We start from the raw sequence: 57,671 nt of genomic DNA, 5'->3' as shown, positions 1-57,671 counted from the left end.
TTGCTAGCATATTATCATTTTTTGGCATAATGCTCTCCACTTCCCTAGATTGTTAATAGTATCATTCATTAATAAATGAGTAATTTACTACATTTGATAGGAACGGCAACGTGTTTTGATTGGTAATAGCTGTCTTATGGTTGGTTTTTACACGAATCATTGCCGTACCCTATAGGAGTTATTATTGAAAGTACTTTTATCTTGGAAGGATAATGGGCTTACGCCCAAACCTCGCGTATGTGTATGCGACGAAGTGTTGTTACTTTAAGTAGTCTAGTGCAACTTGTACATAGCTTGCAACTCCAATTGGGAGAGCGTCTTCATCAAGTTTATAATGATTTGAGTGCTGAGAATAACAGCAGTCTTTAGCTTCGTTTCTGCAGCCTAGAAGCATTAATGCACCTGGTATTTTTTCAAGGTATTCAGAAAAATCTTCTGATCCCATTATCATTGAAACCTGTTTTATGTTGTCTTCACCTATTATTTTTGAAACAGCGGATTTTAACATTCCAGTTGCTTTTTCTTCATTTATTGTAGCTGCGCATGTAAAATCATATTTAAAGTCATAATCACATCTATAGCCTTTACATACATTTTCAATCATTTCTTCGAGCCACTTTGGCATATTTTCACGTGAGTATTTGCTGAAAGATCTGTTCATTCCAGACATCTTTACGCTTCCAGGAGTTACATTGAATCTTTCTCCGCCTTCAATAGTTCCTATATTCATTACAATAGGATTCCTTACATCATTTACTCTACTTACAAGTGTTTGAACTCCTTGAATTACAGCAGCGGAGCAAGTAATGGCATCTACTCCTTGCCAAGGAGATGAACCATGAGAAGATTTACCTTTTATAGTTAAATCCCATATATCTGCACTTGCCATAAATGGACCTGGTTGAATAACAACTTGTCCAACGGGAACATCAGACCAAATGTGCATTCCAAATATGTAATCAACATCAGGATTTTTTAAAGCGCCACCTTCAATCATAGCTTTAGCACCAGAAGCTACTTCTTCTCCTGGCTGGAACAAGAATTTTACAGTTCCATTAAGCTTGTCCTTCATTTCTGATAAGAGCTTAGCAGCACCAAGGAGCATTGTGATATGAGCATCATGACCGCATCCATGCATATATCCTTTATTTTGAGAAGCAAATGAATAACCAGTATCTTCAGTAACAGATAGAGCGTCTATATCTGCACGTAAACCTATAGTTTTTCCTTCTGATTTACCTCTTAAAATTCCAACAAGTCCAGTTTTACCAATGTGTTGTACTTCTAATCCAAGCCTTTCAAGTTCGTCACTAATAGTTTTTGAAGTCCAAACTTCCTCAAAGGATGGTTCTGGGTGTTTATGAAATTCCCTCCTATGCTTTATAAGCCAATCTTGAATATCTTTTGCAAGTTTTAAAGTGCTGTTTTCCATTTTGATTCCTCCTAGGTAATTTTTTTAACATATTATTAATTATATCACTGTTTTATTAAAATTATAGCATTTTTAGAAATACACCTGCTATTATTACAGAAGCAACGGATACTGTTGCAAAACCACCAACAAGCATTCTAGGAAGAAGTATATCTGTGACGTAAGCTTCTTCTTCTTCATTTTTACTTACTGATTTACATACTTCAGTTGTTATAATGTAGTCAGCAGGGAATCCAAATAAAGCTGTAAGAGCACATGCAAAGCTCATTTCCTTTGAGAAGCCCACAAGTTTTCCTGTTATTAGTGATGTAAGGAACATGCCAAGTATTCCAAGTAATATTAAAACTATTATTGGAATTAAAATTTTAATAAGCTGAGCTGGGGTTATAGTTGATAGACCAGAGAAAACATAAACGAGTAAGCCAGCTATTAGCCAATTAAAAACACCAGCTTTAATAAGGGCAGATTCCTCTAAGAAGCCAAGTTCGCAGAAAATTACACCAAATATTAAACAAACTATATATTGATTTATAGCACCATGAGTTAAGTTAGAAACCCATCCAGCTAGAAGCGATACTATTGTTAATTTTGCAAGAATCATTGGAGCTGTCTCATATTTTTCTGGTAAAGGTGGAAGCAATTTTTTTCTTACAGTTGTGGTTGCGGCAATTTGTGATGATACTTCTTCTCTATTGCTTTTAGAAGTAACTTTATTTTTCCTAAAGTCTTCAACCAATCTTTTTCCTTCTCTTTTTAAACAGAAAGAGGTTAGAGGATAACCAAAGAAACTATGCATAACAAACATTGCTATAGGTAAAGCAACTAGAGCTGTAATACCTTGATGCTTTAAACCTTCAGACATAAGTAAAGCTGCTACGAGTCCGCCGCTTAATGGAGGAGTTGCTGCAACTACAGTATGCCAGTCAAATAGAAGTCTTCCAACAGTCATTGTTAAAAGGATTGTACCACATACACCACATAAGGCTATTACTACAGATCTCCACTGAGCTATTAATTTTCTTAGATCCATGAGGGTACCTAGGTGAGTTAATAGCAGTCCCATGCATATTGGTACAAACTCTTTACCAAAAGATGCTCTAGTAACAACGTCCTTTGGGACGAATGTCCAATAACCTACAACAAATAAAGCTGCTGTTACAAAAACAGAAGGTATGTAGGCTTTAGTTTTGTTTGAAATTATTTCACCGATAAGTAAGAATGCTATTACAATTAAAAAGCATTCTGGGGAAGAAAAGTTCATAAAAGTCACTCCTTAAAATTATTTTATAAATTAGTTCATATAGTGAAACTAGTTCAACTACAAACTATTTATGCACCATAATCCCTTGAAAATTGGTATTTTGGAACATAAATAGTTTAAGTTTTTCAGTAGTTTCACTATAGATAAACCGTTTCAACTATTGAAATTAATGTGAATCATAATGCCAAGAAAATAGCATTTTGGTACAAATAAATTTCAAGTTTCAAGGTGGTTTATCTTTATTTAAATGAAAATTTTAAACAAAAAATAAAAAACCTATCCAGCAGGGACAAGTTTTAATTGCGGTACCACCCTAATTCTGTGAATAAAGTGAATTAAATTAAACATAATATTCACAGCGCCTTAGATACGTTTCAATAAATGATTCGATTTCTTTTTAACGGTAGAATACCGGTGCAGCTTACTCAAATTTTTAATGATTTTGAAAATTCTAAACAATTTTTTTAGTTACACTTTTCAAGGATGAGTTTCAGATATAGTCTAAACATTGGATTTCAGCCCAAACCAACTCTCTTTAGATTAGATTGTATACCGTAGTATTCCTGTCATCAAATTTCTCTATGAAGTTATTTATAGCATATGAAAATTTAAGTGTCAATGGTAAATAAATCAATAATATTAGGCAATAAGAGGAGATGCGCTGCAAAAATAGAAATCAATATGAATTTTTTTATTCAAAAAATATTATTTAATATATGATAGTAAAAAATAGCAAATTATAAAAAATAAATTGGTATTATTGATAAGTTGTCATAAAAATTCTGCTATAAGGATAAAAAATGTAAAAATGAAAAAATAATGACGAAAATATTAGAAAATAATCATTTAGAAGTATGAATAATAATTTTTAAATGAAGGAAAAGTTTGCTTAATGATAAATCAAAAAGTAATAAATTCATCAATTATGCATAATTTTAAGTCTAAATATAAATAAAAAAATTCAAAAAAATATTTAAAAATAATATCAATTTTTTATATAATGGTTAAATATATTTAGAATTTATTACATTATATCCTATTATTTAAAATAAATTATATTTCATAATCCGATACAATATGCAATAGCTTTTATATTTACTCAGAATTATCATCTGTAAGTTTTCTGCATTCTTTTGTTGTTGCTTGAACATAGTTAAGCCCTCCTTTAATTTAAAGAAAGCTATTATAAAAGTTATGCGGAAATGGATACATCTTACAATGAGATAAGTATGTTAAATAATATGATGGATTAAAGAATTTAGATTTGCCAAGGGTAAAGTCTGCCCTCACTGCGGTGCTGAAACTGTATCAAGAAACGGAAAATACAATGATAAACAACGATATATATGCAAGTCATGCAGAAAGACTTTTACCGACTTTACTAACTCAGCTACTTACAAAAGCAAGAAAACATTAGATAAGTGGCTTAAATACGCAAAGTGCATGATAAATGGTTATTCCATTAGAAGAAGTGGATGAATAGGTTTAATGGTGTTGCAACCAAATATATCAGTAACTATATGTACTGGTTCAAATGGCTTGAATTATTTGAAAATGATAAAGAAGCCGTAAAAGTTAAGAATCTCATGGCGCAATGCAATGTAGCTCATGCCTATACTAAAACAGCAGATTTCAAAGAAAGAGAACCAATATTTGTATAAATATATACATTATCTTAAAGTTGATGTTATAATTATAACAAATTTGAGTGCAATTTATTGTACACTCGTAGGATAAGACGAAGTAAAGAATATTTATAATAATTTGCGTCAACTTGAACGAAAAAAGGAGTGTGATTTTTTTGAATACTATATTAGAAATCATTGAAAAAAGAAGAAGCATACGCAAATATCAGCCCACGCAAATCAAAGATGAAGAGCTTGCAGCTATTTTAGAGGCTGGGCGTTCGGCTCCCAGTGGCGGAAATAATCAGACAAGTCATTTCATTGTTATTCAAAATGCTTCTATTTTGCAGGAACTAAAACGATTGGTGAGCTTAGAATTTGAAAAAATGGAACTCAAAGAAGGGATGTACAAAAGCCTGCAAACTTCCATAAAAGCTGCAAAAAAGGGAGGATATGATTTCTTTTATAATGCACCAACGCTTGTAATAGCGGCAAATCGAAAAAATTATGGAAATGCTATTGCCGATTGTGCTTGTGCACTGGAAAACATGATGTTGGCGGCATCATCTCTTAATATTGGTTCTTGTTGGATTAACCAATTGCATTGGCTTGATGACAATGAAGTAATTCACAAGTATATGACGGAATTAGGACTTGGTGATGGTGAAACAATCTGTGGCGGACTTTCACTAGGTTATTCTGCGATAAATGAGCTTTTACCTCTGCATCGAACTGGAAACCATATTACTTATATCAAATGAGAAAATAGCAAAGATAATGAGCATTATCCTTGTTAAAATAAGAATAATGTTAAGACACATTATTTTTTAAAGGCGAATTTAGGGAAGTCAAAATGGCTTCCCTAAAAAAATTATATATTTTCAACACTCTTTTAAAACATTAACTGTCCTCTGTCAATTGTCAACTAATACATGTTCACATACCCAATATGTTCCAAAACAGAATTCGGCTAATTTTAATATTCCAAGTTGTTTATCTACAGCTTCCTTATAAAGATTCTGATTTTTTAAAATAAAAGTTATAGCTTTAGGATGGTTGCCGCTAAAAGTTTAGTTCTTTCAAATAAGGATTCTAAGTTTCCGTATTCCTTATCTGTGTGTTGATATTTACCTTGAACTCCTAGGCCGCATAAAGCCGGAACCCCAACCATTGTGGAGTAAGATGCATCAGAACCACCGCCTACTGTTTTTTCATAGGGTTCATCGAGTCCAAGCTCTAAGGAAGTCTTGCGGAGGGTTTCAAACAATTCTTTTGTGCCAGCAATGACTTCCATTGGGTGCATTATTGATTCACAGAAGATTTTAGTTTTTGTACCTTCGAGGTAAGTTTTATTAGCTATTTTTTCTAGTTCTTCGGTGATTTCTTGCAGCTTGTCTTTCTTTAAGAATCTTACATCTATTGTGGCTTTTGCGTATTCAGGAACTACATTTCCTGCGGTACCTCCATTTACAATACCTACATTTAAAGTTGTTCCTTCCTTTATATTTGTGAGATTTTGAATATCTATTATTTTGTGAGCTATTTCTAAAATTGCATTTCTTCCTTTTTCATAGTCATTTCCAGCGTGTGCAGCGGTTCCATAAACTTCAAGTATAAAAGAAGCACAGCCTTTTCTTTGAGTAACTATGGCATTGCCTATGCGACCTGTTTCAAGGTTAAAGGTTGCACAGCACTCTTTAAATTCTTCTGGAAGCACTTTGCTTAAATTTGAGTTAGCATGTCCAACTTCCTCATCACCTATAAGTATAATTTTTATAGGTCTTTTTTTATAATTTATAGAATTTAAAGCCTTGATTGCATAAACTAAAGCTACAATTCCACCTTTCATGTCAATAACTCCAGGACCATAAACCTTGCCCTCTTTAATTATAAAAGGATTTTTTTCTAAAGCACCATCCTTAAATACAGTGTCCATGTGTCCTGTTAGGCAGATAGGTTTTTCATTACCTTCGTATTTTGACTTTCCAATTAGCGCTGCACCGGCATTTTCAAAATCGAGAATATCAATTGTGAAGTTTTCAGCTTCAAGAATATTTTTTAGTTTATTTGCTATAGTATCAATTCCTTTTTTGTTATAAGAACCGCTTTCTATGCTGACTAAAGTTTTCCACAGCTCTAGCATTTCTTCGCGGTTTGCGTCTACAAAGTTTAAAATATTTTTCATTTGTTCATCCATATTTGTTTTAGCGAAATATTAATATATGCCGCTAAGTTCACTTCCCTTCTTTTAATTATAATTTAATAATAAATATAAAGGAATTTTGAAATTAATGCAAACATTTCTTTATATTATTATTATACAATTAAATTACCTTTATTTACATAGATATAATATGTAGATATTGATTATTAATAATTATTATTATATAATATTAGTAATTAATAAAATAGAAGGTGATTTTAATGGAAATAAAAGAAGGTAGCTTGGCACCAGAATTTTCTTTAACAGGATCTGATGGCAAGGAACATAAATTAAGTGATTATAGGGGTAAAAAGGTTATACTTTATTTTTATCCAAAGGATAATACAGCTGGATGCTCAAAGGAGGCTTGTTCCTTTAGGGATAATATAAAAATAGTAACGGATTTAAATGCTGTGGTACTTGGAGTAAGCAGAGATTCCTTAAAATCTCACGACAGGTTTATAGAAAAATTTAATCTTCCATTTGTACTTTTAGCTGATGAAGATGAGAAAGTATGCAGGCTGTATGATGTTATTAAAGAAAAGAACATGTATGGTAGAAAATATATGGGAATAGAAAGAAGTACATTTATTATAGATGAGGAAGGAATTTTGAAAAAAGCATTTAGAAAAGTAAAAATTAGTGGACATATTGAACAGGTCATTGAAAGTTTGAAATAAAAATGGTATCCTCGAATTATAAGGGGAAAGTTTGGTGATTTTTAGTGTTTATTCAATTTGAAAATGATTTGGTGGAAGTGTTTATTCAATATAGGAAAAGAAAAACCATAAAGTTATCCATTAAAAATGATTTGAATGTAGAAGTAGTTGCTCCGCTTAGAACACCTAAAAAATATATAAGACTGCTAATAGAAAATAAAAAGCAGTGGATAAGACTGCATAGGGAAAAGATGAAAAAGAACATAAGTATCCCAATTTTAAGGGAATACGAAGATGGAGAAAAGTTTTATATTATGGGAAGTCCATATAATTTAAGAGTTGTTCAAAGTGATCATGATAGGATAATGGTTTTTCAGGGTGATATCTTTATGTATACTAAGAAGAAGGAAGATATTAACTACAAGAAAAGGCACATGGAAAAATGGTATAAGGATATAGCCTGTGAGAGGCTTGAAAACATCTATGATAGGGTTTGCAGCAGGTTTAATGTAATATATAGTGAAAAGCCCGAATTACACTTTAGAAAAATGAAAGCTCGATGGGGGAGCTATAGTCCAAGAGACAATAAAATATTACTTAATTCCCAGCTTGTGAAGGTACCAGAACATTGCATAGAATACGTAATAGTTCATGAGCTTTGTCATGTTAAGCATAGAAATCACAAAAAGGAATTTTATGATTTCTTGGAAGGTTTTTTACCAGATTGGAAGCTTAGGAGGCAAGAGCTTAATAGATATACAAATGTTTAAATAAGCTTTTATTTTAAAGTAAGCTAACTTCACTAAAAAGATACATGGAGGAAGATTGTTTCCTATCCATGTATTTTTTTTTTATTTTTATTTTTAATTATAACTATAATGAGAAATTTAAATTAATTAAAAAAATGATTTTAATATATTGAAGTTAATGTGAAATAATAGTAATATTAATATCGTGAGAAAAAATTACATTATATATAATTAAGGTTAAATTAGGGTGCATAAGGAATATGCATGAGAATATATAAAGATAAACTACCACGAAACTTGAAATTTATTTGTACCAAAATGCCGTCTTCTGGTGATTATGGCACACATGAATTTTAATAGTTAAAACGGTTTATCTAAAGTGAAACTACTGCGTAAACTATTTATGTTCTAAAGTGCCAATATTCAATGGCTTATGGTGCATATATAGTTTGTAGTTGAGCTAGTTTCGCTATATAGTGAAACTAGCTTATATTTTAGGCTATGAGAGGTGAGATTATTGGGAGCAAGTGAACTAGAGTATTCAGCAAGTATTATAAGTCAATGTTCATCAAATATTACAAGTGAAAAAAATAATTTGAGCAGTAGGGTAAGTATCATAAATTTGGATAATAGAGATGAGGAAAATAATATTACCATGCAGGCTTTTAATGTTGTAAATGTAGAGCTTTCTGCACTTACAAATTTAATGGACAGAATAGCAGAGCAGCTTCGTGAAGAGGCAAGCAGGTTAAGACAGGCAGAGGAAGCAGCAGCAAGAGAAAAAGCAAAACAGCAAGCTGGGGCGGGTGCTTCAGCATGATTTCTGTGGATTTTGAAAAGTTAAAAGAACTTTATGAAATTGTAAATATATTTGAAAGCAACATTGATAACAACTTAAAGAGAGCGGAGGCAGAAGCCTCTGGTATAACAGCAGATGGAGACAAGCTCATCCGACGTTTAGATGAAATTAAGCGATTTTTAGATGATGAAATTTCAAGGTATCAAAATTTAGAAAGAAAATTAAATGAAAAGGCAAATGCAATTACCTTTAGAGGTTCAAAAGCATTAAATGCAGTATATATAAATAATATAAGCGAAAATATACAAGTGAGAGCAGCTAATGCAAATGCAGAAGCTTTTATACCTCTAGCATTAAGTGGTGATGCAGCACTTGAAAGTAAAAGCAGCAAATTAAAATTAAAGAGTGAAAATGCAGTTGATAAAACTTTAAAGGCAGCGGATGAGAAAGTGGATTCAACAATTGATATGGTGAAAAATACAGCAAATGAACTTAAGAATTTTGCAGAAGAAAAAATAAATGAGCTTGGCAAAATCGAAAAGTTTGTAGAAGGAAAAATAGATGGAATTTTAGGAGCACTAGTGAAAGAACTCGACGCTTTGGAAAGTGAAATAAGTGAAGCGCTGAATGACAAAAATCTTAAAGCATTAGGAGAAGATAGTTTAAATCTTCTTAAAACTAAAATAGCAGAAGTATTTGTTTATAATAAAGAGGATTTAAAAGCAGAAGCTAAATATGAAAATAATTTAGAAAAAGACTGGAATAATTTTAAAAGTAATGTTTGGAATGAGTTTAAGAAGGTTCATCCGGAGTTAGTAAAAAAGCTTGAAGAAATAAAAAATGAAATAGAGGCAGAACTAAAAACTGCGTTGATTAATTTTGAAAAGAAATATCCGTTAGTCGCACAAGTGCTTAAGGTAAGTTATAAAACAGTTACAGGAGTATTTGAAGGTGCCTCAGATTTAGTGGATCAAGTAGTGGAAATACCTTCAGATTTAAAGAAGATAGTATGTAAGTTTATTGACGATCCAATAGGAACCACGAAGAGAACATTAAAAATGGCAATGTATATAAATTCATTTTTAAATGGCTATCCACCAGCAACAGAGGATGAAATAAAGTTTAGAGTAGGAATAGTACAAATAATACGCAGCTCAATAGATAAAAATGTAATTCATGGAGATGCAGAAAGTAGAGCAAGATTTACAGTTAATGTTGCAGGCAATATAGCTATGTTTGTATTTTCAGATGGAGGAAGTTCTATTAAGGAAGTTGGAGAAGCTTCAAAGGTAGTAGAAGAAGTATCGGATGTGGAAAAGGCAGATGAAGCCATAAACACTGCAGAAAAAGCAGAGGGAGCAATGAATGCAGTAGAAAAGGCAGACAGCTGGTGGTCCAAGCTAGAAGATCCACTTAATACCTTATCAAGCTTTAGCGAAGAAGTTTTTAAAACAGTAGATACTTTAAAGGCATGCATAAATACAAGAATAGAAGAAGTATTTACAATAGTAAGTGAAACAAAAGATTTAGGAAAATTAATATTGTGCAAGCTAAGAAATCCTATTAATGAAGTAAAGGAAATAGTAATATCTAAAAGCGAGTTTACAGAAGATCAGATCAAAACTTGTTTAGAGGGATGCTTTACAGGAAAAACTCTTATAAATACCGAGTTTGGATTAAGAAGAATAGACAGCATAAAAGAGGGAGAAAGGGTATACGCAGAAGATGCAAAAACTGGACAAAAATCGCTAAAAAAGGTACTGTATGTATACAAAAAGCATTCAAAAGATATTATAATAATAGCAATAGGAAAAGAAAAAATAGAGACAACAGCACCTCATTTGTTTTATACAGAAGAAGGCTTTAAGCCAGCTGAAATGATAAAAGCAGGCGAGAAAATAAAAAATGATAGTGGAAATTACGAGGAAATATCAGATATAAGTATAAGGCATACAGAAGCAGGAGAAGCAATATACAATCTTAATGTAGAAGATTATCACACATATTTTGCAGGTGAAAGCAGTTTACTTGTACATAATGATTGTTCAGTAAGCAATGAAGAGGTAAAAACTGTAACAGATGCTATTAAGAATGGAAAAGGGAATAATACCAGCTATGTGAAGTCAATAGCAGATTTAAAAAATGTTGAAAAATTTAAAGAAGGTTCATTAGAACATATATTAGAAGGACAATTAAATGCGAGAGGAAAGGCTGTAGGATTTCACTATGAAGGAATGCCAACAGCAAAGGGAAAAATAATACCAGGTACTGAGTCAGCACCTAATGAGTTTGGTGTTTATACGGCCAAAGTTGAGGTTGATGGTGTGCCTAAAACAGCTAATGGGGGAATGTCATCATTTTTCCCAAAGAATTGGTCTGCTCAAGATATAGTAGATGGTATTAATGAAGCATATGGTTCGAAAGAATTTGTGCGAGGAAGTAGAAATACTTTTAGAGGAAAGACGTCTCAAGGAATAAGAATAGAAATGTATATAGATAGTGCAACGGGTAAGATAATATCAGCATTTCCAATATACTAGATGGAGGAAAATATGAAATATAATTTTAGATTTGAAGAGTTAAATTATAAGGATGGAGATAAAGATATAATTATAATTATGGAGGATAAGATCCAATTAGTATCATCATTTTTAATGTCTGATATCCAAGGCTCAGATCCACAGTATGTTTTTGAGGCAATAGATAAAGTTCTAAATGGTGAAAGTGATTATGAAGAGTTAAACGGCAATGTATGTGGTGTTGAAATTCATAAAGATAAAACACAAATATATGATAACTTAGCTGAAGATGGAATGGGAAATTGGTGTGAAATTGAAACAACTGAGTTAAGAGAATTAGTTGAAATATGGTGTGAAAAATTAAAGCAATTTAAAGAAGAAAATAAATAATTGCATAGTAAATGCACTATTAAAAAAGTGGTGTTATGTAAATAAAAGATACCAATTAAAATGAGCATTAAGATATATCAGCAAGACTAAAAGCTATAGAGCCAATTGCAATTTTAAGTAATAGGCTCTTTTTTACGCAGCTCAATAGATAAAGATGTAATTCATGGAGATGCAAAAAGTAGAGCAAGATTTACAGTTAATGTTGCATAAAAGGCAGCTGGTGCAGAAGAAAAAGTAAAAAGTGTAGAAAATGCAGCTGCAAGCATTGGAAAAGAGGACAAAGTTGCAGATAAAGCAGTAAGTGAATCAGGTAATTTTGATAAAACGGCAGGAGCTGAGAGAAAATACAGCAGTGAAATAGTTGGGAGAGAAGATGCTAAGGGGGTTACTAAAGCTAGTTTAACAGCTAAAGATATTCCAACAGCTAAAAGCGGAGAATTTAATGACTTCTTCAATTCTTTAACTCCTGATGAATTAGATGAATTATGGAAAGATAAGAGTATAAGAAAGAAGATTGAAAGAGAATTGAGAGCACCAGGAGGACTTCATGAATGGCATTTAGTATCAAGAGCACCTCAGTTTAAACATTGGGGAGTAAGTGCAGAACAGATAAAAGACTTAAGAAGTGTAATTTCAGATGTTAAATTTAAAAATCCTAGTGGTCAACATGGAGGTTTAGGCTCAACAATAGCACATAATGAGCTGTTAAATATAATAGATTCTTCACAAGATTATAGTACATTTATAAGAAGATTGAATAATTGGGCTAATTATAGGTTAGATGGAGGTATAAATTCATTGCCAGAAGGATTAAGGTTAAAGTGAGATTAGAAAGGATGTAAAAATTATGGAGAAAAATGGAGTTGTTTCGCTATGGTTAGGAAACATAGAAACAGAGGAGTTTCTAAAAAACTATGTTGATTTAAGGTATACTGATAATGGTGATTGGGAAGCATCACAATTTCTAAATGATTTTAATATTGATATGGATGATATTGAAGAAGATTTTATTGAAAAGGTATTATATACAGAAGCAAATGATGATGTGGATAAATTGTTGTCAGGATGTTCATATGAAGATATTGTGATACCTAATATTAAGAAAATCATAATCAATAAGTTGGAAGACAAGTTTAATGCTGTAATTCTAGTATATAATTTCGAGTATAATGGTGAAGAAAGTTTTATTAATAATGAGGTTTACAAAATGAAATATATTGGTTCAGTACAGTATACGTAAAAGTTACTGCAAAATTAATAAATAGGTTACTGCAAAAAAATAATTATTTAAAGAATACAGTAAAGTTAGTAGAATGATTGGAATAACTTACCGCATAATAATAATTATTCAGTGAGCCATAACTAAAAGAAAAATAAACTAATAAGATGCCCAGTAGATGCTAACATAGTGCCTATTGGGTATTTTTCTGTAGTGTCAAAACGAATTGCTTTAAATTGCTTCCGTTCGCCCAAACTCAGTAATACCAACAGTTTTCAGTAAGTAAATTAGACCCTAAATATGTTCTAAATACACCATATACATAAAAAGAGGATGTGGAAAAGGCAGATGAAGCCATAAACACTGGAGAAAAAGCAGATAAAGCAGTAAGTGAAGCAGGAGATATTGATAAAACAGCAGGAAGTGAAGGAAAATACAGCAAGTGAATAGTTGGGAAAGAAGATGCTAAGGGAGCAAGTAGTCCTAAGTTAAAGTTTAATAATACTGGAGAATACTATTCCTATGTAACTAATATTGGTAAGAGAGCAGATCTGAATAGTGAGCAAAAATTAGGACTTATACAAGAAGCTTATGAAGCATTAGGTAATGAGAAGGGAGATATTACTTGTATTTCTGACATAAAGTATTTAAAACCAGAGGGATTTGGATCAAATGGACGACCTATTGTTGATCGGCCAAAATGGATGGGATTTGATGTTAATAGTATTAAAGGAATAACAAGAGAAAATCCATTACCAGATAAATGGGATAGAATTGGTCCAATAAGTGGTGAAAATTTTACTACAGTATCTAGTAATGGCAAAATATTTTCTTTTGATGAGAGGTCTATACCGTATTTAGAAAATTTACAAGCGAGACATATAGGAGATTTTAATAATAATGTTTATTTTGATGTAATTGATGCTATAAAGGAGAATGACATTAATAAGTTAAATGGAATTATGAAGAAAAGTGGTATAGATAGTGTATCATCTATAGAATTTAAAGATATAAGAGGTAGATATATTAAGTTTATTGATAGAGCTAAAGTTGAAATAGGAAACATTGATGCAACATATGGTCTAAAAGGAAGTGCTGCAACTTGGAAAATTAATGGTGAAATACACATGAATGGAGGTGCTGAACAAATTGTTACACCATTAACAGGTGATTTTCTTAAACCATTAGGTATATTGAATATTGAATTTTAGTATGGAGGAAGTAATATGACAAAACTTGAGTTTTTAGATAAAATGAAAAATGAAAAGATAGATTTAGCAGAATATATTATTGTAGTTGATAGCTTAACAGATGAACAATTTGTTATAGGTTGCTATAAGGATAATAATATGTGGAAGATATATAAAACAACGGAAAGAAGTGGACATTACATTATTGATGAGGTTGTCGATGAAAATACTGCTTTCGATGAACTATACGAATTGGTTAAATTACAAGAAAAATATATAAAAAATAGATATCGATAAATAGCTGTATTCATAATAGATGAATATAGAAACTGCATAAGAAATAATAATAGCAAAATATAGTTAAATCAATAATAATGAATAAGATAAAATAGTGTATGATTGCAATAATGCAGTGAAAAGATGAAATGAATCAGCTGAATTTAAGTAAGCTGGTTTATTTTTTAGTAGTTCTTCAAGTGTAAAAAATATTATAATAACAACAATAGGCGCAGAAGCAGGAGAAGCAATATACAATCTCAATGTAGAAGAATATCACACATATTTTGTAGGTGAAAGCAGTTTACTTGTACATAATGATTGTTCAGTAAGCAATGAAGAGGTAAAGACTGTAACGGATGCTATTAAGAATGGAAAAGGAAAGGCTGAAGTTACAGGTAAAGAAGCTAAAGATGTGGAGCCATCTAGTGTGAAAGCGGCAGAAGAGGATAAGGAGGGAAGTAATTTTACTAAGAGAGATTTAGATTCTAAATATTTTAAAGATAGTTTTTCATCACAAGATGAATTTAAAAATTTTATGGATAATATATTCAAGGATGATTCATTAACTGGTAGTGAAAAGGCATTTATCAATCGAGAAAATTTTGCTAAATTAACAGATGCTCAAAAAACAGATTTAAATACTCTTGGAAATGATAAGTTTTTAAAGGTTGATAGTGATTATAAAAGTTGGGAAGTTGTTACTAAAACTGGTGATTCATATGTTAATGTTCCATATGATTGGCCTGATTATATGGGACTTGATTTAAGTAAAGATGTAGAAGTGTTATCCACGAAAAATATGCCTAAAGTTCAAGAAAGAATTGGAACATTAGGAGGTAATAATTTTTCGCCATTGAAAAACGAAACGACAGGTGAATGTTTCAATATGGGTGAAAAATCAATAGAATGTTATATTGATAATACTGCAAATGCACAACATTTATACAATATAGATACTGAAAACTATATTAAAGTTATTGATTGTATAGCAGATAGTAATACGGTAAGTGCAACTACTAAATTGAATAATCTAATTGATGAAATGAACATTTCACGAAGTAAGTGGGATTTAATTGAACATGCAACAATAGACGATATGAAATCATATCAAAATAGTTATATTAAATTTAAAAAGGATGCGAGTATACTATATGATAAAAAAGGAATAATGCATGATTCGGATACAGTTTTTTATGGCTTAAAAGGTCAAGCGGCACCTTGGTTAAGTAGTAGAGGTGGTGCAGGTAAGATAAATACACCTATAAAAGGATATATGATGGAAGATTTAGGTTTATTAAAAGAGAGTGGAGGGAAATAGTTTATGACATTATGCAAATTGCAAGAATATATAAAAAATGAAAATATTAATTTGAAGGATATTAGGATAATATTAGGTAAAAAATTAAATATAACCAATGCTGAAGGAATCTATGAAGATGATAATGGTACTTGGCATCTATATGAATGTGGAGAAAGAAGTGATGTAACAGATATTTTATCAGGAAGTGAAGAAGAAGTTGTTGAAGAAATCTATTCATGTATAAATTCAAGAAATAAAGCAGTAAAAAAGCATGGAAAATCAATATTTGGGTAGTACTTCATAAATTGTATTATTTCAAGAAAAAGTACAAGTTAAAGTGAGATGACTTGTAATAATAAGCTGTTTACTCAAGTTATGTATAATTAAAAAAGCAGGAGCTTTAAATACAATAGGAAAAAACAGAGGAGATTGAAATAATATGAAAATAGAAGAGCTGAGGAAAAAAATAATAGAAGATAATATTAATATTAAAGTAATTAGGGCAATAGTTGATGAGAAGATAATCTTGGCAAATGCAACAGGATGTTATTCAGATGATAATAATATTTGGCACATATATTCTGTAGGCGATAGAAACAATTTTAGAATTGTAGAATCAGGTGATGAGGAAGTAATTATCCAACATTTTTATGAGATGATAAAAAGTATGAATGAGACTTACAAAGAATATGGTGATGTTTGGTCATAGTTCAATATATTATATGAAGATGAAGGTGATTTTTATCCATGCATGAGTAGTTATACTTTAGATGGTCATGCTAATTTTATTTTCAAATCAACAGACGAGTTTGGCATTACAAGATTTGCAATTCAAAAAGGTATCAATATTTCAGTTGTTGGTTGGATAAAAGAAAAAGGTGTGTATACAGATTATTACTTTTCTGTAGATGCAGAAAATGGATCTATGGAGCGATATAGTAGGGCATATTAAGTAATCATAATAGATATTTAGAAGCATTACAATATAAAATAACTTACTGCATAATAATATTAATAATGCATTGAAAAGATGAAATGAATCAGCTGAAATTAAGAAGACTGGTTCATTATTTTTTAGAAGATAGCAACTATTGATGAATAAGTTCCCATAATCCCAATTCACCCATAAATCACTGAAGATAATCTTATGCGTGAATTGGTATTATGCAATACCAGTACATGTTATTTTTGTATTTGTTCTATCCAATTTGCTATAACCTCAAAAGCAAGTCCTAAGTTGCCTGACTGGCAATGATTTTGAGCAGTCTCTTTCCTAGTGAACATACGAGTTGTTAAAGAGCGTACATTGGTAAGAGATTTACTTTGCTCGAAAAATTGATTTAGTGGGATATAATGATCTTCTTGTGCGGCCATTAGAAGAACATCCTGCTCTAATTTTTCTGATATTTTAGATGTATTGTAAAGCAAAATTTTACTCAAAAATTCATATGGAGTCTTGCTTCCTGTGATATGCATACCCTGATTTATTGCCCATTCTATCATAAGACTTTTCTTCATTAAATCTTCAAATAAAGTGTTAACTGCTTTTTCATTTCCATCGGACATAAGCGAATTTACTTTTTCTCTTAATTGTGAAGGGAGTGTGTGTAGTACTACTTCATAAAAATTTGAAAGAATATCATCTGCAACAACACGATGTACACGTTTTTCAAATGCAGCAGCTCTTACTACTAAGTAACCGCCTAAAGATATTCCTAGTAATGTTACATCATCAAGCTTAAAGTAATCTAATATTGATTTTACAGGTTTTTCCCATTCGTGAGTCATTGGTATTTTATAATCCTCAAGAGCTGAACCTTGTCCAGGCCCATCAAAGAACACTACGTCATATCCAGCTTCTTTAAGAAACAAAGCCATTTTAAACATTTCTTCTACGTAGCTGTCAAAACCACCAAACATTACAATTGTTCCTCTTGGAGCTTCTGAAGTAAAGCGATAAGCAGGAAGGAAGCTATTCTCATAAGGAACTTTATATGGTTGTTCATCACTAATATTAAAATATTCCTGCATTAGTGAAATAAATTGTTTACGGTAATTTTGCTTTTGAGGATGATCAGCTGTCATATAAAATTCCGCTGTTCTTAGATAATAGGCAGCCCTTAATTTATGTCCTTCATTTAATGCTTTAGTATATAACTCTAGGAATTTCTCAATGAAATCTTCATAATTATGAATGTTTGGGCTTACTTCCCTCATTTCTTTAAGCATAACCTCATCATTTGTCATGGTGTAGCATCGGTTCATCTGAAAATTAACACTAAAATCTGGATGTATATCATCGTAAAATCCAACTGGGAATATGTCTCTTCTTATTTTTATATTTTTCATAAAATTCATCACCCTTCTTTGTTCTTTCAATTTGCTAGGAAGCACTCTCGTTTCTATGTTCTTATTTTAATTTTTTTTCGAGTGAGTAACAACCAATAAAGTATGAAGAATCATTTGATAATATACAAATTGCCTGATTTTTGTTGCTTAACAATATAAAATAGATTATTTTAATGATAGTTGTCTTTTATTTTGCTAAAATTAATATATATAATTAAAGATAAAATATACTGAAATTTATATGTTTAAAAGTAATTGATTAAAGATAAAACACCTTGAAATGGTTTATCTATAGAATGGAGAAGAAAATTATGCAAGCTAAAGTAGACTTAAGAATAGTTAAAACACGGGCTAATATTAAAAATACCTTTATCGAATTACTTTCTGAAAAAGAATTCAATGAAATTACCATACAAAACATATTAGATAAGGCTTTGATTAATCGTTCCACTTTTTATAAGCATTATTCAGATAAATACGAACTAGCAGAACAACTTGTCGATGAAGTTTTGAAAAATACTGCTTTATTTATTAATGAACGCTTTAGTAATAAGAAAGAGGAGGATCTTTTTTCTACTATTTACAAAGCATATGTACATTTATATGACCAAAGAAAGACCATTCTTGCTTTATGGAAAATTAGGACAAGCACTCTTCACCTATATGATGATATTGAAGATTTATTAAAGAAGAATTTTATGCAATATTTAATACTTCATAATAATTTTAAAGACAGCTCTTTACTTGACTACTATTCAACCATTTACTCCTCTTTAGTACTAACTACACTAAAATGGATTTTGACGTCCGGAAATGAATCAGACATTAAAAAAATTCTTAAGCAAGTTCAAAATAGATTTGGCAGCGAAATACTTTTAGAAGATTATAAATTGTGATACACACTACAGTCCAAACGTAATTAATTGTAGAAAAATCAATATCCTGTAGATTTTAAGTATATTACTGATATTTAAAATCTACAGGATATTTTATAATTTATTTCCATATCAAAACTCCAACCTCATTTCCTTATGAATTAAAATGTATTTTTGCTATAATTATACTATAATGTAATTGTAATTTAAATATGTCTAATAACTTTTGATGTATTAAGTGATGAAGGGAGTTTATAAAGGGTATGAAGAAAAAACAAAAAAAGTTTACGCGATTCACTGCCTTAACTTTTATTATTTCAATTGTGTTTTCTGTTATATGCATAAAGCTAGTTTTTCTTCAGGTTATTGATGCACAGGCTTATAAGGTTAAGGCTAATACTAAAGCTCATAAATTCATAAAAGAAAGTGCAGCAAGGGGTAATATAACGGATTCTACAGGAAAAGTTCTTGCCACGACAAATCAAAGTTACAATGTTACTTATTTGGAAACCTATTCAACTAAGAAGATATTTTATAATACCATGGCAAAGGTATTTTATATGCTTGATAAAGATGGTGAGACCCAAAGCGATGCTTTTCCTATAAAAGTAAATGGCAGTACCTATTCTTTTGATTTTGATACTACTGACCCAAAGGAAATAAAAATTGATATGATAAAATTTTTATCGGATAGAGGCTTTAAAGATAACATAATAAAAAATTTATATAGAAATAAAAAAGCAAGTGAGCTTACACAAGAGCAGAATGATAGAGTGAATAGCTATCTTCTAAAAATATCACCTAAATATGTTTTTGAAAAGCTTAGAGGGAAAAAGGAATATAATATACCGGATTCCTACACTATTAGTATAGACGGAAAAACTATAAAAAAGAAGTGTACTTTAGATGATATTAGGCGTTTTATGGTTGTAAGAGATGAAGTTAAAATGCAGAGCTATTCAGGATACAATTCTGTAGTTATTGCAAGCAATATAAAAAGAGAAACTGCAATTTCATTTTTACAAAAATTAAATGAGCTTCCAGGTATAGATATACAGGAGGAGCCTATAAGAAATTATCCTTTTGGAAAACTTGCATCAAATGTAATTGGCTATGTAGGAAAAATAACACCAGCAAATAAGAATGAATCAGAGTCTTATTCTGAAAGAGGATATGATGTGGACTCTGATCTTATAGGAATATCCGGACTTGAAGCAGCAGAAGAGGACAGGCTAAAGGGAACTCCGGGAGGAAGAGTTGTAGAAGTAAATAAGGATGGAAGAGTAATAAATGAATTTGCAAGCAAAGACCCTTATCCAGGTCAAAACATAAAAACAACTATAAATGCAGATGTTCAGTATGCAGCAGAGCAGGCACTTAAGAGTTCACTTCAATATTTACGTGATCATCCAGATGGGGCTCATGATTCTAATACACAGAATGCTACGAGGGGAGCGGCAGTAGCTATAGATGTAAATACAGGAGGAGTTATAGCTCTTGCATCTTATCCTAATTTTGATCCAAATGACTTTGCTAATCCTAATGGTCTTTCTGATGAGGCCATGAAAAAGTATTTTCCAAGTGTAGAAGATCAAATAAAAAATGTGCCTTTAACACAAGAACAGAAGGATTTTATGTTCCCTGTAGATAAAAGTACAGGAAAAAGAACAGATGCCTATGATTATTTAGCAAAACCGCTTTACAATTATGCAACTTTAGGTCTTACGCCTCCAGGCTCAACCTTTAAACCACTTACAGCAATAGCAGGACTTGAAACAGGAGCTATAACACCAGATACACAGGTAGATGATGAAGGATATTTTGAAGATAATGGTAAAGTTATAGCTAAGTTTGATGCTGATGGAAGACTGGGAACTCTTGATTTAATTGGCGCTATAGCACACTCAAGTAATGCATATTTTATGTCAGTAGGTAGATGGTTAAGACAAAAGTGCGGTGAAGATATATTAGCGCAGTATGCATGGAAGTTTGGACTTGGGGTAAAGCCAAACTCAGGTATAAATCCATCAACCGGAATTGAGATAAAAGAAAATTTTGGACAGGTATTTAATTCCTACAGCATAAAAAATAATTTTGGTCAGCAGGCAGAGTGGAAGGTTATGCAGGATCTTTTAAACAAAGTTTATATAAAAAACACGGCTATAGATTTATATACCAGTGATAGTGATACTAAAAATATTGCTAACTTAAAAGCCAGTATAAAAGATATAGTGAAAAATTCTGTTGTTCAAGGTAAATTTGATAAGGAAAAATTTTCTGAGACTCTTAATGAATTTATGGAGAGTAGCCCAGCATATAAAGGTGTTGCGCTGTCAAGTTCAGATATGAATTCTATTATTAGAGGAGTAAATAGTGTAGTTGTAAGCTACATTGGTCAGGCTGCAGCACCAGGTGCTATGTATAGTGCATCTATAGGTCAAGGTAATGATAACTTCACTATTCTTCAAATTGCAAATTATATTGCTACTATAGCAAATGGTGGTAAAAGGTATAAAGTACATCTTGTTGATCAAATAACTGATCCTACTGATGGAAGTGTGGTATACAAGAGTAACCCTGAAGTCGTTGAAGATACGAAGGTAAGTCAAGCAACACTAAATACTGTAAAGGAAGGAATGAAACAGGTTAATACTATTGGTACAGCAGCCGGTAAATTCACTGATTTTCCATTTGCAACAGCTGGTAAGACAGGTACAGCAGATCCATATAGTAGTAACGATTTTGAAAAACAAATAGGTAGGACTTCTTATGCACTTTATGTTGGCTTTGCACCAGCAGATAATCCTAAAATTGCAGTTGCTACTATACTATATGATGGTGGATTTGGAGCAGGAAGTACAGATGTAGCTAGGGCTATATATGAGGCTTATTTTAATAAAGTAGAGAAAATGGCTAACTTTCCGCAGGAGTTTCCGATAACAGCATCAAAAGAAGTCGATAATCCATAATTAAGGAGGAAAACTAAATGAAAATTTTGGTTATGGGTGGAACTGGTTTTGTTAGCAGTTCTTTAGTAAAGTACCTAATATCAAAAGGTCATAATGTAGATATTTTTACTAGGGGAAAGAGGAAGTTAGAATATTCAGGGATATCTACGCAGCATATTGGAGATAGAAGTTGCATAGAAGATTTGAATAACAGTATTAAAAATATTGAATATGATTATGTTTTTGATATTTCTGCTTACAATTTATTGGATGTAGAAAATCTTTTTAAAGCGTTAAACAGAAAAAAATTGAAAAGATATATATTCTGTAGTTCGGGTGCTGTATATGAGCCAAGTGAAATTATCATAAATGAAGAGTTTAAAACTGGTTATAATGCAAATTGGAAGGATTATGGTCTTAATAAATTGAAAGCTGAAAAGTATCTAATGGGCCTTAATAAGAATGAAAATGTACCAACTGTAATTTTTAGACCGACATATATATACGGACCATATAATGATTTGTATAGAGAAAGCTATGTTTTTGATAGATTACATAGCGGGAAAGATATGCCTATTCCAGCAGCAAATACTAAAGTTCAATTTATATATATAGATGATTTAATCAAAGTTTTTGAAAGTAGTATGTATGAAAAGAAGGCTGTGGGACAAGTATACAATGTAACTAATCCAGAAATAATAACGTGGAGTCAATATGTAAATTTAGCTATGGCTGTAACTAAGAAAGATGTAAATATAAGATATATATATGAAAGTGCAGCTGTTAATACACGAGAATATTTTCCTTTTAGAAACTGCACATATTTATTAGATATAAGCAAATTAAAGAAGGACAATCTATATATACCTAAGATAAATTTATTAGAAGGGCTGGGCATTTCTTATAAGTGGTATTTGGAGAAGCAACCAAAGCTTGAAGATAAGAGAATGAATAAAATAGAATATGTTTTAAATCTAGTTTAACTTTTTATGGCTGCATGCCTTAATAAGTTGACAATGGACAGAGGACAATTGACAGTTAAGGATGATTTGCCTTTAGCTTTGCTCAGGTAAATCTTAAAACTTAATAATGTCAGCTGCGCTGAACACTATATTTTAAGTGTTTTGCGCCCACTAAGTTTAAGATTTTTCGAAGCATAGCGGAGAAAAATGATCTTTCACTGTCCTCTGTCAACTGATATATGTTCATATAATCAACATGCCGTCTTCTAGGCATTTTGGTACAAATAAATTTCAAGTTTCAAGGTGGTTTATCTTTAGTAATCAACTAATAATAAAAAAATGTATTGACCGAATCGGTTTATAGTGATATATTTAACTAAACCGATTCGGTCGATTTAGTTATGAGGTGATTATCTTGGAAAAATTTTTTGCTTTACCTATAGAAAAGCAAAATACAATTATTGATGCAGCGCTTAAGTGTTTTGCCAATAATGGCTATAAAAAAACATCTGTTAGCGATATTGCTTCTTCTGCTGGAATATCAAAGGCAATGGTATTTCATTATTTTGGAACAAAAAAGGCTTTGTATTTATATTTGATTGATTCTTGCAGTAAGGCTATTATGGATGAAATTTATAAAAAATTTGATAATACCATTACTGACTTTTTTGATAGAATAATGATTTCTGCTAATATTAAGGTCTCTGTTATGAAGAAGCATCCTGCCATATTTTTGTTTTTAAACAGCGTATATTTTGAAACCGATGAAGAAGTTAAAGGAGATATGCAAAGCATTTTCGAAAAAGCCGAGGGATTTAGAAATAAAATTGCCCTCGATGGAATTGACACTTCAAAGTTTAAAGCTGGAATTGATCCAAAGCTTGTTATGAAAATGCTTGTATGGTTAGCCGAAGGGTACACTAGTGAACTGTCAAATAAAATTAACGTAGAAACTAATTTTGATGAATTTTTCAAGGAATATTATGAATGCATGGATTTAATTAAAAACAATTTCTATAAAGAGGAATATATAAAAAAGTAGGAGGTCAAAACTATGAGTGTTATTGAAATTAAAAATCTCACAAAAAGTTATGGCAAGGCAAGAGGAATAATCGATGTAAATTTAAAAATAGAAGAAGGGGAGATTTTTGGCTTTATAGGTCCTAATGGTGCAGGTAAATCAACAACAATTAGAACTTTGCTTGGATTAATTCATCCAACTAGCGGAAGTGCCACAATTTTTGGCAAAAGCTGCATTGAATATCCAGAAGTCAAAAGGGAACTCGGGTATTTACCTTCAGAAGTGTTTTATTATGACAATATGAGGGTTATAGATCTCCTAAAATATTCTGCTAGCTTCTATAAAAAGGATTGTACTAAAAGAATACACGACCTTGCGGAAATAATGAACTTGGATTTGAAAAAGAAAATAGAAGACCTTTCCTTCGGTAATAAGAAAAAAGTAGGAATTGTTCAAGGGCTGCTGCATGAACCAAAACTAATAATTTTAGATGAGCCTACAAGTGGACTTGACCCGCTAATGCAGCAAAAATTCTTTGAATTAATTAGTGAGGAAAATAAGAAGGGAGCTACTGTGTTTTTTTCTTCTCATATTTTAAGTGAGGTTCAGAAGATGTGCAGTAGGGTTGCTTTTATAAAGGATGGAAGGATTATAAAACTGGAAAAGATGAGTACACTTCAAGAAAATAGTTATAAGAAAATCAGCATTGAAGCCAAATCAGCTGTTAATAAAGAAATTTTCAATATTGATGGCGTAAGTGATTTAAAAGTGGAGGAAAATACTGCTAAGTTTATGTTCAAGGGAGATATAAATTCCATTACAAAAAAAATAGCAGAAATTGAGCTTCGAAATATATCTATTGATGAGCCAGATCTTGAGGAAATTTTCATGCACTATTATGTAAAGGAGGACTAAAGCATATGAATATATATTTACATGAACTTAAGGCTTTAAGAAAGTCAGTTATTATATGGACGTGTGCTTTAATTGCACTCTCTGCAATGTTTTTTTCAATCTATCCTAGCATGGCAAGAGATGCCGTAGATTTTAAAAAAATTTTAAGCAGTTATCCAGCTCCGGTTAGGGCAATGCTTGGAATAAATATTGATTACATTACCTCTATCCTTGGGTTTTATTCTATGATATTTTCCTTTATCGTGCTTTGTGGAGCTATTCAGGCTATGAATATGGGGGTATCCATACTCTCAAAGGAAGCAAGAGAACGTACAGCAGATTTTCTTCTTGTTAAACCAATTTCACGTTCGGTTATAGTAACTGCAAAACTTTTAGCCGCTTTAACCATGCTAATTATAACAAATTTGCTTTTTTATGTAGCTTCTTTAGTTATAGTTAATGCAGTTAAAACTGGAGATTACAGCGTAAAATTGTTTTCTATGATAAATCTTACTTTATTTTTTATACAGCTTATTTTTCTTGCAATTGGGCTTGCTATTTCAGTATTTTTTAACAAGCTTAAAGCAGTACTTCCAATATCTCTTGGAGTTGTCTTTGGTTCATATATAATTGGAGCCTTGATTAGTACTGGTAATAATGAGACAGCTCGTTTTATCTCTCCTTTTAAATACTTTGATATAACCTATATTATTAAAAATAGTAGGTATGAAACCTCCTATCTTGTGGCTGCTGCTGCCATTGTAGCTGCTGCTATAGTCATAAGTTATATCGTCTATACAAAAAAGGACATACATGCTGTAAGCTGAAAAATTTTTAGTTTAAAGAAAGAGAGGTCTCATTATGAATATTTTTTTTAGAGAATTAAAAGCTAATCGAAAAGCGCTAATTATATGGAGTGCATGTATGTTTTTACTTGTTTTAAGCGGCATGAGCAAGTATACAGCCTACTCTTCTGGTGGCAGCAGTGAGATTTTTAATAAAATGCCGTATACAATGAAAGCGCTATTTGGAATTGGGTCCTTTGATGTTACAAAGATGAGCGGTTTTTTCGCATTTTTATTTCCTTATCTTGAACTCACCACTGCTATTCATGCTGTTTTAATTGGAAGCAGCATTATTGCAAAGGAGGAAAGGGATAAAACTACAGAATTTTTAATGACTAAGCCAGTGTCAAGAAAGCTTATAATAACTTCTAAATTTCTTGCTGCTTTTGTGAATGTTTTAATTGTGAATTTAGTTACCTTAATTTCTTCAATAATAATGGTTAATGCCTATAACAAAGGTAAGGATATTTCTGGTGAAGTCGTCACTTTTCTTTTGAGTATGTTCATTGTTCAGCTGATTTTTTTATCACTTGGAGCATTAATTTCAGCTGTTATGAGAAGGCCAAAAGCTTCAGGTTCAATTGCTTCGGCAATATTATTTGCAGCCTTTGTAATATCAAAGATAACGGATTTGACAGATCGTATAAATTTCATTAATGTGTTTTCACCCTTTAAGTATTTTAGCTATCAAAGTATGGTAGAGGGAAAGGGTATAAATACTGGAATTGCTGCAGCTTCATTTATACTTGCTTGTGCATTTTTTATTTCAACATATTTCTTTTACATGAAACGTGATCTTAATATATAACTTAAATGATGAAAGACACTTAAGAAGCTGGCTAAAACCAATTTCCTAAGTGTCTTTTAATTTAATTAGATGGTGTTTGATTGCTTTGAGTATCTGGAGAAGTAGGTAAGTTTAATTCTCCTTTAGAAATAAGGTAATTGAAAATTTCACTATATAAAGTTTTAGCTACAGGAGCAGCAACAGTTGAAGCATAGTAGCTGTCATTTTCAGAATTAGGTTGATTAACTGAAATGAGCATTGTAATTTTAGGATTATCAACTGGAGCCATTCCTGCAAAGGAAGCCATATATTTAGAGTGATCATAGCCTCCGGTTTTAAGTGCTATTTGTGCAGTTCCGGTTTTACCTGCAATATTATAATTAGGAATGTCGGCATTATGACCAACACCATGTGGATCTGATACAACTTCTCTTAGCCCAACTTTTAGAGTTTTTACTAAATTAGGATCAAGTATATTCTTTTTTCCAAGATTATCATAATTTTTATCCGTAACGAGCTTGCCGTCTTTTGTGTGCTTAATTTCTTTCATAATATGAGGACGTATCCAGGTTCCACCATTAGCAACGGCGTTAAAGGCTGCCATATATTGAACGGAAGTTAATGAAACACCTTGTCCAAAAGCCTCTGTTGCTAAATCAACGTTAGTTTCTTTACTCACATTTCTAACCATGCCAGAAGCTTCTCCAGGTAAGTCTATACCCGTTTTTTGACCTAATCCAAATAGCTTTATATAGTTATACAAATTTTGTTTTCCGATTTGAGCACCCAGCTCCATAAATCCAACATTGCAGGAGTTTTTAAGAATGTCAAAGAAGTTTTCTCCACCATGTCCTTCTGGTCTCCAGCAATTAATTGGATGCTTATCTATATATTTAACTCCGTTACATTCGTAGGCATATGCTGTTGGATCCTTAACAACGCCTGTTGCAAGACCGGTATAGGCAGTTAATACCTTGAATATTGAACCAGGCTCAAAATTAGCTTGTACTGCACTGTTTTGCCAAAGCTCAGGTATTGTTTGAGTCACTCCACTTGGAGGTTTGGCATTAGGATTATTTGGATTAAAATCAGGCTTGTTTACCATAGCTAAAATTTCACCATTACTAGGGTCCATAATTGTTATTGTAACGGATTTTGCTCTGTTTTCAGAGAGAGCCTGTTCTGCTGCCTTTTCTGCAAAAAGTTGAATTTGTTTATCAATAGTAAGAACTATATCCTTACCATCAATTGGTGCTACATAAAGAGAATCATTATAGGGCAGCTGACTTTTGTTTTTATCCGTCTCCAGCTGCTTTCTTCCAGGAATACCAGAGAGTTCTTTATTATAGCTGAGTTCCACTCCAGTTACTCCGTTTCCTTCAAGATTTGTATATCCAAGTACATTTGAAGCAAAGTTGTTATTTGGATATTCTCTTTTTGTATCAGAAGAAATTATGAGCCCATTTAAACCCAAAGCCTTAATCTTATCCGACTGAGATTTATCTACTTGCCTTGCAAGTATAGCAAATTTTATCTTTGAACCATCAGATCTTTCTGGATACAATGTATTTTTTATTTTAGTTGAGGTCATATTTAAAATTGAAGCTAGTTTATTTATTAAACCATCCTTAGACATGTTTTTTTTCTTTAATGAATCCGTGAGAGCATTCATATCAACATCGATTCTAAAAGCACTTAAGCTAGTGGCAAGTATTTCACCATTTCTATCAAGGATATTGCCGCGCTTTGGTGAAATTGTTATGTCAATAGTTCTCTGTTTTAGTGCTGCTTGTTTGTATGTATCTGCTTTTGCAACCATTATGTATGCTAATCTTCCAACCATGCCAAATAAAACTAAAATTAAAATGAAAAATATAGCAAAAAGCCTTTTGCCTAATTTAACTTTTCTATTTTTATCCTTCAAAGAAACCCGCCCCCTTTAGATTTGCAGTGTAAAATATTTATAATTAATAATAACATAATTGTTTTTTTATTTAAAGGTAGATGTGTTACTATTATCTTTATTTCTTAATTCCTTTAATTCTTCAAGGTGCTGTGCTGCTTTTTTCTCCAGGCCTTCTGTAGTTGGAAAATAGTATTTATGATCTTTTAAATTATCCGGCATACACTGCATAGCTGTTACTTTATCTTCAAAATCATGAGCATATTTATAGCCTTTTGAATAACCAAGGTCAGACATTAACTTTGTTGGAGCATTTCTAAGGTGAAGGGGAACACCTTCGGAAATTGTATTTTTTGCATCTTCTTTTGCTTTTTCATAGGCCATGTATAATGCATTTGATTTTGGAGCTAAGGCTAGGTACACTACAGCTTCTGTTAGATTTACACTGCATTCAGGCATGCCAATGTAATGAGCCGCATTGTAGGCAGCAACACATACCTGAAGAGCATTAGGATCGGCAATACCAACGTCCTCAGAGGAAAAGCGAATAAGTCTTCTTGCTATATATAGAGGGTCTTCTCCACCTTCGAGCATTCTTGAAAGCCAGTAAATAGCTGCATCACAATCGCTGTTTCTCATAGATTTGTGAAGGGCAGATATTAAGTTGTAATGTTCTTCACCATTTTTATCATAAAGTAAAGCTTTACTCTGCATGCAGTCTTCAAGGGTCTCTTTGGTTATTGTTAGGGTGCTCTCAATTTCTTTAGTGCTTAAAATCGCCATTTCTAAAACATTGAGAGCGGTTCTAGCATCACCATTTGAATATATAGAAATGATATGCAAAAGTTCATCCGTAACTTTTATATTCTTATATCCAAAACCTCTTTTATCCTTTAGAGTATTTTTTAGCAGCACTACAATGTCTTCCTCTGTAAGGGGCTTTAAAACAAAAACCCTGCATCTTGAAAGTAAGGCAGAATTAACTTCAAAGGATGGATTTTCTGTAGTAGCACCTACAAGGATTATGCTGCCTTTTTCAACATATGGCAGAAAAGCATCCTGCTGTGCTTTATTAAATCTGTGGATTTCATCTACAAAAAGAAGGGTTTCTGTTCCCATAAGTCTGTTCTTTTCAGCTTCCGACATAACCTCTTTAATTTCCTTTATTCCAGAAGAGGTTGCACTAAATTCAATGAAATTACATTTGGTCATTGAAGCAATAATCATAGCAAGGGTAGTTTTGCCAACTCCAGGAGGCCCCCAAAAAATCATTGAAGTGAGGTTCCCAGATTCAAGCATATTTCTAAGGGCTTTTCCTTTTCCAAGTAGATGCTGCTGTCCAATATATTCGTCAAGTTTTTTAGGTCTCACCCTGTTTGCAAGGGGATTATTGACTCTTTTTTCAAATAAAGAACCCTGTATATAATTCATATTTCATACTCCTTTACATAGAATCCGCGAACGTATGTTTAAGAAAAGTATACTGCTACAGGTAAATCATTTCAACTACTTCATCTATAAGAAGTTATTCATTAAGCTTATGATATTTTTGTTGTTGTATTAAAATTAATGAAAAGTTAATAAATTAGAAACATGAAAATGGCTATTTTACTTGGGTTTAGCGATGGTCTAAAGTAGACAATAAAATCAAATAAATTTATAATTAAAATTAGGATATAAATTTGTGCAAAAGCAGAAAGAGGAAGTGGGAGTTTATTTATGAAGATAGATCAATTGTATTATACATTTTGCAAAAAAGGATTGTCTTCAGGAAAGGGGTTTCAAACTTATTCTATGTCTGATGGATTAAGTGAGGAGGAAAGAAGTGAAATAGAAAAGCATTGCTTTTATATTCAACCTCAAAAGCCTGCCAGTGATCCATCTAAAATGGCAACAGAAGAGAATTTCCCTATAGGATTTTCGTTTTTTAAGCTAAAAAGTGGAAGGCCTTGTGTTTGTAGAACAAAGTATAAGGGTATAGATAGTTTAGGGAAATTTGCAAACTACTTTTGCCATGTACTTGTGTGGGAAGGTACAGAACTTCCATTTTACCCAATTCAACTTTATAACTCCAAGGTATTTAGAGATGGTTTAACTGAAGAAGAAAATAGTGCAGAAGAAATAAAGCCGCTTCCAATATTGAATGGTGTAGAAGAAGAAGAATTTATAAAAACTTATCATATTGAGAAGTTTTTGAAGGAGAGCCCGGAAGATAAAAAAGAAGAGAAACTGACTAAGCTTGTTGATGGAATTATAGAAGCAAAAACAAATAATAAAAAAGTGATTTTTGCAGATGAGACACAAAATTTATATATGTGGATTGCAGCAGCAACTATGGTATTTCCTGTTTCTTTTGCAAATAATATAACTTTTAATACCTATAATTTTGCTCCTGAAGGTACGGAAGAATTTTTATGTGGTACCGTGAATGAAGGTACAAAGTTTAAAATAAGTAGCATGGAGCAAAGCTACAAGTTTAATATCTTTGATTTGTTTAGAGATGTTGGTACGGAATTTGAGTTTAAAAGTGAATTTGCAAGAAAAGCAGCACTTCAGTACACTTTTATAAAGGATTATGGAAAATCTTTTGCAGAATTTATGGATTTATTTAGCTACGGAAAGCTTGATGAAAGAATAGATAATTATGTTAATTTACTAAAGTTAATTAATGAAGGAATTGAAAGCTTAGATTATGAGGCTGCTATAAGAGCTTTAAACTTTGCAAATGAGTATGGTTTACAGCCTGTCCTTGAGAGAGTGATGGAAGCATTAGATGAGGAAGCTTTAGGAGCTGTACTTTTTAGTTCGGATTTAAATATGCTAAAAGTGGTGTTCAAGCTTTTATTTAGAGCAGCTGAGGTTACTGGTAAAAAAGATTATGAGGATAAAGCCTATGGATTTTTCTTTAATGCTGTTCAGTTTTTAATAGTCAATTCAGAAGAAATAAATGTGCAGGATTTACTAAAGCTTTATGATGACATAAGAGAATATAATAAATTATATATACAGGATTTTGCAGTTAAGGCTATTGAAAATAAAAGGCTTCAGGATGCAATGACATATCTAAAGGATGGAAATTCAAGATGCGCAGTATTTTACATGTGCACAATATTTCAGAATTTTATTTTTTTAGGTAAAGAACAAAATTCAAAAATACCTTGGAAAATTATAATGAGAATTGCTACATTGGAGGAATTTGTTAAAGTCTCACTGAAAATATTAGTTAAATCCAAAGAGGCACTAAGTCTAGTGTTTAAGGTTTTAATTGAAGCTGATAATTATTTTGGAAATTTGATGGATATGAGTTCTAGCATGTGTGTAGCTCAAAGTGACTATGAGAATGCTATAGCAGCTTATAATGAGGTTTTAGATGATATCTCTAAAGATAAAGCATCTAATATAATAAAAGAAATACTGGATAAAAAAAATGGTGGAGAAATTCTTATATTTGCCTACAAGTATAAGATGAAAAGAATTAGTAAAAGGAAAAGCTATTTTAAAAATTATTGTTTAAGCGTATTTGATGAAAATCCTGGATATAGAAAAAGGTATTTCTCTTTGGCACTGGAAGAGCTTATGCTTAGCTTTTCAGCTGAAGATTTTAATATGGAATTTTACAAGCAATTTACTGAATACATTGAAAAAAGAAAATTAGAAAAGCACATAGGAAAATTTCTTGCAACAAGGCTTGTAAATAAATTTCAAGATATAGTGCCTATTGAGCTTCCAGATGAAGACCAAAGAATAGTCATACAGGAAATTAACTTTTTAAATAGCTATTACAACATAAATGTTATACCTAATATTTCTCAAATGATACATTATGCGGAACTGCTTTATACTGGAAGTCTTTCTGTTGAAAAATTTTTATGTGATGAAAATAAGTTTGATTTTACCGGTATTGATGAGGGCAAATATGAAAAAATACTAAGACTTATGTTTGGAATTATATGTCCTAAACTTGATGGTACTATGACTCATATAAAAATGAAAAATATACTTATGTATGATAAATTTTTTATAATTTACTTTAACACCTATATAAATACCATGAATGATATTTTTAACACTAATGGAAGAAATGCAGGAAGTAAAACTTCATATAAGTTGTATTTTGATTTTATTTATTTTATAATAAAATGCAAAACGTTATTTACAGAAAGTCAATTTAAGGATATAGAAAAGTTTATATTTCAAACTCTTGAAAAAGTTGACTTGAGCTATTTGAAAAATTATGATAAATATATGCAAAATATAATTGTAAGTGCCAGTAAAAGTGAAGAAGCAAGAAAAGTTAAAAGAGAATGGCAGAGAATCTATAAAAATTTAAATGATAGCATTAAGAAAAAGTATATATTAGATAAATTACAAAAATTGTATAGGCGTAGGGCTAATGAATGATTATATGCAGTTTGAAAGTTAGGGCTTGACTAATAACATAATGTTGATATAATAAATATATAATTTAATGAAGAATGAGGATTGTTACTGAAATATTTTATATCGTCAGGCAAGACCTATAGTTAATTCTATTAGGTCTTTTTTTATTGCAAAAAATGGAGTGGTGCTATGATTATACTAAAGATTTTAAACAATAATTTGGTTTTGTCAAAAGATAAAGACGGAAGAGAAATTATCGTGAAGGGTTGTGGAATTGCATTTCAAAAAAAGCGAGGAGAAAGCATTGATGAATCTATAATTGAAAAGGTATTCGTCCCGGAGAATAAACAAAACAGTGAACAAATGCAGAAATTTTTAGCATCAATTTCAGAAGAGTATTTTGACTTTGTACAAAAATATGTAGACAAGGTTAAGAAGGAAATAAATATAAAGCTTAGTGATAGTATTTATTTATCTTTGAGTGACCATTTATCCGGTGCGATTGAGCGTTTTAAAAAGGGAATAGTGCTGCACAATTTTCTTTTACTGGATATAAAGCAGCTTTATAAAACAGAGTATGATATTGGGCTAAACATGGTAGAGGAGTTAAATAAAAAATTTGATACAAAGCTTCTTACAGATGAAGCAGGTTTTATTGCCTTACACTTTGTTAATGCTCAAGATCAAAATGTGTCCGCAGATAGTTATCAAATGACAGTGTTGATTAATGAAATTATAAATATAATAAAGCAATATTATGGTGATATAAAGTTTGAGGAGGATAATATTTATTATCAACGCTTTTTAACTCATCTTAAATACTTTGCAAAACGTTTTTTGAATAAGGAACAAAACTATGATCAAAATATGGAGCTGTTTAATATTGTAAAAGAACAGTATGCTAATGCATATGGCTGCGTAAAGTTAATTTACTTAATGATGCAGGAAAAATATCAATATGAATTGACTGTTGAGGAAATGCTCTATCTAATTATTCATATTCAGAAAATAACAGAAAACAAGTAAGCATTGGATTGTTACTGAAATGCTGGCAGTGTAAGCGGTATCATTCAGGCAAGACCTTTATATAATCATTTATTATACGAGGAGGAAATGCTATGAAAAAAGATTATGGAAAAATAGCAGAGAGATTAATTGAACTGCTAGGAGGAAAGGACAACATTAAAAGTGTGTTCCACTGCATGACAAGACTTAGGTTTTATGTAAAAAACAAGTCTCTTGTAAATGAGAAAGAAATTGAAAAAATTCCAGAGGTTCCAGGAGTTAATTGGTATGAAAATCAATTTCAAGTAATTGTGGGCAACGAGGTGGATGCTATTTTTAAGGCATTGGAGAGTAAAGGAATTAAGACAGGAGAGGAAAAAGAAAATAGCAAAAGCTCAAATGGAGTTTTTTCTAAAATTGTTGATACCATTACAGGCTGTATGACACCTATGATCCCTGCATTAACTGCAGCAGGTATGATTAAAGTTATTTTGACATTAACTAACTATTTTCACATACTGACGGATAAGAGCAGTACTTATCAAGTTTTAAATTTCATTGGTGATGTTGCGTTTTATTTTATGCCGTTTCTAATTGCAGCAAATGCAGCAAAGGTATTTAAAGTAAATCAGGCACTTTCTTTGATTATTGCTGGAGTATTATTACACCCTAATTTTGTAAAGCTAGTTGAAGGTAAAGGGCTAATTACATTTATTGGACTCCCAGTATCAAAGGTAAGTTATTCTTATTCTGTTATTCCAATTATTTTGATGGTTTGGATTATGTCATATATTGAAAAGCTAGTAGATAGAATTACTCCTAAAATGACAAAGATTATTTTAAATCCAACGTTAGTTATTTTAATTTGTGCACCTTTAGCATTGATTTTAGTTGGACCTGCAGGAGATATAGCTGGAAATGGATTAGCAGTAGCCATTAATTTTCTGTCTCAAAAGCTTGGATTTGTAGTTTTAGCTTTACTTGCAGCTGCCTTCCCGTTTATAGTTATGACAGGTATGCATCATGCTTTAACTCCTATTGGCTTGTCTGCTATTGCAACAGGAGGCTCAGATACACTAATATTTGTTTCACAGATTTGTGCTAATATTGCACAGTCAGGAGCTACTTTTGCGGTAGCTGTTAAAACAAAAAATAAGAACATGAAACAGTTATCCGCTGCTTCTGGTATTTCTGCCCTTATGGGTATAACAGAACCTGCTCTTTATGGTGTCACTATGAAGTTAAAACGTCCAATTTTTGCAGCCGCTATAGCCGCAGGAATTGGAGGAGTTGTTGGAGGTATTTTGCAGGTATCACTTTACATACCACAGAATAGTATTATGTCTATTCCATGTTTTATTGGTAAAAAGGGTATGGGCAATCTTGTATATGGAATTATTATGATAGCAGTTACTTTTGTTTCTTCATTTATAATAACTTACGTAATAGGTTTTGAAGATATAAAAGAACAGGAAGCTGAAGAGTTAGAAGAATCAAAGCTTGAAGCTCAAAAGGAAGTAAAGCCTTTAGTTGAGAAAATTGAAGTTTTTGCGCCAATAAAAGGTGAGGTTGTTGCATTAGAAAATGTTCCAGACAAGGTTTTTGCAGATAAATCATTGGGAGCAGGTATAGCTGTTATTCCAGATGAAGGAAAGGTTTATTCGCCTGTAGATGGAAAAGTAACTATGATAATGGATTCAAAACATGGCATTGCAATTGAAGCTGAGGAAGGCTTGCAGCTTTTAATTCATATTGGCTTGGAAACTGTAAAATTGAACGGCAAGTATTTTAAAGCACATGTTCAAAATGGAGACTTAGTTAAAAAAGGTGATTTGCTCATAGAGTTTGATAAAGAAAAAATAGAGGCTGAAGGCTATAACTTGATTACACCAATTTTAGTAGTTAATGCTAATGATTATATAAAATCAGTTCCAATGGTTAAGGAAAGAGAAAAGGTGCAGGTAAACGACAAGCTTTTAACTATAGTTTAGGAGGGGTTAATTTGAAAGAAAATACAATGCCCAAAGGTTTTTTATGGGGAGGAGCAACTGCTGCAAATCAATACGAAGGCGGATATAATGAGGGTGGAAGAGGTTTATCCATTGCAGATATTCTAACTGGCGGCAGTTTAAATAAAAAAAGGCGGCTAACACCGCCTAAACCTTTAGAGGATGAATTTTACCCTAATCACGAGGCAACGGATTTTTATCACCATTGGAAGGAAGATATTGCTATGTTTTCAGAGATGGGGTTTAAAGTATATAGAATGTCCATTTCTTGGTCAAGAATTTTTCCAAAGGGTGATGAACTTGTGCCCAATGAAGAAGGCTTAAAGTTCTATGATAATGTAATTGATGAGTTACTGGATAAAGGTATTGAACCATTAATAACTATTTCTCATTACGAAAATCCACTGCACCTTTCTCTTGAATATGGTGGCTGGAAAAATAGAAAACTTATAGATTTTTACTTGAGGTTTGCAGAGGTTCTTTTTAAAAGATATAAAGGGAAAGTAAAATACTGGCTTACTTTTAATGAAATTAATATGCTAACAGAGCCATTTGGTGCGGTTTTTTGTGCTGGTATGCTGGAGGAAAAGGATAATACTGAATTAAATAGATATCAGGCAATGCATCATCAGCTAGTTGCCAGTGCACTTGCCGTAAAAATGGCTCATGAAATTGATGCAAATAATAAGGTGGGGTGCATGCTGGCGTATCATAATATGTATCCATATACCTGTCACCCAGAGGATATTTTATTTGCACAGAAGTATGCTCAGCTCCACAACTTCATAGCAGGAGATGTGCATGTTAGAGGAAAATATCCGGGCTTTGCAAAAAGATATTATGAGGAAAACAACATTAAATTAGCAGTCGGCAGAGAAGATTATGAAATTTTGCAGCAGGGTACAGTGGATTTTATAAGCATAAGCTATTATTCAAGTGCTTGCGTTAGTATTGTCAAAGCAGGAGAAAAAACTGACGGAAATGGCACAGCAAATATTAAAAATCCAAATTTAGAAGCTTCGGACTGGGGCTGGCAGATAGATGCTGTTGGCTTAAGATATGTATTAAATCAAATTTATGATCGATATGAACTCCCGATAATGATTGTGGAAAACGGGCTAGGCGCTGTAGATGTATTATCAGAAGATGGTGCAGTTCATGATGCTTATAGAATTGATTATATGAGAAAGCATATTGAACAAATGAAGGAAGCTATTTCTGATGGTGTTAAGCTTATTGGTTATACCTGCTGGGGATGTACAGATATTGTAAGTGCTTCTACAGGTGAAGTTAAGAAGAGGTATGGCCTTATATATGTTAATAAGCATGATGATGGCAGCGGAGATTTATCGAGAATGCCTAAGGACTCATTTTATTGGTATAAGAGGGTTATAGAGTCTAATGGAGCTAAGCTATAATAATAATTAATGATTTTACTTTAAAATGGAAATAAAATGGAGTATAATAGTCATGAATTAATAAAGTGCTAGGGGTGCCTTTGGGCTGAGATGTAAAGCTGTGCTTTAAACCCTTATACCTGATCTGGATAATACCAGCGTAGGGAAGCAATTATTTTGTTTATATAACAATTGTTTTCAGAAGGTCTTCCTAAGCACGAATTTTAGGAGGTTTTTTTTATGTCTTTTTCAAAAAATATTGGAGAAATATTAAAACACCCAACATCACTTGCAGCTCTTCTTGCTTTAATTATACTCGTTGTAGTGGCTATAAAGGTTAAAAAGGTAAAGCTTAATACTCACATGATAGCCCAAATAGGTATAGCTTTAGCTCTTGCAACTGTACTTAAAATATTCAAAATATATCATCTTCCACAGGGGGGAAGCGTAACTATAGGAAGTATGATACCAATTCTTTTAATGGCAATCTTCTATGGACCAGAAGTTGGTTTTTTAACAGGTTTTTTATATGGAATTATTACTCTTATAATGGACCCTTATATCCTTCAACCTGTACAAGTATTGTTTGACTATCCACTTCCATTTATGGCACTTGGACTTGCAGGATACTTTAGAGATAAAAAAATTGTTGCAACTGTAATTGCTGTTTTCGGACGTTTTGTATTTCACTTTATTTCCGGAGTTATATTCTTTGGAAGCTATGCGCCTAAAGGACAATCGCCAGCTCTATATTCACTTATATCAAATGGCGTATTTTTAGCAGTTGAAGGTGCAATATGCGTTGTAATTATGGCAGTGCTTCCAGTAAAACAATTGTATTCTATAGCCGTAAAAAATCACACTGCATAGCTGCAAAAATGTAAGGAAAAATTTTATTAAATTACTGTGAAAACGGAGTAACAATGCTGTAGATTTATAGAATTTTTTTTTATGTAATAAAGCATTGTTACTCCGTTTTATTTTTAATAAATTGTATTTATTATCTTCATAGAATTGTAACAATAATCTGATAATATATAAATATAGTAAAACAAATAATTAAATAAAAATAAGATTAACATAGTTGAATAGTCCCCCTGTTCAACTATTTTTTTTGTGCTTAAAAAACTTTACACAAGAAAATGGTAGGTATATAATAAATTCATACCAATGAATTTTTGATTTGATTAAAGGAGGAAAGAAGATGAAATTTCCAAAGGATTTCTTATTTGGAGCTGCCTCTGCATCCTATCAAGTAGAAGGTGCCTGGAATGAAGATGGGAAAGGCATTAGTAACTGGGATATATTCTCGAAGATACCAGGAAAGACTTTTGAAGGGACAAATGGAGATGTTGCTGTAGATCATTATCACAGGTATAAAGAAGATGTTAAATTAATGGCAGAAATGGGATTAGAATCTTATAGGTTTTCTATTTCTTGGCCAAGAATAATACCAGATGGTGATGGCAAGGTTAATGAAAAAGGAATTGAATTTTATAATAATTTAATTAATGAATGCTTAAAGTATGGAATAGTGCCTTTTGTTACACTATATCATTGGGATTTGCCGCAGACTTTAGAAGAAGCTGGAGGCTGGACTAATAAAAAAACTATAGATGCTTTTGCTAAATATGCTGAGGTATGTTTTAGGGCATTTGGAGATAGAGTTAAGCATTGGATAACCTTTAATGAAACTATAGTTTTTTGTGGTCATGGCTATTTAGCAGGGGCACATCCACCTGGCATTGTTAATGATGCTAAAAAGTATTTTCAAGCTACACACAATGTTTTTGTAGCACATGCTAAGGCTGTAAGCAAATATAAGAGTTTAAAGCAGTATGGTGAAATCGGAATAACTCATGTATTTAATCCTGCTTTTAGTGTTGATGATAAGGAAGAAAATATTTTTGCAGCAAAACATGCAAATTATTACGATACTTTTTGGTTTTATGATCCAATATTAAAGGGTGAGTATCCTGAATATGTACTTGATCAGTTGAAGGAACACGGATGGACTCCAGATTGGACCAATGAAGAGTTGGATTTACTTAAAGCTTCAGCTGATAAAAATGATTTTATTGGACTTAATTATTATCAACCTAAAAGAGTTATGAAAGTTGAGTCTACAGAAGGTTTTGAAGCCAATAGAGAAAATTCTACTGGTGCGCCAGGAAATCCTTCGTTTGATGGAGTTTATAAAACAGTGATGATGAAGGATAAAGTGTACACAAAGTGGGGATGGGAAATTTCTCCTGAGGGTTTCCTAGATGGACTTAGAATGCTTAAGGAAAGATATGGTGATGTTAAATTATATATCACTGAAAATGGCTTGGGTGATGAAGACCCAATAATAGAAGATGTTATAGCAGATGTACCAAGAATTAACTTTATAAAGGAACATTTAAAGGTTATAAAAAAGGCTATACAAGAAGGAATAAATCTCAAAGGATATTATGCTTGGTCTGTTATTGATTTATTAAGCTGGTTAAATGGATACAAAAAACAATATGGTTTTATATATGTTGACCATAAAAATAACCTAGAGAGAAAGAAAAAGTTATCTTTCTATTGGTATAAAAATATAATTGAAACAAGGGGAGAAGAATTATAAAAAAGTATAGTGCGGTAATTGAGGAACTTGAAAGAGAAATATTAAATGGAAAGTTTGATTCTAATAAAAAGCTTCCAACAGAAGAAGAACTTATGGAAAGGTTCGATGTTAGCAGAAATACTATAAGAAAAGCTGTAGAGATTTTGGTTAGCAAAGGATATATATATCAAGTTCATGGAAGTGGAATATTTTTAAGGGAATTTTCTAAAGCCGGATGCATTCCAATGTGGGATATGAGCGGGCTAACAAAGACGTTTTCTAAAGATAAGTTAACAAGCAAGCTTTTGGAATTTAGTTTGATTGAGGCAGACGAAGAATTAGCTGAAAAAATGAAATGTAAAACCCATACAAAATTATATCATGTTAGACGTGTAAGATATATGAACGAGGAACCATTTACTATAGAAGAATCGTTTTTTAATAAAGATATAATTTTATATTTGAATGAAGATATATGTAAAAATTCAATATACGAATATATAGTAAATGACCTTAAGCTAAAAATTAAGTTTGCCGATAAAGTAATAAGTTGTGAGAAATTAAATAAAGCTGAAGCCTTGCTTTTAAATTTAAATGAAGGAGATCCTTCACTTATTATAGAAAACACTGTATTTTTAAGCAATGGAATGATATTTGACTTTTCAAGAGAAAAATATAACTATACTAAGGCTAAACTTTTAAGCTTAGCTACACTTTAAAAAATATCTTTTTAGGTTGCACCTTATATAGGTGTTGGTTTTTGTATTTAAAGCAGAGTATAAAAAAGGGCGTCTAAACGGCGCCTTTTAATATGGAAATAAATATCTATCTTCATAAAAAATTTTCATTTGCTCTACTTCAGGACAGTTTTGAAATTCTTTAGGAATCTCATAAATATCTACGTTTTCAGGGAATAAAATTGATAATAATAATATTAAACCTATTAATAATAACATAGACATATTGAATCAGCCCCTTTCACTTATTAAAAATATCTTTTATAAGTAAAATTTATAATTAGCTTAGCTTTCATAATTAATTGGTACATTTATATTATACACAAATGAAGGAAGAAAGTCATTAATTTTAAAAAATAAATAAAAAAATGCAATAATGCCAATTGTTTTATTGAATCATATAAAAAGTAGTAAAAGTAAAATGGTGAAACTAAGGATAGTTTAAGTATTAGTATTTGCTATTGAAAAAGAGTTAATTGAGAAGCATTTTTACACTAAAATAAAAAAGGATTCATTAAAATACCAATAAAAAAGAAAGGCGTATGTATGCGCCTCTATCTAAAATATATATTCATATCTATCATCGTAATAAGATTTCATTTGTTGTACTTCAGGGCAATCTTGAAATTCCTTAGGAATTTTATAAACATCTATGTTTTCTGGAAATAAAACCGATAATAACAACATTGAACCTATTAATAATAATATAGACATATTAACCAACTCCCTTCAATAATTATTATATACAAATGCAAGAAAAAAGTCATTAGTTTTTTGAAAATGGATTTAAAAATGCAAGTTTAACAAGCAAAATATATTTTATAGCATAATTTGTTAAAAATCTCACACAAGGCTTACAATTAATTAAGATAAGACATTGGTTTGTTAAAAAAGTATAATTGCAAAAAAAATTATAAATGGTAAATTACGACTTTAATAAAAACTAGGGTATAATACATCACTTGTTTTATTAAAACTCTAGTTGTATTTCTGTTGAAAGACAGGAGATTTTTAAATATTGCTAAGTTTTATTGTGAAGTGATAAAATAAATTTAGAGAGGTGAATATTGTGACAATAGCTAATTACTTTAAGGAATATAGAAGACTTATTTAAGAGATAATTGATGAAGAAAGTAGTACATATAAGTTTTACCGCAAATCGTAATATTTTCAATTAGTAAATCCCGTTGAACTAAATTAAATACATCAGCTTGGATATTATAAATGAAAGCTGGTGGAGTTTACTGACTTCCACTTAAATTATAAGAGGATATATTTAACAGGGTTAAAGTACAAAGTACAATGAAGTATAAAAGGATCACAAACACTATGCATAGTACCTTGTACTTTTTTATAAAATGATTTTTTTTATATGTTTTAAGGCCCAATATTACAAAAATCCCTCTAAGTTTTAAATGTCATATTATAAATTATTTATAATTGCTCTTGTAGTGATTTTGAAAAGAAATATGGTTCTTCTTGAAATCCTAACTTTTTATAGAAATCAACGTCTTTTTCTTTAGAAAAACCATAATCCAGTTCGACTTTTTTACATCCGCTTAATTTTGAAATATCAAATGCCTTTTTGAGGAGTGTTGTACCGATTTTTTGCCCTCTAAGTGATGAGTCCACAATTAATGCGTATATGTTCGAAACTAGACCTTCATGCCAGAAGTTATTTACAATTGAAAGTGCACAAAATCCAACCACTTTACCATTAGCTTCAGCACAAATGTATTCATAGGAATTTGATTCAATATCACGTTCAAATGCTTCCTTTAAATAATATAAATCCAATTCTTTATTAGGCAAGACCTGACTTAGTAAATAAAAGATGTCATTAAAATCCTTTTGTTTTGAGTACCTAACGTTTACTTCCATACATATACCCCCTGTTTTACTCTAATATATTATTTTTGTAAAATATAGGCCTATAAATACATTATACGACATTTTGTAAAAAATTTCAATTAATATATACGTATAGTTATAAAAAAGTGTAAAAAAATATGGCAAAATAATGACAAATTAATCTATATATTACGATTTCGTGAAATTAAAAAACATTAATACTATATCTTGCTTATAATTTGCTAAATAATATAGATAATATATAATGAAAAATCTTTTAGAGAAGGAAGATGGTAACTATGGATGGTATTCAGCTTATGGTAGATGAGCATAAAAATATAAAAAGAATGTTGGTGGTTTTAAGAAAAGCAAGTTATAAAGTTTTAAAGGAAGATAAAATCGATTATGATGATTTTCATAAAATGATAGATTTTGTTAGAAATTATGCAGATAAGCAGCACCATGGAAAGGAAGAAAAGTTTTTATTTAATCGCATGGCAGATGAAATAGGAGGAGTTGCAGAGACCTTAATTAAATTTGGAATGCTTGTAGAACATGATTTTGGAAGACTGTATATGTCAGAATTGGAAGGGGCACTTTTAAGAGTTAAAAATGGAGATGATGAGAGCAAGGTTGATATTATAGCAAATGCAGTTTCCTACACTCACCTATTATATAGACACATAGAAAAAGAAGATAATACAGTATATACCTTTGCAAATCGTAAGTTAAGTAAGGAAACTTTAACTAAAATTAATCGGGAATGTGAAGAATTTGAAAGCGAGTCATCCAAAAACAATATACAGGAAAAATACATGAAGCTTTTAGAGGAACTTGAGGAAAAGTATCTATAGAGTAATTTGAATTTGACAAAATTGTATATTAGCTATACATTATGTATATGGATAGTATGATTAATGAAAATAAAATAAGTTGTTTATTTTTAGAGGTAGTATGCAACTTCTATGAAAATGATATGAAAGCTAAAAAGTTTGGTACAGATACGGATTTATATCACTCTGAAATTCATATGCTTGAGTTTATAAAAGAAAATAGAGGCCTTAATATTTCTGGTATAGCACGAAAATTGGATATAACAAGAGGGGCAGTGTCTCAAACAATTAAAAGACTTGAAGATAAAGGCTTTATATGTAAGGAACCGTATAGGGATACTAGCTGCAGATTTTCTATTAAGCTGACTGAAAAGGGTGAAATTGCTTATTCTAATCATAAGAAGTATCATGAACAATACAATATTAAGATAGCAGAAATATTAAAGAATTCTACTGCGGAAGAAAAAAATTTTTTGTATCAATTTCTTAAAAAATTTAAAGGTAAAATATAAAATACCTACGCTGGTATTTTATATTTTTAATGATATGTATAGCATCTATACAAGAAGTAAAATAAATTGATTTGATTCTAGAAGGAGGAGATTGTTTTAATGATTAATCAAAAAAATATAAATAATAAAAAAGAATTTAATTTGAGTAGATTTGTAGTAATACTTATGGCAGTAACCTGTGGAGCAACTGTTGCAAACTTATATTTCATACAGCCTCTTTTATCTCAAGTAACAAAAGCTTTTAATGTATCTGAGTCGGGTGCAGGCTTTGTTGTAACCTTAACTCAAATCGGGTATGCTCTTGGACTATTTTTCTTTGTTCCTCTTGGTGATATGAAGGAAAGACGTTCTTTAATTATAAAGATGCTTTTATTTGTAGCTGCAGCTCTTTTAACAGTAGCATTTTCACCAAATTATTATGTACTTCTTATTGCATCCTTTTTTGTTGGTTTTACTACAATTATTCCACAGCTAATAGTTCCTTTTGCGGCCCAACTTGCTAGACCTTCCGAAAGAGGGAAAATAATAGGAACGGTTATGAGCGGACTTCTTATAGGAATATTGCTTTCAAGAACCTTTAGCGGAATAGTAGGGCAGGCTTTTGGATGGAGAACGGTATATATTATTGCTGGGATTTTGATGCTTTTATTTGTTATATTTATAAAGTATCTCATGCCGTTAAGTATTCCGACCTCTAAGCTCTCATATAAAGAACTTATATTTTCCATAGGTGGAATTGTTAAAAGAGAACGTGTACTTAGAGAAGCTGCCGTAAATGGAGCTCTTATGTTTGGATCCTTCAGTATATTTTGGACATCACTTATTTTTTTACTTCAGTCAAGTATATATAAAATGGGTACAAGAGAAGCTGGTCTTTTTGGACTCATAGGAGTGGTAGGAGCATCCGCAGCACCAGTAATAGGAAGATTAGCAGACAAGAAGTCTCCCGAATTCGTTGTTGGAATTGGAGTTTTGCTGTCAACAGTGGCATATATAATTTTCTTTTTTCTCGGATATAAATTGCTTGGGCTAATAGTTGGAGTTATTCTTCTTGATCTTGGAAATCAAACTGGACAAGTCTCTAATCAGGCAAGAATACAGGCACTAGGTGATGAGGCAAGAAGTAGAATAAATACTGTTTTTATGGTCTCGTATTTTTTAGGAGGGGCATCTGGCTCCTATTTAGCATCTATAAGCTTTCAGTATAGTGGATGGACAGGTGTTTGCGTGGTTGGTATTGTATTTCAGCTTGTTGCTATATTGTTTCACTTTGGTGTTTATAGAAGAAAATAAGAAGGTTTGAGTTTCACTATAGAAGTTTTAATTTAATGCGGACGTCAATTTATTTTCAGCTTTCAGCCTTTTTATCTTTAAAGATAAATCACTTTTAAGGTGGTTTATCTTTAATTACATAAGTTCGTTAAATATTATCTTAAACTATAATATTAATTTAGGTAATCTAGTTAAAAAGATCATACTAAGTAAAAAAAAGTATTTACATAATTTTTAAAAAGGGCTATAATGGAAAATGTTGTAGTAATAAACTTGAAAAGGGGGAATTATAGTGTCTAAAAGTAAAATGTTTACTGCAATTATGACTATTATGATGTCAACAGCTGTAGTGACAAATGTGGGAAATATGGGGAAGTATGGTATAGTAAAGGCGAAAATGATTAAGTCCGGTAATGACATAGCCGCTAAATTGGAAGCCGGAGGAGCTATTCCAGCAGGAAGATACAAGCTTAATAGGGGTGTAAAAGTAACAAAACCTGTAAGTGCATATGGAGTTATAATTGATGCTTCGGGATGTCCATCGAATACGATTGCTATCAAAGCAAGTGCGAGTATAAGTGGTATAACTATAAATAATCCGCAAAGACAGGGAATAAGCGTACAAAATTGTTCGGGGATGGAAATGGATTTAAATTAGGACCATGTTTGTATAAGGGGCAAGATGGTGGTTTGGTCACAGTAAAAGATTGTAGAGCTATTAACAACAAGGGTGTAGGATTTCTCAGGAATCACAATAAAGTTACTCCTATTCAGTCAGGAAATATAGCTACTGGAAATAAAGGTGGAAACTTTTCTTGGGATTATACATCGCGAAGTAAATAAAAACTTCTTTAAAAATTTAATATATGGTAAAACGTATTTGACTAAAAACTAATTTATTGTATAAATAAATTAATTTTTAGCAGTTTTACAAAATAAAAAACAGTTGAATCGTTCCCCCTTTCAACTGTTTCTTTAATTCATAGCTAAACTAACTTAAACCTATATCACATAAAATCAGTTATTAAAAAAGGGAACATCTCTATTTTCTTTTTTAGCATCGAAGGTATTTCTTTCTGATATCTTCTCCCATATTTTTCTGTCTTCATAAGGGTCGTACTCCACTCTGCTTTCATCATTAAAAACCATAACTGCTCTATCCTTTACTTCAAAGCCAGGCCAATATGGTATCTCATTTGCATTTGGATTACCATTATGAGCAAAAGCTATCCAGGCATGATGCATTTGCTTGGCTAATTTTCTACCTTGAGGTGGTATCTTAAATAAATTTATGTTTTTAACTTCATTTTTGTTCCACACATATTGTAATTCTGAGGAATGAAATGCTCCAAGGACAGGATGTTCAAAGCTAAATTTATATACCCATACAGGTGACATAGTGGATAGTATTTCGCTGTATTTTAATGTTGGATAAATAAATGAATAGTAAGACATTATTCTATTATATGTTTTTTTATCTATCTTTTCCTTTGAAAAATATTTATAAAGTTCTGGCCAAGCAGTTCCAAATTGCTTTTCTAAGGAGGTTAAAATTTCTTTTTCATCCCACTGATCAAATGAAGGATTTGCAGCTGAAAAAAGTGCAAATTCATCTTTGTTTGAACCACATATAATAGGTATATTCTTTGCAGCACCCTTACGTAATAAATCCTCAGGGTCTTCAGGTATACTAACATTATCGATTACAGGACGAAAGGTTGCCATTGGAAAAGTAAGTGATGCCTTTACAAGTTTATCTGCTGGGAGTGCTATTAACTTTTCAAATTCATTTTTTTCTATACCAAGTAAGTTTATAAGCTTGTTAGTTGCTTTACTTGCTGTAGCTGAATTTATTGCTAGCTTTGTTGTGCTCTCTATAATGGCTTGATTAAATAGTCCCTTTGCAGCTGGCATAGCAAGGAGATTTCCTATACTTGCTGCTCCTGCTGATTCTCCGAAAATTGTAATTTTATTTGGATCTCCACCAAAAGCTTTGATATTTTCTTTTACCCACTTTAAAGCGGCTATTTGGTCAAGTAGACCGCAGTTTCCGGAGGTGGAATATTTTTCACCTGCAATTTCTTTTAAATACAAAAATCCAAATGCGCCTAAACGATAGTTTAAAGTTACTATTACCACATTCCCTTCTTTAGCAAAGGAGGTGCCATCGTATATTCCGTCATAACCAGAACCAGCTATAAATCCACCACCATGAATCCAAACCATAACAGGGCGCAGTTTGTCATCTGCATTGGGAGACCATATATTTAAATATAGACAATCTTCACTTATAGTGCCACTTTTATCACCAATTAAAGTGCTTTTTTCAGGCTGCATTGCACTTTTACCAAATTTTGAGGCATCACGGATTCCATCCCAAGAGCTTGGGGGATTTGGAGGACAAAATCTTAGTGAACCTACTGGAGGAGCTGCATAAGGTATGCCCTTCCATATAGAAATACCATCTATTCTTTCACCCTTAACCTCTCCATATAGAGTATTAACTATTGTTTCAAACATTTTATTTCACCACTTTCTTTTTTTATTTATAATTTATTTGAGTATTTAATTAGTAAGTCGTTAAAGTTCTTTTATGAGCTTTAATAAAGTGAGCTATTACTGTGAATAAAAATCCGTACCAAATGTAATAACTATTGAATATAATTTCTTCGAAGTCATGTGGCGTAAAGATGATAGGAAGTAACTATGCTATAGCAGTCATATGCTTCATGCAAATCAACTCCTTAAATAAATTTTGTCACATGTGTGAATTAAAGTCACATATGTGACATATATCCTTAAACACAGTATAATATATTTAAGAATAATATCAATACTATTTGCACAAGTGCTACACATAATGAAATATGTGACATTATAGGAGGGTTATACTTTGAAACACAAAACAAACCGGATTGCCGAACAATCGAAGAAGTGGTTAGTGGAGGCATTATTTGATTTAATGAATGAAAAGCCGTACTCTATGATTTCTGTTAAAGAAATTGCAGATAAGGCACAGTTGTCTAGAAGAACTTTTTACCGCAACTTTAATGTTAAGGAGGATTTATTATCGCAGTATGTTATGTATTTGTTTGAAGATTATTCTGATTGCATAAAGAAACTTGACAAAGTGAATATTTATTATATATTGATTACTTATTTTGAATTTTGGAATATGCATATTGAAGAACTAAAATTATTAAAACGCAATCATTTGTTTTATGTTATTATGGAATATTCAACTACACTTATACCCGATATAAATAACCTTAAAGAAGTAGAATGGCACCATTACAGCAGCACTGCAGAAGAAGAATATGTAGGTATTTTTACTATGGGGGGACTATGGAATGTGGTATCTAAATGGATAGATGAGAAAGAAAGAAGAAATTCTAATGAAATGGCTCAAATGGTTATAAAGGCATTTGAAAATATTTCTAGGGCAGTTTCAACTATTTAAATTAATTTGTACCAAAATGCTTTTATATAGTTCTAGAAGGATAACGATCATATACGGGGTTTGGGATGCAATCCCATTATCCTTCTTTAACTTGCATTAGTCATCTATATATTAGCCAAACCACGCGTATGTTTATGCGACGAAGCATCGTTACTTCACTAGAAGATTAAAAAAGGCATTAATATTTAGAAACTTGTTTGGATTTCTAAATATTAATGCCTAAATAAAAGAATATTTAAGGGATCTTTATAATAATTCATATCTATCATTGTAAAAAGCCTTCATTCTAGCTACTTCTGGGCAATTTTGAAATTCTTCTGGTATATCATAAACAGCTGAGTCATTAGAAAATAAAACTGAGAATAATAATACTAAACCTATTAATAAAAATAATGACATACTAACCAACTCCTTTTATTTTAAAACTATCTATATGAAAATTTATTTGTTTTTCTTTATCTTTATTATACATAAATGAAGGAAAAAAGTCACTATATTTCTATCAATAAATGAAAATATGCAAAACTAACATAAAAACCATAGTTTTATATATAAAGTGTAAAAACTACCACGGCAAATGTTTCATTAATTTAAACAGAATGTTATATTTTTAATAATATGATAATTATAAACGTTTTCAAAGACCTGAAATTAATAAAAGTAAAAATAAAGCGGCTATAAATTATAATAGTTCTTTGCATGGCTATATTTAACATTGATGAAGGCATTCGTAAAATTAAGCCAAAGTTATATTATTAAATTGTATAAAAACATGCAAAACTGCATGAAAACAATGAAAATATGAATTATATTTTTCAAATTATGCAAAAGCAAAATGTTATTTACGTTCTGTAATCTGTCTTACTACAAAAAATATATTTTTAACGAAATTTTATAATTGTTATTTATAGATAAATCGCTTCAACTATTGAAATTTATGTGCACCATAATGCTTAGAAAATGGCATTTTGGTAAACATAAATTTCAAGTTTCAATATGTTTTATCTTTATCCATGTATTTTGTGTTGACACAAAAATACTTCGGTGCTAGAATAAAAACATACTTCGAGAAGAGAACTAAATGGAGGCAAAGTAATGAAGGTTGATAAGGGTATTGATTTAGAAGGAATAATTTTTTCATATATTGATGAGTTTAAATTTTTAATTTTTCCTGACAAATGGAATAGTGCCTTTATGGATTATTCTAAAAATGAAATTATGGTACTCATATTTTTGTATAGATGTAAAACAGCTAATATGACGGAGATATCAAAGTACATAAATGCTCCACTTAATACAACTACTGGAGTAGTAAGTAGATTAGAAAAGAAAAATATGATTGAAAGAATAAGAAGCAAAGAGGATAGAAGAATTGTAGAAATAATTTTAACCTCAAAAGGTAACAAGTTCGTAGATAAGGAAAAAGATATAATATTAGGATTTACTAAAAAAATTTATGAAAAGCTTACAGAGGATGAAAAATCAGCGGCAGTAAGCATTTTTAGTAAGGTAAGAAGCGTCTTGATGGAAGATATGCATTCTAAGGATGTAAAAAGCAGTGAAAAAAAGATTAAAAAGATAACTATATTGTGAAAAGCAGTTCAATTACCAAAATCAAATTGGTTTATCTTTAATAGCTCAGGAAACTGAGTTGTTTTTAGAAAAAATACTTCGACAAAAGAATAATTCTTAAAAAGAATAAATGGAGGAATAACATGTCTAGAATTATAATTTTTACAGGCAAAGGTGGAGTTGGTAAGACAAGTACAGCAGCAGCGCATGCGGTTAAGGCGGCAAAGGAAGGCGTGAAAACTTTAATAGTTAGCACAGATATGGCTCACAATTTAAGTGATATATTTATGAAGGAATTAGGAAAAGAACCTAAAGAGGTGGAGGAAAATCTTTGGGCACTTGAGGTTGATCCTAATTATGAAATGGAGTTATATTATGGTTCTATTTCAGAAGCATTTAAAAAGATGATAACCTTTCAAAACAGTGAAGACGTAGAAAGCTTTGATGACATAGTTGTATTTCCGGGCATGGAGGAATTGTTTTCTCTACTAAAGATCAAAAAGCTTTATGATGAAGGAATTTACGAGCTTATAATTGTAGATTGTGCACCAACAGGAGAAACTCTTTCACTTTTAAAGCTTCCAGAAATATTATCGTGGTATATGGAAAAGCTGTTTCCAATAGGCAAGGTCTGCATGAAGGTTTTGAGACCTATTTCAAAGACTGTGTTTAAGCTCGAACTTCCAAGCAGTGCTGCGCTAAATGATATAGAAAAATTATATGTTAAGCTTGGAGAACTTCAAGAACTTTTAAAAAACAGAGAAGTATGTAGTCTTAGGCTTGTAACAGTGCCAGAAAAAATGATTGTGGATGAGACAAAAAGGAATTATATGTATTTAAATCTTTACAATTTTAATGTGGATGCACTTTATATAAATAGATTACTTCCAGATGAAATAGATAACGACTTTTTTGATAAGTGGAAAGATATACAGAAAAAATATGTAGAGATTTTGCAGGATACTTTTTCAAATATGCCTATTTATAAAATTAAATGGTACCCTACTGATGTAAATGGAACGGAAGGACTTTCTAGAATAGCAGAGGATGCATTAAGGGACGAAAAGATATTTAAGGTTCTAAAAATCTCCGATAGTGAAGTATTTACGAAAACGGGTACTTCCTATAAATTAGATATAAAACTTCCATTTGTAGAGAAACAGGAAGTAGATCTTAGCGAAGGTGAAAATGAATTAATAATTAAGATAGGGAACTTTAAAAGAAACATACCAATGCCAGATGTTTTAAGAAAATATTCCGTAAGTAAAGCTAAGCTTGATGCTGGAATTTTATCTGTATACTTTGAAAATAAGGAGAGAGATTTAAATGAATAAGGAATTTGTAAAAAAGATGTTAAAAGCCGAAATGCTTAGGTATAGTGCAATCAAAGAGATAATGCCAGAAGCTATAAAAGACAGAATAGATAAATTTGAAAAAGAAGCTTCTGGTGTTTTAAAAGAAGTTGCATTTGAAGCTTTTGAAGAAAAATCAGAAGATAATCCTAAGGAATGTAAGAAGGTAAATATAAATTAGCAAGGTGGGAAGTAAAATGAGAATTATATTATATACAGGCAAGGGTGGAGTTGGAAAGACAAGTATATCTGCTGCAACAGCTTCAAAAATAGCAAAGGAAGGCAAAAAGGTTCTTATAATGAGTACAGATCAAGCACATAGCTTAGGGGATTCCTTTGGTAAAAAGCTCTCAAATACTCCGCTTGAAATAGAAGAAAATTTGTATGCTGTAGAAATAGATACTGTTTTAGAAAATGAAGCTATGTGGGGAAGTATAAAGGAATATGTACAGAAGCTAGTTCTATCAAAAGGTGGAAACACTATAGAAAACGAGGAGCTTCTTGTTTTTCCAGGCTTTGATGAACTACTTTCTCTAATTAAGATAAAGGAAATAAACGATGAGGGAAAATACGAGGTTTTAATTGTGGATTGTGCTCCAACAGGGGAGACTATGTCACTTTTAAAATTCCCAGAGCTTTTTAAATGGTGGATGGAAAAGATATTTCCAATGAAAAGAAAGGCAGCAAGGTTTGCTAAACCTGTAGTGGAGAATACAGTAAAAATTCCACTTCCAGATGATAAAACCTTTGATGAAATTGAACTTTTATATTCAAAAATTGATGAACTGCACAAGCTTCTTTTGGATAAGACTAAGGTAAGCATAAGAATAGTAACAACACCGGAAAAGATAGTTGTAAAGGAAGCTAAAAAGAGCTTTTCTTACCTTCACTTGTTTGATTTTAATGTAGATGCTGTAATAATAAACAAAATATTTTCAAAGGAAGGTGCTGAGGGATATTTTGAAAAGTGGCTTGATATGCAAAATGAAAGCATACAGGAAATATGCCAAAGCTTCAGTCCAATTCCTGTTTTTAAAGTTGAACTTATGGACAATGAAGTAAGGGAATACGAAAAGCTTTTATATCTTGGAAACAAGATTTATAATGAAGAGAATCCTTGCGATATACTATTTGAAGGAAAAATATTTGAAATAGAAAAATGCACTGATGGAAGTTATGATTTTTCTATAAATATACCTTTCATTGATAAAAAGGATATGGATTTGTACCAGCGCGGTGATGAACTTAGCGTGTCTATAAAAAATGAAAAGAGAAACTTTGTACTGCCACAAAAGCTTCATTCAAAAGAAATTGCAGGTGCTAGCTATAAGAATGACAAGCTAATTATTAATTTTAAATAGAAAAAATAGTTGCTAAATAAGAAAATCACCATATCAATTAGCACGTGGTGATTTTCTTATTCAATAATATACACTATTGAATATTGTACATTCCATTGCTTTCCATATATTTAAATATGGCTTCTCCGTGTTTTTGCTCTTCTTTTTGTATATGGTTTAATACATCACGAGCGTTAGTATCTCTAAATTCAAAAATGCTGGTATTATAGGTGCTCGAAACATATTTTTCTGTCATTAGCAAATCTGTACACATGTCGGCATCAGCTTTGCTAGAATTGCGGTTTTGTGCATTGTTCATGCTTATATTTGAGCTTTGGGTACCCGCATTTTGATTTGAACTTTGATTTTGTTGTTGCTGATTCATTTGAGGAATTTTCCCACTTAGCAATTGATTAATACTGTCAAGATGGGTTTTTTCCTGCTGTCCGTTTGCGTTGAATATTTGTTTCAAGTTGTTGTCGTTTGTTTGATTTGCATAATTGGTGTATTTTTCTATGCAAATTTGTTCATGTTTCTTTTCATCTTCTAATAGCATTCTTTCTTTTTGTGATAATGTTATATCCATAGTATTACACCTCCAATGCTATTTTGTGTAAGATTTACGATTTTATTCTACAACCTACGGGGATGCAGTACCATTTCCTTATGGAAGATTTAAATTCATAATACCCAATTTATACTGTTGAATTGTGGCTTATGCCAGAGCACAATTGACAGAGTACAGTGAAGTTGGATTTACCTTTCGTTTTTCTCAGGTAAATCTTAGAACTTATTATTATCAGCTGTGCTGAACATTATACCCTGCACCATGCGTAAGCATTAAGATTAAGATTTTTGAAGAGATAACGGAGAAAAATCATCATTAACTGTCCTCTGTAAATTGTCCATTGTCAACTGATATATGTTCACCTAATCAATATGTTCCAAAACACAATTTAGCTGATTTTAACATTTTAAGTTGCCAGTTAGTATGTTGGTTTACATTTTTTCTATTTTATCCTTTTTTATATATAAACAGAAATGTAGAGGAGGTATAAATATGGATCAAATGGTTTTAAAAGTTCAGCAATGGCTAAATGCTACTTATGGTGGAAATGCAAATTATAAAAAGGTAACAGAAGATGGTATAACAGGTAATTCAACAGTATCAGCTTTGATACAAGCTCTTCAAATTGAAATTGGAGTTCCTTCACCAGATGGTGTCTTTGGAAAACAGACATTGCAAATATGTCCAACAATATCTCCATCATATTCATCAACAAATGAAGCTTATATTGTGCAAGGAGCGTTATATTGCAAGGGATATAATCCAAGTGGTTTTGATGGTGTATATGGGAATGGTGTTGTAAATGCTATTGAACAATTTCAAGCTGATGCTGGTTTAACAACCCAAGATGGATTAGCATCACCTATAATTCTTCAAGCGTTATTAAATACAGATGCATATGTTTTAATTTCTGGTGGGGATTCAAAAATGAGAACTATTCAACAAAATTTGAATCGTGATTACAATAGTGTAATTGGACTTATACCAACTAATGGAGTATATGCAAGGTCAACTAATACAGCTTTAATAAAAGCACTACAGCATGAAGAAGGTAATACTCCGGATGGTATTTGGGGTCCTAATACAAAAAATGCATGTCCAACAATTCCAGGAAGTAGATCTACAAGAAATTTTGTATTATTACTTCAGTACGCATTATACTGCAATGGATATGATCCAAATGGCTTTGATGGTGCATTTGGTAGCGGACTTCAAAGTGCAATAAGAGATTTTCAGTCATTTGTAGGTCTTTCAGCCGATGGTTCTGCTGGACCTCAAACATGGGCATCACTTTTAGTAAGCTATGGAGATCCGAATAGAGCATGTGCAGCATGTGACTGCTCTACGACTGTAACAAATGAGATGGCATCAACTCTTAGAGCTAATGGATATCAATTAGTAGGAAGATACCTTACTGGTAGATATGCAATGACAGCATCAGAGTTACAAACTATATTTTCTAATGGATTAAATGTGTTTCCAATATTCGAATATAGTGTTGATCCTTTTCATTTTACATTTATGGGTGGAGCAGCAGATGCAAGCCTAGCTAGTAATGCTGCTATGAGACTTGGATTTTATCCTGGAACAACAATATATTTTGCTGTTGATTATGATGCATTAGATTCACAAGTTACAAGCAATATCATTCCTTATTTTGAGGGTATTAGTTCTGCATTTTCTAATAGTGGTATTAATTATTCCATAGGAATTTATGGACCTAGAAATGTTTGCAGTCGTGTGGCTGCTGCTGGACTTTCTGTTCATAGTTTTGTAAGTGACATGTCTAGTGGATTCAGTGGAAATTTAGGTTATAAACTTCCTTCTGATTGGGCATTTGATCAAATAGCTACGGTTACTATTGGAAGTGGAGCTGGTCAAATAGAAATTGATAAGGATGCATATTCTGGAGAAGATACAGGTGTTAGTAGAGTTAATACTACTATACAGAGTGATTTAGTAGCGGCAGCAAATAGTTCTGGGTTAGCTGAATTATTAGGCGTTTCATTTGATGCTGCTGGTGATCCAATAACATTAATAAATTCACCTGCTGTTAAAGCTGAATTAGAGTTTTCAGTTGGGGGATCTGTAGGTGGTGGATCTAATTCAATAAAATTTAAAAATGGTCAATTTGAGGGTGTTGAAGTTCAAACAGCATTTGAAAAAATATTAGCTGGATTAGGTTCAGATCGTGCTGCAAAATTAAAAGTACTATTAGGTGAAATAAGCCAAGATATAGAAGTATCAATTGAAGCTGCTTATACAGGTAATTCTATAACAATAACAATTGAAACTGAAGAAAAGAAAGAAATAAACATTGCAGAAACTGTAACTATAACAGAGGATTTAAATATTGAATTATCATTAGATATAAGTGATACTGGTGCTTCAATAGTACAAGCTGCCGATAATGCAGTGAATTTAATAATTGGTGAATTAAAAGAACATGTTGGGCCAATATTAGTAGTATGTGTGGTAGGTGCAATAATCGCTTTTGGCGGTGAAATATCAGTTTCAGCTGTTATAGCTGAGGTTTTTGCTGGAATAGCTAATTTTATTATATATATAATAGGTATATTAATGGGTTTAATAAAGTATTTAAATATAGTTTAGTAATATAGAATTACAGTAAAAAATTAAAAATAATATCCTGTGGATTTTAAGTATCTTACTGATATTTAAAATCCATAGGATATTGATTTCTTAACCTTAAATTAGTATTATCAATAATACTATTTATAAAGAAATCCTTGTTTTCTGGTAAGGTAAAAGATTCAATAGGAATTAATATATCATCATGTGTAGTAGTTCTGATAAAAATATAACTATCTATTAAATATAAATCTTTTAGAGAGTTCCATTTATATGTTTTTTGTGATAAATTGGTGCTTAAATTTAAACCATATTCATCAATAATTAATTTAGTGGGTTCAAAATAATTATTATATTTTTCAAATGAAAAAATTTTATCAAGTTTTTGTCTTATACGAATTAACATATATTTTTTTCTAAATAGTAAAAAGACAAAGCACATAATAGAGGTAGAAATAGTATAAAATGAGCTTTTAGATAGCATAAAAACTAAAAATATAAGTAAAATCATAAAAATCGTATTACCAATAGTAGCATCCTTATAGTTTTTAGTTTCAGTAACATGTTTTATATGAAAATTTACTAATTCTTCTTTTGAAATTGTATAATTTATTTCCATATTAAAACTCCAATCTTATTTCCTTATATAAATTAAAATACAAGATATTTTTTATTAACATTATACTATATTATATGTAAAATTTAAACATTAAATAAGCATGATACATTGAAAAAAAATGAATAAGTGGTATATAATTTAATCAATAAAACTTTGGGGGGATTTAAAACTGAAATTAATAACTTTAGGTGTTTTATCTACTGTAGTAATATCATCAACACCGGTTTTTGCCAGAACTAATACTATGGCAAAAAATATTAATAGAAGTGTAAGTACAACTAATAAATCAGCTGGTACAATTACAATAGATGATTTTGGAGGACTTTCTTTATACCTAGAGTCTTATAAGGGAGAACCAACTTTAAGGTATAATCAAGGTACATACTCTTCTTATGTTGTAGAATTACAACATGAATTAAATATTATTCATGATAGTGGATTTTCTGATAGTTATCTTATAAAACATATTGATGAGGATGGTTATTTTGGAAGTGATACTTTAAGTGATGTAAAAGCTCTTCAAGCATTTAGTTTTATCGGTGGAGAAGATTATTGTGCTGAGTTAACTCAAGATGGAATTGTTGGTCAATATACTTGGGGAAAATTAAATATGCTTGCAAATGAGTAGTAAGTAATATCGAGATCCATTTATGGGTACAGCCAAGATACATGTAAAAATGAGCCACAATATGAAAATATATTCATAATGTGGCTTTTGATTTTTTTATTTAAAGTACAAATATAATTTATTTTAAGTAAATGTATAAAAATGTTTCAATAGAGCTATAAATATTAGTTTTGAAATATTTGAAAATTATATATACCTAATATAAAAATCTTATTGTAGTTAGATATTAATATAACATGTACGAAACTTAGTGATAGCAAAGATTTAAGATGAAAGAAAAGTGACATATCGTAATTTGTTATAATATAAATGTAGCCAGAAGAAAGTATATAGGTAAATTGATAGTAAAGAAACTTATGCTGTTAACTAAAATTTTTTAATTATGACAAATCAAAAAAATATTGCTATTTAGAAAGAAAAGTAATAGAATAAAGATAAATTTGGAAAGTAAATTGAGATTATTAATCGAATTGAATATAAAAAAGTCCTCAACTCTCTTAAAAAGTGTAGCAGCACTTAGTTAAGAGCCAAACAATCAAGGTATTAGCAGTACCAAGAAAGTCGTCTGAGAACTTCATTAATTGATATTTACTATAATCATATAGTAAATATACCAAACTATTAGTGAAATTTCAAGGGTCTTTAGGTATGAAAAATATCTAAAGACCTTTTTATTGTCATTTATGAAAACCACCTGCTGTGCAGGTGTGTTCAGAATAGCTTAAGCGATGAACAAAAAAACCTC

The 57,671-nt window shown here is 31.2% G+C and carries 55 protein-coding genes, 1 pseudogene and 1 riboswitch (1 of these 57 running past the window's edge); of the genes and pseudogenes, 41 read left to right on the top strand and 15 right to left on the bottom strand.

The genetic code is table 11. The features are described 5' to 3' along the window. The 3 genes from ACJDT4_RS19185 to ACJDT4_RS19175 all read right to left on the bottom strand — a co-directional run. Positions 1-28: the 5' end (the start) of a helix-turn-helix transcriptional regulator gene (locus ACJDT4_RS19185; protein ID WP_406789205.1), read on the bottom strand. The gene continues 935 nt to the left of window position 1, outside the view; only the first 28 of its 963 coding nucleotides appear in the window; it begins with the start codon at positions 26-28; the stop codon falls past the left edge of the window. Positions 29-259: 231 nt separating this feature from the next. Then, positions 260-1,432: a M20 metallopeptidase family protein gene (locus ACJDT4_RS19180; protein WP_406789204.1), complete on the bottom strand. Its 1,173-nt coding sequence runs from the start codon at positions 1,430-1,432 to the stop codon at positions 260-262. A gap of 61 nt (positions 1,433-1,493) precedes the next feature. After that, positions 1,494-2,693: a hypothetical protein gene (locus ACJDT4_RS19175; RefSeq protein ID WP_406789203.1), complete on the bottom strand. Its 1,200-nt coding sequence runs from the start codon at positions 2,691-2,693 to the stop codon at positions 1,494-1,496. Positions 2,694-3,941: 1,248 nt separating this feature from the next. On the opposite strand from ACJDT4_RS19175, the pseudogene ACJDT4_RS19170 reads away from it, so the two are divergent. Next, a pseudogene (locus tag ACJDT4_RS19170) lies at positions 3,942-4,354 on the top strand (transposase); the annotation flags it as partial. 140 nt (positions 4,355-4,494) lie between these two features. Further along, the gene (locus ACJDT4_RS19165) at positions 4,495-5,079 is read left to right on the top strand and encodes a nitroreductase family protein (RefSeq protein ID WP_406789202.1); all 585 of its coding nucleotides are present in this window, start codon (positions 4,495-4,497) and stop codon (positions 5,077-5,079) included. 278 nt (positions 5,080-5,357) lie between these two features. On the opposite strand, the gene ACJDT4_RS19160 is transcribed toward ACJDT4_RS19165, so the two are convergent. Beyond that, positions 5,358-6,503 carry a M20 family metallopeptidase gene (locus tag ACJDT4_RS19160; RefSeq protein WP_406789201.1) on the bottom strand — a complete coding sequence of 382 codons (1,146 nt, stop codon included), beginning with the start codon at positions 6,501-6,503 and terminating at the stop codon, positions 5,358-5,360. 239 nt (positions 6,504-6,742) lie between these two features. On the opposite strand from ACJDT4_RS19160, the gene bcp reads away from it, so the two are divergent. The 5 genes from bcp (at position 6,743) to ACJDT4_RS19135 (ending at position 11,637) form a co-directional block, all read left to right on the top strand. Further along, positions 6,743-7,201: a thioredoxin-dependent thiol peroxidase gene (gene bcp / locus ACJDT4_RS19155; RefSeq protein ID WP_406789200.1), complete on the top strand. Its 459-nt coding sequence runs from the start codon at positions 6,743-6,745 to the stop codon at positions 7,199-7,201. Between the two features lie 44 nt (positions 7,202-7,245). Next, positions 7,246-7,950, top strand: a complete 705-nt coding sequence (locus ACJDT4_RS19150; protein ID WP_406789199.1) for a M48 family metallopeptidase — start codon at positions 7,246-7,248, stop codon at positions 7,948-7,950. A gap of 496 nt (positions 7,951-8,446) precedes the next feature. Then, the gene (locus tag ACJDT4_RS19145) at positions 8,447-8,749 is read left to right on the top strand and encodes a hypothetical protein (RefSeq protein WP_406789198.1); all 303 of its coding nucleotides are present in this window, start codon (positions 8,447-8,449) and stop codon (positions 8,747-8,749) included. Further along, positions 8,746-11,268, top strand: a complete 2,523-nt coding sequence (locus tag ACJDT4_RS19140; protein WP_406789197.1) for an EndoU domain-containing protein — start codon at positions 8,746-8,748, stop codon at positions 11,266-11,268. The genes ACJDT4_RS19145 and ACJDT4_RS19140 overlap by 4 nt, the downstream gene beginning before the upstream one ends. A gap of 12 nt (positions 11,269-11,280) precedes the next feature. Then, positions 11,281-11,637 carry a hypothetical protein gene (locus tag ACJDT4_RS19135; RefSeq protein WP_406789196.1) on the top strand — a complete coding sequence of 119 codons (357 nt, stop codon included), beginning with the start codon at positions 11,281-11,283 and terminating at the stop codon, positions 11,635-11,637. A 161-nt stretch (positions 11,638-11,798) separates the two neighbouring features. Here ACJDT4_RS19135 and ACJDT4_RS19130 read toward each other — a convergent pair whose 3' ends face one another. After that, the gene (locus ACJDT4_RS19130; protein WP_406789195.1) at positions 11,799-12,092 is read right to left on the bottom strand and encodes a hypothetical protein; all 294 of its coding nucleotides are present in this window, start codon (positions 12,090-12,092) and stop codon (positions 11,799-11,801) included. A 70-nt stretch (positions 12,093-12,162) separates the two neighbouring features. Between ACJDT4_RS19130 and ACJDT4_RS19125 the strand changes: the two genes are divergently transcribed. From ACJDT4_RS19125 to ACJDT4_RS19090, 8 genes are all read left to right on the top strand, one after another. Beyond that, the gene (locus ACJDT4_RS19125) at positions 12,163-12,462 is read left to right on the top strand and encodes a hypothetical protein (RefSeq protein ID WP_406789194.1); all 300 of its coding nucleotides are present in this window, start codon (positions 12,163-12,165) and stop codon (positions 12,460-12,462) included. 22 nt (positions 12,463-12,484) lie between these two features. After that, on the top strand, positions 12,485-12,877 hold the full coding sequence (locus ACJDT4_RS19120; protein WP_406789193.1) for an immunity 22 family protein: 393 nt from the start codon (positions 12,485-12,487) through the stop codon (positions 12,875-12,877). Positions 12,878-13,560: 683 nt separating this feature from the next. Then, positions 13,561-14,067 carry a hypothetical protein gene (locus tag ACJDT4_RS19115; protein WP_406789192.1) on the top strand — a complete coding sequence of 169 codons (507 nt, stop codon included), beginning with the start codon at positions 13,561-13,563 and terminating at the stop codon, positions 14,065-14,067. A 15-nt stretch (positions 14,068-14,082) separates the two neighbouring features. Then, complete coding sequence (locus tag ACJDT4_RS19110; RefSeq protein WP_406789191.1) at positions 14,083-14,343, top strand: hypothetical protein; 261 nt, start codon at positions 14,083-14,085, stop codon at positions 14,341-14,343. A gap of 394 nt (positions 14,344-14,737) precedes the next feature. Next, the gene (locus ACJDT4_RS19105; RefSeq protein ID WP_406789190.1) at positions 14,738-15,643 is read left to right on the top strand and encodes a hypothetical protein; all 906 of its coding nucleotides are present in this window, start codon (positions 14,738-14,740) and stop codon (positions 15,641-15,643) included. A 3-nt stretch (positions 15,644-15,646) separates the two neighbouring features. Next, on the top strand, positions 15,647-15,919 hold the full coding sequence (locus ACJDT4_RS19100; RefSeq protein WP_406789189.1) for a hypothetical protein: 273 nt from the start codon (positions 15,647-15,649) through the stop codon (positions 15,917-15,919). 145 nt (positions 15,920-16,064) lie between these two features. Then, positions 16,065-16,334 carry a hypothetical protein gene (locus ACJDT4_RS19095; protein ID WP_406789188.1) on the top strand — a complete coding sequence of 90 codons (270 nt, stop codon included), beginning with the start codon at positions 16,065-16,067 and terminating at the stop codon, positions 16,332-16,334. A 42-nt stretch (positions 16,335-16,376) separates the two neighbouring features. Continuing rightward, on the top strand, positions 16,377-16,577 hold the full coding sequence (locus ACJDT4_RS19090) for a hypothetical protein (protein ID WP_406789187.1): 201 nt from the start codon (positions 16,377-16,379) through the stop codon (positions 16,575-16,577). A 230-nt stretch (positions 16,578-16,807) separates the two neighbouring features. Here ACJDT4_RS19090 and ACJDT4_RS19085 read toward each other — a convergent pair whose 3' ends face one another. Beyond that, positions 16,808-17,974 carry an alpha/beta hydrolase gene (locus ACJDT4_RS19085; RefSeq protein WP_406789186.1) on the bottom strand — a complete coding sequence of 389 codons (1,167 nt, stop codon included), beginning with the start codon at positions 17,972-17,974 and terminating at the stop codon, positions 16,808-16,810. A 311-nt stretch (positions 17,975-18,285) separates the two neighbouring features. Between ACJDT4_RS19085 and ACJDT4_RS19080 the strand changes: the two genes are divergently transcribed. The 7 genes from ACJDT4_RS19080 (at position 18,286) to ACJDT4_RS19050 (ending at position 26,327) form a co-directional block, all read left to right on the top strand. Next, positions 18,286-18,870: a TetR/AcrR family transcriptional regulator gene (locus ACJDT4_RS19080; RefSeq protein ID WP_406789185.1), complete on the top strand. Its 585-nt coding sequence runs from the start codon at positions 18,286-18,288 to the stop codon at positions 18,868-18,870. Between the two features lie 242 nt (positions 18,871-19,112). Next, positions 19,113-21,818: a peptidoglycan D,D-transpeptidase FtsI family protein gene (locus ACJDT4_RS19075; RefSeq protein ID WP_406789184.1), complete on the top strand. Its 2,706-nt coding sequence runs from the start codon at positions 19,113-19,115 to the stop codon at positions 21,816-21,818. A 17-nt stretch (positions 21,819-21,835) separates the two neighbouring features. Continuing rightward, positions 21,836-22,780, top strand: a complete 945-nt coding sequence (locus tag ACJDT4_RS19070; RefSeq protein WP_406789183.1) for an NAD-dependent epimerase/dehydratase family protein — start codon at positions 21,836-21,838, stop codon at positions 22,778-22,780. Positions 22,781-23,174: 394 nt separating this feature from the next. After that, positions 23,175-23,801 carry a TetR/AcrR family transcriptional regulator gene (locus ACJDT4_RS19065; RefSeq protein ID WP_406789182.1) on the top strand — a complete coding sequence of 209 codons (627 nt, stop codon included), beginning with the start codon at positions 23,175-23,177 and terminating at the stop codon, positions 23,799-23,801. Positions 23,802-23,813: 12 nt separating this feature from the next. Beyond that, positions 23,814-24,695: an ABC transporter ATP-binding protein gene (locus ACJDT4_RS19060; RefSeq protein ID WP_406789181.1), complete on the top strand. Its 882-nt coding sequence runs from the start codon at positions 23,814-23,816 to the stop codon at positions 24,693-24,695. Positions 24,696-24,700: 5 nt separating this feature from the next. After that, complete coding sequence (locus ACJDT4_RS19055) at positions 24,701-25,501, top strand: ABC transporter permease subunit (RefSeq protein ID WP_406789180.1); 801 nt, start codon at positions 24,701-24,703, stop codon at positions 25,499-25,501. Positions 25,502-25,535: 34 nt separating this feature from the next. Next, positions 25,536-26,327 carry an ABC transporter permease subunit gene (locus ACJDT4_RS19050; protein ID WP_406789179.1) on the top strand — a complete coding sequence of 264 codons (792 nt, stop codon included), beginning with the start codon at positions 25,536-25,538 and terminating at the stop codon, positions 26,325-26,327. 61 nt (positions 26,328-26,388) lie between these two features. Here the strand turns inward: ACJDT4_RS19050 and ACJDT4_RS19045 are convergent, their stop codons facing one another. Together ACJDT4_RS19045 and ACJDT4_RS19040 are read right to left on the bottom strand one after the other, a co-directional pair. Further along, the gene (locus tag ACJDT4_RS19045) at positions 26,389-28,230 is read right to left on the bottom strand and encodes a peptidoglycan D,D-transpeptidase FtsI family protein (protein ID WP_479723308.1); all 1,842 of its coding nucleotides are present in this window, start codon (positions 28,228-28,230) and stop codon (positions 26,389-26,391) included. Positions 28,231-28,296: 66 nt separating this feature from the next. Further along, on the bottom strand, positions 28,297-29,640 hold the full coding sequence (locus ACJDT4_RS19040; RefSeq protein ID WP_406789178.1) for a replication-associated recombination protein A: 1,344 nt from the start codon (positions 29,638-29,640) through the stop codon (positions 28,297-28,299). Between the two features lie 288 nt (positions 29,641-29,928). On the opposite strand from ACJDT4_RS19040, the gene ACJDT4_RS19035 reads away from it, so the two are divergent. From ACJDT4_RS19035 to ACJDT4_RS19005, 7 genes are all read left to right on the top strand, one after another. Continuing rightward, complete coding sequence (locus tag ACJDT4_RS19035) at positions 29,929-32,610, top strand: GAP1-N2 domain-containing protein (RefSeq protein WP_406789177.1); 2,682 nt, start codon at positions 29,929-29,931, stop codon at positions 32,608-32,610. A gap of 168 nt (positions 32,611-32,778) precedes the next feature. Beyond that, positions 32,779-33,615, top strand: a complete 837-nt coding sequence (licT, locus tag ACJDT4_RS19030) for a BglG family transcription antiterminator LicT (protein ID WP_406789176.1) — start codon at positions 32,779-32,781, stop codon at positions 33,613-33,615. Between the two features lie 92 nt (positions 33,616-33,707). Continuing rightward, a complete protein-coding gene (locus tag ACJDT4_RS19025) occupies positions 33,708-35,585 on the top strand; it encodes a beta-glucoside-specific PTS transporter subunit IIABC (RefSeq protein WP_406789175.1) in 1,878 nt (625 codons plus the stop codon). Between the two features lie 26 nt (positions 35,586-35,611). Next, entirely contained in the window at positions 35,612-37,021 is a 1,410-nt protein-coding gene (locus ACJDT4_RS19020) for a glycoside hydrolase family 1 protein (RefSeq protein WP_406789258.1), read from the top strand. A 60-nt stretch (positions 37,022-37,081) separates the two neighbouring features. Continuing rightward, positions 37,082-37,184: riboswitch (TPP riboswitch) on the top strand. Positions 37,185-37,240: 56 nt separating this feature from the next. Beyond that, on the top strand, positions 37,241-37,870 hold the full coding sequence (thiT, locus tag ACJDT4_RS19015; protein ID WP_406789174.1) for an energy-coupled thiamine transporter ThiT: 630 nt from the start codon (positions 37,241-37,243) through the stop codon (positions 37,868-37,870). A gap of 334 nt (positions 37,871-38,204) precedes the next feature. Next, entirely contained in the window at positions 38,205-39,611 is a 1,407-nt protein-coding gene (locus ACJDT4_RS19010) for a GH1 family beta-glucosidase (protein ID WP_406789173.1), read from the top strand. Then, the gene (locus ACJDT4_RS19005) at positions 39,605-40,309 is read left to right on the top strand and encodes a GntR family transcriptional regulator (protein WP_406789257.1); all 705 of its coding nucleotides are present in this window, start codon (positions 39,605-39,607) and stop codon (positions 40,307-40,309) included. The genes ACJDT4_RS19010 and ACJDT4_RS19005 overlap by 7 nt, the downstream gene beginning before the upstream one ends. A gap of 87 nt (positions 40,310-40,396) precedes the next feature. On the opposite strand, the gene ACJDT4_RS19000 is transcribed toward ACJDT4_RS19005, so the two are convergent. From ACJDT4_RS19000 to ACJDT4_RS18990, 3 genes are all read right to left on the bottom strand, one after another. Next, on the bottom strand, positions 40,397-40,552 hold the full coding sequence (locus tag ACJDT4_RS19000) for an endoglucanase (RefSeq protein ID WP_406789172.1): 156 nt from the start codon (positions 40,550-40,552) through the stop codon (positions 40,397-40,399). A 333-nt stretch (positions 40,553-40,885) separates the two neighbouring features. Then, positions 40,886-41,041, bottom strand: coding sequence for an endoglucanase (locus ACJDT4_RS18995; protein WP_406789171.1), 156 nt, complete (start codon positions 41,039-41,041; stop codon positions 40,886-40,888). Positions 41,042-41,761: 720 nt separating this feature from the next. Then, on the bottom strand, positions 41,762-42,208 hold the full coding sequence (locus tag ACJDT4_RS18990) for a GNAT family N-acetyltransferase (protein ID WP_406789170.1): 447 nt from the start codon (positions 42,206-42,208) through the stop codon (positions 41,762-41,764). A 269-nt stretch (positions 42,209-42,477) separates the two neighbouring features. Here ACJDT4_RS18990 and ACJDT4_RS18985 point away from each other — a divergent pair, with 269 nt between their 5' ends. From ACJDT4_RS18985 to ACJDT4_RS18965, 5 genes are all read left to right on the top strand, one after another. Next, positions 42,478-43,032, top strand: coding sequence for a hemerythrin domain-containing protein (locus ACJDT4_RS18985; RefSeq protein ID WP_406789169.1), 555 nt, complete (start codon positions 42,478-42,480; stop codon positions 43,030-43,032). A gap of 56 nt (positions 43,033-43,088) precedes the next feature. Next, a complete protein-coding gene (locus ACJDT4_RS18980; protein WP_406789168.1) occupies positions 43,089-43,523 on the top strand; it encodes a MarR family transcriptional regulator in 435 nt (144 codons plus the stop codon). A gap of 99 nt (positions 43,524-43,622) precedes the next feature. After that, positions 43,623-44,816, top strand: a complete 1,194-nt coding sequence (locus ACJDT4_RS18975; protein ID WP_406789167.1) for an MFS transporter — start codon at positions 43,623-43,625, stop codon at positions 44,814-44,816. A 271-nt stretch (positions 44,817-45,087) separates the two neighbouring features. Further along, positions 45,088-45,453: a hypothetical protein gene (locus ACJDT4_RS18970; RefSeq protein WP_406789166.1), complete on the top strand. Its 366-nt coding sequence runs from the start codon at positions 45,088-45,090 to the stop codon at positions 45,451-45,453. Between the two features lie 8 nt (positions 45,454-45,461). Beyond that, the gene (locus ACJDT4_RS18965) at positions 45,462-45,638 is read left to right on the top strand and encodes a hypothetical protein (protein WP_406789165.1); all 177 of its coding nucleotides are present in this window, start codon (positions 45,462-45,464) and stop codon (positions 45,636-45,638) included. Between the two features lie 174 nt (positions 45,639-45,812). On the opposite strand, the gene ACJDT4_RS18960 is transcribed toward ACJDT4_RS18965, so the two are convergent. Beyond that, the gene (locus ACJDT4_RS18960; RefSeq protein WP_406789164.1) at positions 45,813-47,315 is read right to left on the bottom strand and encodes a carboxylesterase/lipase family protein; all 1,503 of its coding nucleotides are present in this window, start codon (positions 47,313-47,315) and stop codon (positions 45,813-45,815) included. 373 nt (positions 47,316-47,688) lie between these two features. Between ACJDT4_RS18960 and ACJDT4_RS18955 the strand changes: the two genes are divergently transcribed. Next, positions 47,689-48,255, top strand: coding sequence for a TetR/AcrR family transcriptional regulator (locus tag ACJDT4_RS18955; RefSeq protein ID WP_406789163.1), 567 nt, complete (start codon positions 47,689-47,691; stop codon positions 48,253-48,255). A 246-nt stretch (positions 48,256-48,501) separates the two neighbouring features. Here ACJDT4_RS18955 and ACJDT4_RS18950 read toward each other — a convergent pair whose 3' ends face one another. Beyond that, positions 48,502-48,654 carry an endoglucanase gene (locus ACJDT4_RS18950; RefSeq protein WP_406789162.1) on the bottom strand — a complete coding sequence of 51 codons (153 nt, stop codon included), beginning with the start codon at positions 48,652-48,654 and terminating at the stop codon, positions 48,502-48,504. 696 nt (positions 48,655-49,350) lie between these two features. Here ACJDT4_RS18950 and ACJDT4_RS18945 point away from each other — a divergent pair. The 4 genes from ACJDT4_RS18945 to ACJDT4_RS18930 all read left to right on the top strand — a co-directional run bounded on the left by ACJDT4_RS18945 (position 49,351) and on the right by ACJDT4_RS18930 (position 52,540). Continuing rightward, entirely contained in the window at positions 49,351-49,848 is a 498-nt protein-coding gene (locus ACJDT4_RS18945; RefSeq protein WP_406789161.1) for a MarR family winged helix-turn-helix transcriptional regulator, read from the top strand. Between the two features lie 122 nt (positions 49,849-49,970). Next, positions 49,971-51,161 (top strand): ArsA family ATPase, encoded by a 1,191-nt coding sequence (locus tag ACJDT4_RS18940; protein ID WP_406789160.1) that lies wholly within the window; start codon positions 49,971-49,973, stop codon positions 51,159-51,161. Then, positions 51,154-51,360 (top strand): hypothetical protein, encoded by a 207-nt coding sequence (locus tag ACJDT4_RS18935; RefSeq protein ID WP_406789159.1) that lies wholly within the window; start codon positions 51,154-51,156, stop codon positions 51,358-51,360. Before ACJDT4_RS18940 ends, ACJDT4_RS18935 begins: the two co-directional genes overlap by 8 nt. Positions 51,361-51,376: 16 nt before the next feature. Beyond that, complete coding sequence (locus tag ACJDT4_RS18930) at positions 51,377-52,540, top strand: ArsA family ATPase (protein WP_406789158.1); 1,164 nt, start codon at positions 51,377-51,379, stop codon at positions 52,538-52,540. A gap of 73 nt (positions 52,541-52,613) precedes the next feature. Here the strand turns inward: ACJDT4_RS18930 and ACJDT4_RS18925 are convergent, their stop codons facing one another. Further along, positions 52,614-53,105 (bottom strand): spore coat protein, encoded by a 492-nt coding sequence (locus tag ACJDT4_RS18925; protein WP_406789157.1) that lies wholly within the window; start codon positions 53,103-53,105, stop codon positions 52,614-52,616. Positions 53,106-53,579: 474 nt separating this feature from the next. Here ACJDT4_RS18925 and ACJDT4_RS18920 point away from each other — a divergent pair, with 474 nt between their 5' ends. Then, positions 53,580-55,700 carry a glycoside hydrolase domain-containing protein gene (locus ACJDT4_RS18920; protein ID WP_406789156.1) on the top strand — a complete coding sequence of 707 codons (2,121 nt, stop codon included), beginning with the start codon at positions 53,580-53,582 and terminating at the stop codon, positions 55,698-55,700. Between the two features lie 55 nt (positions 55,701-55,755). On the opposite strand, the gene ACJDT4_RS18915 is transcribed toward ACJDT4_RS18920, so the two are convergent. Further along, the gene (locus ACJDT4_RS18915) at positions 55,756-56,298 is read right to left on the bottom strand and encodes a hypothetical protein (RefSeq protein ID WP_406789155.1); all 543 of its coding nucleotides are present in this window, start codon (positions 56,296-56,298) and stop codon (positions 55,756-55,758) included. Between the two features lie 244 nt (positions 56,299-56,542). Between ACJDT4_RS18915 and ACJDT4_RS18910 the strand changes: the two genes are divergently transcribed. Next, positions 56,543-56,926 carry a peptidoglycan-binding domain-containing protein gene (locus tag ACJDT4_RS18910; protein WP_406789154.1) on the top strand — a complete coding sequence of 128 codons (384 nt, stop codon included), beginning with the start codon at positions 56,543-56,545 and terminating at the stop codon, positions 56,924-56,926. The last annotated feature ends 745 nt before the right edge of the window (positions 56,927-57,671 follow it).

The sequence above is a fragment of the Clostridium neuense genome, from assembly GCF_045310695.1.
GTDB lineage: Bacteria > Bacillota > Clostridia > Clostridiales > Clostridiaceae > Clostridium_S > Clostridium_S neuense.
This window is presented reverse-complemented; position numbering and strand designations above follow the sequence as displayed.

Excerpts from the sequence above, each read along its gene's own strand:
- ACJDT4_RS19180 (WP_406789204.1), bottom strand. The coding sequence starts at position 1,432 with ATGGAAAACAGCACTTTAAAACTTGCAAAAGATATTCAAGATTGGCTT.
- ACJDT4_RS19175 (WP_406789203.1), bottom strand. The coding sequence starts at position 2,693 with ATGAACTTTTCTTCCCCAGAATGCTTTTTAATTGTAATAGCATTCTTA.
- ACJDT4_RS19160 (WP_406789201.1), bottom strand. The coding sequence starts at position 6,503 with ATGAAAAATATTTTAAACTTTGTAGACGCAAACCGCGAAGAAATGCTA.
- bcp (WP_406789200.1), top strand. The coding sequence starts at position 6,743 with ATGGAAATAAAAGAAGGTAGCTTGGCACCAGAATTTTCTTTAACAGGA.
- ACJDT4_RS19140 (WP_406789197.1), top strand. The coding sequence starts at position 8,746 with ATGATTTCTGTGGATTTTGAAAAGTTAAAAGAACTTTATGAAATTGTA.
- ACJDT4_RS19135 (WP_406789196.1), top strand. The coding sequence starts at position 11,281 with ATGAAATATAATTTTAGATTTGAAGAGTTAAATTATAAGGATGGAGAT.
- ACJDT4_RS19120 (WP_406789193.1), top strand. The coding sequence starts at position 12,485 with ATGGAGAAAAATGGAGTTGTTTCGCTATGGTTAGGAAACATAGAAACA.
- ACJDT4_RS19115 (WP_406789192.1), top strand. The coding sequence starts at position 13,561 with ATGGGATTTGATGTTAATAGTATTAAAGGAATAACAAGAGAAAATCCA.
- ACJDT4_RS19110 (WP_406789191.1), top strand. The coding sequence starts at position 14,083 with ATGACAAAACTTGAGTTTTTAGATAAAATGAAAAATGAAAAGATAGAT.
- ACJDT4_RS19100 (WP_406789189.1), top strand. The coding sequence starts at position 15,647 with ATGACATTATGCAAATTGCAAGAATATATAAAAAATGAAAATATTAAT.
- ACJDT4_RS19095 (WP_406789188.1), top strand. The coding sequence starts at position 16,065 with ATGAAAATAGAAGAGCTGAGGAAAAAAATAATAGAAGATAATATTAAT.
- ACJDT4_RS19090 (WP_406789187.1), top strand. The coding sequence starts at position 16,377 with ATGAGTAGTTATACTTTAGATGGTCATGCTAATTTTATTTTCAAATCA.
- ACJDT4_RS19085 (WP_406789186.1), bottom strand. The coding sequence starts at position 17,974 with ATGAAAAATATAAAAATAAGAAGAGACATATTCCCAGTTGGATTTTAC.
- ACJDT4_RS19080 (WP_406789185.1), top strand. The coding sequence starts at position 18,286 with ATGCAAGCTAAAGTAGACTTAAGAATAGTTAAAACACGGGCTAATATT.
- ACJDT4_RS19075 (WP_406789184.1), top strand. The coding sequence starts at position 19,113 with ATGAAGAAAAAACAAAAAAAGTTTACGCGATTCACTGCCTTAACTTTT.
- ACJDT4_RS19070 (WP_406789183.1), top strand. The coding sequence starts at position 21,836 with ATGAAAATTTTGGTTATGGGTGGAACTGGTTTTGTTAGCAGTTCTTTA.
- ACJDT4_RS19060 (WP_406789181.1), top strand. The coding sequence starts at position 23,814 with ATGAGTGTTATTGAAATTAAAAATCTCACAAAAAGTTATGGCAAGGCA.
- ACJDT4_RS19055 (WP_406789180.1), top strand. The coding sequence starts at position 24,701 with ATGAATATATATTTACATGAACTTAAGGCTTTAAGAAAGTCAGTTATT.
- ACJDT4_RS19050 (WP_406789179.1), top strand. The coding sequence starts at position 25,536 with ATGAATATTTTTTTTAGAGAATTAAAAGCTAATCGAAAAGCGCTAATT.
- ACJDT4_RS19040 (WP_406789178.1), bottom strand. The coding sequence starts at position 29,640 with ATGAATTATATACAGGGTTCTTTATTTGAAAAAAGAGTCAATAATCCC.
- ACJDT4_RS19035 (WP_406789177.1), top strand. The coding sequence starts at position 29,929 with ATGAAGATAGATCAATTGTATTATACATTTTGCAAAAAAGGATTGTCT.
- licT (WP_406789176.1), top strand. The coding sequence starts at position 32,779 with ATGATTATACTAAAGATTTTAAACAATAATTTGGTTTTGTCAAAAGAT.
- ACJDT4_RS19025 (WP_406789175.1), top strand. The coding sequence starts at position 33,708 with ATGAAAAAAGATTATGGAAAAATAGCAGAGAGATTAATTGAACTGCTA.
- ACJDT4_RS19020 (WP_406789258.1), top strand. The coding sequence starts at position 35,612 with ATGCCCAAAGGTTTTTTATGGGGAGGAGCAACTGCTGCAAATCAATAC.
- thiT (WP_406789174.1), top strand. The coding sequence starts at position 37,241 with ATGTCTTTTTCAAAAAATATTGGAGAAATATTAAAACACCCAACATCA.
- ACJDT4_RS19010 (WP_406789173.1), top strand. The coding sequence starts at position 38,205 with ATGAAATTTCCAAAGGATTTCTTATTTGGAGCTGCCTCTGCATCCTAT.
- ACJDT4_RS19000 (WP_406789172.1), bottom strand. The coding sequence starts at position 40,552 with ATGTCTATGTTATTATTAATAGGTTTAATATTATTATTATCAATTTTA.
- ACJDT4_RS18995 (WP_406789171.1), bottom strand. The coding sequence starts at position 41,041 with ATGTCTATATTATTATTAATAGGTTCAATGTTGTTATTATCGGTTTTA.
- ACJDT4_RS18990 (WP_406789170.1), bottom strand. The coding sequence starts at position 42,208 with ATGGAAGTAAACGTTAGGTACTCAAAACAAAAGGATTTTAATGACATC.
- ACJDT4_RS18985 (WP_406789169.1), top strand. The coding sequence starts at position 42,478 with ATGGATGGTATTCAGCTTATGGTAGATGAGCATAAAAATATAAAAAGA.
- ACJDT4_RS18980 (WP_406789168.1), top strand. The coding sequence starts at position 43,089 with ATGATTAATGAAAATAAAATAAGTTGTTTATTTTTAGAGGTAGTATGC.
- ACJDT4_RS18975 (WP_406789167.1), top strand. The coding sequence starts at position 43,623 with ATGATTAATCAAAAAAATATAAATAATAAAAAAGAATTTAATTTGAGT.
- ACJDT4_RS18960 (WP_406789164.1), bottom strand. The coding sequence starts at position 47,315 with ATGTTTGAAACAATAGTTAATACTCTATATGGAGAGGTTAAGGGTGAA.
- ACJDT4_RS18950 (WP_406789162.1), bottom strand. The coding sequence starts at position 48,654 with ATGTCATTATTTTTATTAATAGGTTTAGTATTATTATTCTCAGTTTTA.
- ACJDT4_RS18945 (WP_406789161.1), top strand. The coding sequence starts at position 49,351 with ATGAAGGTTGATAAGGGTATTGATTTAGAAGGAATAATTTTTTCATAT.
- ACJDT4_RS18940 (WP_406789160.1), top strand. The coding sequence starts at position 49,971 with ATGTCTAGAATTATAATTTTTACAGGCAAAGGTGGAGTTGGTAAGACA.
- ACJDT4_RS18935 (WP_406789159.1), top strand. The coding sequence starts at position 51,154 with ATGAATAAGGAATTTGTAAAAAAGATGTTAAAAGCCGAAATGCTTAGG.
- ACJDT4_RS18930 (WP_406789158.1), top strand. The coding sequence starts at position 51,377 with ATGAGAATTATATTATATACAGGCAAGGGTGGAGTTGGAAAGACAAGT.
- ACJDT4_RS18925 (WP_406789157.1), bottom strand. The coding sequence starts at position 53,105 with ATGGATATAACATTATCACAAAAAGAAAGAATGCTATTAGAAGATGAA.
- ACJDT4_RS18920 (WP_406789156.1), top strand. The coding sequence starts at position 53,580 with ATGGATCAAATGGTTTTAAAAGTTCAGCAATGGCTAAATGCTACTTAT.
- ACJDT4_RS18915 (WP_406789155.1), bottom strand. The coding sequence starts at position 56,298 with ATGGAAATAAATTATACAATTTCAAAAGAAGAATTAGTAAATTTTCAT.
- ACJDT4_RS18910 (WP_406789154.1), top strand. The coding sequence starts at position 56,543 with ATGGCAAAAAATATTAATAGAAGTGTAAGTACAACTAATAAATCAGCT.